Below are 57,671 nucleotides of genomic sequence, written 5' to 3' on the forward strand. Positions count from 1 at the left end.
GGCCCGCCGCCATCGGCCATCCATGGCCGGGGGCGGCTACCGCGGCATCCCTGCCGCGGTGCCCACTGCGCAGAACCTCCACTCGGCCTCCCGACGGGGCAGATCAAGATCAAAAGCCAAAGCCAAAGCCAAAGCAAGATCAACGGCCAGAGCCAGAGCTGCATTGAACCTGTGGGAGCGAGCCTGCTCGCGAAAAAAGTCCGGACACCGCATTCATCCAGACAGCGCGCGTTATCGTTGACGTCCATCGCGAGCAGGCTCGCTCCCACAGGGGGAACACGTACGCTTGAAGTGACAGGCCGGCCGGTAGGCCGCCTCGCGGTGCTGTTGCGGTAGTCGCCCCCACGGAGCAGGACCGGAGCGAGGGCACCCTGAGCCTAGGCGAAGGGCCGAACGAAAGGGGCAAAAGCGCTTGGTTACTTGGCGCTCTTCCAAGTAACCCGCTGTAAGAGCGGAACCGCCAGCCGCCGTTACCGCAGAAACGGATATGTACACCACCAACCACCCACCCCAATCACCCCACCTGATACCCAATCATTCACCCACCCCAATCCCTCCCAGGTTAACAAAAGATAACGTGGCGTCGATTGTCAGACCTTTCCAAACCCCGATAGGATAAGCCAGCTTCCGAAGGGGCTCTGGATTGCGGGTTTCAGGACTATGCTTCTGACAGTCAATCCCAGCGAGCACCCCTTACGGCGCCCTGAAAGGTTGAACGACCTAACAATAATAATGGGGGAAGGTCTATGAGTGAGCCTGTCATGGGTGTGGGTATCTGCCGCCCGCCGGCACTACGCAAATTCGCGTTGCTGGCTACAGCGCTCTCGCTGTTGGGCTGTGCCGTGTTGTCGGCACCTGCGCTGGCCGCTGCGGCGCCAGCATCCGACGTTGTTTATTCCGTTGAATCCGCCAAGGCCAGTAAAAGCCTGATGCTCGACGTCGTGCACGCAGGCAAACGCCTGGTGGCGGTCGGGGATCGCGGGCATATCCTGTATTCCGATGACCAGGGCGCGACCTGGACCCAGGCCAAAGTGCCGACCCGGCAACTGCTGACCTCGGTATTTTTTGTCGATGACAAACACGGCTGGGCCGTTGGTCATGACGCACAGATCCTCGCCAGCGAGGACGGCGGTGTCACCTGGACTAAACAATTCGAAGACCTGAATCGCGAATCGCCGCTGCTCGACGTCTGGTTCCAGGACGTCAACAGCGGTTTTGCCGTGGGGGCTTATGGCGCCTTGATGGCGACCACCGACGGCGGCAAAAACTGGGAAGACGTCAGCGATCGCCTGGACAACGAAGACCAGTACCACCTCAACGCCATTGCCGCGGTCAAGGATGCCGGGCTGTTCATCGTGGGCGAGCAGGGCAGCATGTTCCGCTCCGCCGATTGGGGCCAGACCTGGGAGAAGCTTGAAGGGCCGTACGAAGGCTCGCTGTTTGGCGTGATCGGCACCGGTCAGGCCAACACGCTGCTGGCCTACGGGTTGCGAGGCAATCTGTTCCGCTCCACCGATTTCGGCAGCACCTGGGAGCCGGTCGAGTTGAAGGCGACCCGCGGCGCGCTGGAGTTCGGTCTGTCGGGCGCTACGCTGCTTGACGATGGTTCCATCGTGATCGTCGGCAATGGCGGCAGCGTGATTCGCAGCAACGACAACGGCGAAACCTTCAGCGTGTTCAACCGCCCGGATCGCATTTCCATCTCGGCGGTCACTGCGACAGGCAATGGTCATCTGATTCTGGCAGGACAGGGCGGCGTTCGCGTCACTTCGTCAACCGGCGCAGAAAATGGAAAAAACGGGTCGTCCAAATGAGCCGGGCAAATAATAAGAAGGCGGGTCTATGACATCCTTGAGCAGTCATCATCAAGACAAGGCGACATTTCTTGAACGCCTGATTTTCAACAACCGCCCGGCAGTGATCACCATCTGCCTGCTGGTGAGTATCTTCCTGTTCTGGCAGGCGACGCTGATCCGTCCGTCCACCAGTTTCGAAAAAATGATCCCGCTCGAGCATCCGTTCATTCAAAAGATGATGGAGCACCGCAACGATCTGGCGAACCTGGGCAACACGGTGCGGATCTCGGTTGAGGCCACCGACGGTGACATCTTCTCCAAGGAGTACATGGAGACCCTGCGGCAGATCAACGACGAGGTGTTCTACATCTCCGGCGTCGACCGTTCCGGCCTCAAGTCGCTGTGGAGCCCGAGCGTGCGCTGGACCGAGGTGACGGAGGAGGGCTTCGCCGGTGGTGAAGTGATCCCGCAGAGCTACAACGGTTCCCAGCAAAGCCTCGACCTGCTGCGCAACAACGTACTCAAGTCCGGCCAGGTCGGGCGTCTGGTGGCCAACGACTTCAAGTCGAGCATCGTCGATATCCCGCTGCTGGAGTCCTACCCGGACCCGCAAGACCAGGGCAAGTTGCTGGCGCTGGACTACCGGAAATTCTCCCACGAGCTGGAAGAGAAGATCCGCGACAAGTTCGAAGCGCAGAACCCCAACGTGCAGATCCACATCGTCGGTTTCGCCAAGAAGGTCGGCGATCTGATCGATGGTCTGGTCATGGTGGTGATGTTCTTCGGCGTCGCCTTCGTCATTACCCTGATTCTGTTGTACTGGTTCACCAACTGTATGCGCAGTACCGTGGCGGTGTTGAGTACCACGCTGGTGGCGGTGGTCTGGCAGCTTGGCTTGATGCACTTTTTCGGGTTCGGGCTTGATCCTTACTCGATGCTGGTGCCGTTTCTGATCTTCGCCATCGGTATTTCCCACGGTGTACAGAAAATCAACGGTATCGCCTTGCAGTCCAGTGAGGCAGACAACGCATTGACTGCGGCGCGGCGCACCTTCCGCCAGCTGTTCCTGCCGGGGATGATCGCGATCCTTGCGGATGCGGTGGGTTTCATCACGCTGCTGATCATCGACATCGGTGTTATTCGCGAACTGGCCATCGGCGCCTCCATCGGCGTGGCGGTGATCGTGTTCACCAACCTGATCCTGCTGCCGGTGGCGATTTCCTACGTAGGCATCAGCAAACGCGCCGTCGAACGCAGCAAGAAAGACGCGCACCGCGAGCATCCGTTCTGGCGTCTGCTGTCGAATTTTGCCAGCCCGAAAGTCGCCCCGGTCTCTATTGCCCTGGCACTGATCGCCTTCGGCGGTGGTCTCTGGTACAGCCAGAACCTGAAAATCGGCGACCTCGACCAGGGCGCTCCGGAACTGCGTCCGGATTCGCGCTACAACAAGGACAACAACTTCATCATCAGCAACTATTCCACCAGTTCCGACGTGTTGGTGGTGATGGTCAAGACCAAGTCCGAAGGCTGCTCGCGCTACGAGGCGATGGCGCCGATCGACGAACTGATGTGGAAGATGCAGAACACCGAGGGCGTGCAATCGACGATCTCGCTGGTGACCGTGTCCAAGCAGATGATCAAGGGCATGAACGAGGGCAACCTGAAATGGGAAACCCTGTCGCGCAACCCCGACGTGCTGAACAACTCCATCGCCCGGGCCGACGGTCTGTACAACAACAGTTGCTCCCTGGCACCGGTGCTGGTGTTCCTCAACGATCACAAGGCCGCAACGCTGGATCGCGCAGTCCATGCGGTGCAGGACTTCGCCAAGGAGAACAACAAGGAAGGCCTGGAATTCATCCTCGCCGCCGGTAACGCCGGGATCGAGGCGGCCACCAACGAGGTGATCAAGGAATCCGAGCTGACCATCCTGATCCTGGTGTACATCTGCGTCGCGACCATGTGCATGATCACCTTCCGCTCCTGGGCGGCGACCTTGTGCATCGTGCTGCCGCTGGTACTGACCTCGGTGCTCGGTAACGCCCTGATGGCGTTCATGGGCATCGGCGTGAAAGTCGCGACCCTGCCGGTCGTGGCGCTCGGGGTCGGGATTGGCGTGGACTATGGCATCTACATCTACAGCCGTCTGGAAAGCTTCCTGCGTGCCGGCCTGCCGTTGCAAGAGGCCTACTACCAGACGCTGAAGTCCACCGGTAAAGCCGTGCTGTTCACCGGCCTGTGCTTGGCGATCGGCGTGTGCACCTGGATCTTCTCGGCCATCAAGTTCCAGGCCGACATGGGCCTGATGCTGACCTTCATGCTGCTCTGGAACATGTTCGGCGCGCTGTGGCTGTTGCCAGCGCTGGCGCGGTTCCTGATCAAACCGGAGAAACTGGCCGGGCAGAAGGGCAATTCGCTGTTCGCCCACTAACTTCTTGCAGACACGAAAGCCGCAACCTCTGGTTGCGGCTTTTTTATGCACGATTGAAAAGCTCAGCGCGGTTGCAACGGCAAGAAATCGCTGCTGGCCAACGCCTTGCTGATGATTCCATGATAGATAGCAATTTGTTGCTTCGGATCTTTAGCCTTGGCCATGGCCGATTCGTAGGTTTCGAAACGTTGTTCCCTGGTTTTCAGATGCGTCTGGGTGTAGTCAGCCTTGGCATCCTCTGCGTTGGCGTAGTGAAAATGCGCATACCACCAGGGTTGATTTTCATTATTCAACAAGACGTATTCCTGCATGAAATCCTTGCGTCCGGTTTTCAACTGAACCCGGTTACCGATGATTCGTGCAAAAATTGCATTGCGCCTCAGCAGATACTCCACGCCCTCGCTACTGGGCGGCCGGGCGAGGGTCATGCGAGTGCGAAGCTCGCTCGCCTTAGTGTCGAGGACGTGCGCCTTGTCCCGGAGTTCGCTGATCAGCGAGGCGTCTGGATCGCGGTTGGCCGGAGGACTTTCGTGCTGTTCCAGGCCATCGGCGTACCCGATCAGTTTTTGTGCCTCACGTTGCAATTGCTCTTCGATTTCCTTGGGCGAACTGGCGCGTTGCGCGTAACCCTCGATCTTTTGCACATGCTTATCGACATCGGCCAACGCTTTGCGGGCATCACCCTTGATCTGTTGATAGGAGCGCGGGGCCCTGGGCGATACGGGTTTGACATCGACGACTTCTACCCAGACATTGGGCTCGTGTTCGTGGAACGAAGCCAGTGGCCTTTCTTCGAACGGGTGGTTGATGTCGACAATGTCGCCTCCCTGGTTGGCGACTCGTTGGCGAAGATCACCGATCAACGCGCCTTTGGCGGTTTTGATAACCCGCTTGCGACTGGACCATGAATAAGGACGCTTCACCGGTGGCTTGCTGGAGCCTGATGCAGAGGTTGATGGCTCCTCTGTTTGCGGCAGCAGTTGCAGCGTGTCGGCCAGACGTTGTTCGGCATCGATACGCAGTTGATCAATGAGCTCGCGCAGACGGTTGAAGGGGTGTGTCTGCAATTCATCGGTACTGAAAATGCTGATCGTCTCAAGACCGTCCTGCGCCTTGTTGTACTGATCGACCAGATTCTCCAATACGGCAATCCGGTCGCGGTCGGTATAGGTGTGCTCCGTTTGCAGTTCGGCATGCGAGCGAGACAGCAGCAGCAATGGGCTGAGCGTTCGTTCAAGCACACCCATGGTGTTGCTTCCCAGGGCTTTGAGACTGAGCAGGCGCAAGACGCTCAACTGATAGCATTTGACTCGCAGTGCCGTCATTTCATTTTCAGGCCTGTTGCCGGTCAGTCGCTTCCAGTACTCGCTGCCCAGGCGAGGGATCTGCTTGAGCTCCTGCAGCCGAGTGTCTACCTGTTCAAAAAGCTTGATCATGGTTTCGTTGATTTCAGCGGTTTTTCGCATGAATTCAAAGTATCGATCCAGCACCACGTCGCCTTCGCTGATTATCGCTTCGTGTAAATGTTCAACGCCATTTCTCAAATCCGCGTACTTGAGCTCGGTAGCTTCGCGTTCCCAGTCAGCGATGACGATCCGTTTGCGAGTATTGTTGATGAGATTTTCCGACAGGCTGCACAACTGCACAGGATCCGGATCGGATTTGCGCAATTCGCTCAACTCCCTGGTCTCGGCCAACAGCGTGGCGTAGTTTTCCGTCTGTTTGTCCAACTCATCAACGAAGCGTTGCCTGTACGTGGCGCGTTCGGGCTCGGTGCTGGCGGGATCGTTTTTCTTCAGTTGCATCAGGTTCTCAGCAATGTCGACACGCTTCTGCACCCGCGCTTGCTGGTCCACGAATTCCTGACGATTGAGTTCCAGCAGGCTGATGCGTTGCTGCGTCATTTCTCGTTGGGCGTTGATTCGCGCATTGCGTCCGCCGCCGAGCAGCTTCAGCCCCTGATCCAGCGTCCAGTGGCCATTTCCATTGGTTTTGAGCTTGATCCCCGGATGATCCGGGTGCTCCGGATGTATTAGATACGCCTCGCCGAACCCGGGCACGATACTGACGCGAAACAGCAGGCCGGCGACGGTGGCGTGCCAGTTGTTGCCGATCAGGTATAAGCCTTTGAAGGCACCGGTGGCAACGGGCTCGGGCAGCGGTGTCGGCCATGGCACCTGAACCTCCCGCAAGGTGTTGAACATACGGGCGGAAGCCGAATCGCGAGCGCTCGACAGGTTGAAGTCCAGCAGGGTATTGCCGCTGCCCGGCGGCTCGGAGGGCAGGCCCGGCGTATCCTGGGTGATGGTCGATTCGGTGGGCCATGAGAACGTCTGCGAAGGACGACGCAAGGAGGCGAGGGCGTCCGGAACGGCCGTCGTTATGTTGTCGGAAACTGCCGGGGCTCCTTCCTCTCGGGCGACATGCAGAACCAGCAGGCCAATGTTCAACAGCACATCGATCCATGCCAGGTTCCGCGCTTTCGGGTCATCACTGTCCAGCGCTGGCAGATCGTTGATCAGGCTGTGGGCAATTTGCAGCATCCAGCCCACCACCATGGCGGGGCCGCGCAACAACGGCAGAATCACGTTGTTGAACACCAGCCAGCCACCTTCCAGGATGATTGCCCAACGGCTCTCGACATTAGACACCGATTGCCGGTCAGCCAGATCGATCAGTGCGCGTGCGTTGCTGGTGAACAGACTGGCCAGCAATCGACCTTCTTCCAGTGCTGTGAGCCAGTCACCGACGGCCTCGTCGCCCGCCAGAATCGCTGGCTTCGGTTTTTCCGGGTGGGTGAACTCGTCACCGGTATGGAAGTGGACAATGTGAGGTTCATTGAATCCGTTATTGTCGTAGATCGGCCGTGCGCGATCCGGCAGCCAGGTCAGCACGCTGGTTTGCAACTGACCCGCTTGAGCGATCGCATCCAGCAAGTCCTGACGACTGGGGTACTGGTGAAGGGATTCTGAGTACAGCGGTCGGTAAAGAATATGGGGGCCGTCTGCGTCCAGGTCTTTTGGTTCGATGATGAACATGTTGCTGACCACATCACACGTGGCGCCGGCCTTGCGTTGAAATGCCAAAGGCCTGATGACAATCGACTGCTCTTCAACGATTCGCTCGGCAGCCAGTGGATGGAACAATGCTTCGACATATCGATAGCCCAGGAGGTCAAAGCCCTGTTCACCCTTGATCGAGTGTTCCAGGGCACGCAGCGGTAAATGTATGCCCAGTTCCAGACCAAAGAGTCGCAGACGTTCCCTGGTTTCGGGGCTATCCCCAAGCAACTGCGTCTCGATGTATTCGGGGTAATGTTTTCCGACATCGATCCGGCTCACCAGATCCAGCAAATACGCCTCGGTGGTCCAGTCTTGAATCAGCTGGTTCCCGGTGTGGCGGATGGTCATCCGGCCTTTGGGCTTGCTGGCGAGATTGTTGATCGCCAGATCGGTCAGGGACATTTTGACGGGCTCGAGATAGCCGCTGCCCAAATCACCGACAGGCACATGAAAGGTCAGTTCCAGCTCATCGGACTTGTAGCCGGGCGCCAGGGGCTGGTCTTTGAGCATTTGCTCATGCAGCGCATTTCTGGCGAACGTGCGAAGGTCAACCACGTCGTCGCGCAGCGAGCGTCCCTCTGTCTGCTGTTTGACACTGGCCATCGACAACGTGTGTTTGCGCCACGCCATACGATCGGTGCTTCCCGCACCCTGCAACCACTCGGGGATCGTTGCCTGTAGGGATTGAAGGTGCGCCGGGTGGATGTCGCTGCCGATAAAACGGGCAGCCACATCGGTGATCGAATCAAAGCGCTTTTCAAGGTCGGCCAGGCTTTGAAATGCAGGCAGCTTGAGCGACTCCAGGTCTTCCAGTTGCTGGTTCAGAAGCAGGGCGGCCTGGGTGTCAAAGATATTGCCGTCCGGTTTAAAACGTTTCCACGTAATGGAATCGACCATGAAATCTTGTTGAAGTCGCCCGCCCCACGCTTGACCGAAGGCTTGCAGGGACGGGAAGGACTCGATGTCGCCAGTGACGCTGCACAATAAATGGGTGTCACCACAAATCACCAGAATATCGGGCGTTTGCAGCGTGATGGACACTTCGCCTTTGGTCAGCGTGGCTTGAAGCGTGCAGGCTTCGATTGCGCCTTTCGCCCAAGGGCGCTGAAGGCGTTCCCGGTTGTCTGGTTGGCGGGTCAATTGCGTGAGGATCTCGGCCTGTAACGTATCGCTCGTCGCCAGGCGCGTAGCGGACGTTTTCAACAGGCTCGCGAGCAGATCCCCCAGCCATTGCCAGCGACTGACGCCGGTTTGGTCTTTTTCGTTCCAGCAGGTCGTCAATGTTTCCTGAGCGCCGATGTAAAGAATACCGGGCAGTTCACGGATGACATCCGCAATCTGTTGCATGTCGGGCAGAAGAGACGTTGTATTGTCGACGGTGAGTTGCGCAGGGGCGCGGTTTGTCAGAAAGCAGCTTCGACCGAATTGCTCGCCAAGGTCGGGAAACGCTCCGTTGGCCAGATAGTCGAGTACCACATCCACTAGCGGCGTGAGGCTCCAGGCGCCGCCAGGGATCGGTTGGGCAACTTTGGTTCGGTCAGGATCGAACGCCAGTTGCGGGTATTTTTCCAGAATGCCGTCCTTGAGCATGCGAGCAGTTTGCGAGCGTAATGTCGGTCGGGTATCGAATCGAGTCCTGACCGCGCGCGCGATGAGGTCGGTGTAGTCCGTGGTGGGTGGTGAGGCAGATGTCGGCATGATGCAATCCTTTGCATGGGAATTGCGCAAAAAATATAACCAGGGCGTGTTGGATGTGCGGTAGCCGGATACCGCACATCAGACGATTCGATGAGCTAAGGCTCTTTCGGATCGCCCATGAAAAAGCCGCAACCCAGGTTGCGGCTTGGTTACATCTCTAATTTCACACCAACCACTGTGGGAGCGGTGATCAGGAAGGATCGGTGCCGAGTACGACGTTCAGTGCACTTCGCGCATCATCGAGCTGTACGAGGGTGGCATGCCGCGCGCCTAATGCATCACGGTTTTCGATGGCGGTGAGGATCGCCTTGTGCCGAGGCAAGGCCAGTTCATGCAGGTTTGGCCGTTGGTTGGAATGCTTCAACGCTTCGGCAATCGCCACTGACAGCATGTTGCACAGGTTCGCCAGCAAGTCGTTGTGGGTCGCATCGGCAATGCGGCTGTGGAAATCCAGGTCCGGTTGCAACAGCGCTTCGGGGGTGGGGGCAGCTTCCATGCGTTGGTAGGCCTCACCAATGGAGGCGATGTCCTCGTCGGTGGCGAATTGCGCGGCGAGCGCAGCGGCAGCCGGCTCGATAATGCTGCGCACACTGGTCAGCAGATCGAAGAATTGATTCTGCGGGCTGCTTTGCATCAGCCAGTGCAAGACATCCGGGTCGAGCATGTGCCATTCCTTGCGCGGCTTGACCACCGTGCCGACCCGCGGACGGGAATACACCAGGCCCTTGGCGACCAGCACCCGGGTGGCTTCACGCAGCACCGGCCGGCTGACCGCGTACTCCTCGCACAACAGGGCTTCGGCGGGCAGTTTGTCGTCCGGTTTGAAGCGTCCCGAGACGATCTGCATGCCCAGTTCCTGGACGATGCGCGAGTGCATGCTTTTGCGGTCGGAGGGTTTGCGGTAATCCATGGGGAACGGCGCGATCCTGTGCGATGGGGTGCCGCACATGATAGCAGGCGCGGCGAGGACGGTCGCCAGAGCAAGCACGGTCCTGAATCAGATAAAAATCAAATGTAGGAGCGAGCCTGCTCGCGAAAGGGCCGTCACATCAGACACCAATGGTGGCTGACACTCCGCTTTCGCGAGCAGGCTCGCTCCCACATGGGGTTGATGGGGTTAGTGGGAGTGGCGCGGTACTTCAGAACCACGACAGCCGACCAGGAAGTCGAAATCACAGCCCTGATCCGCCTGCAGTACATGGTCGATGTACAGCTGACGATAGCCACCCACGATCAATTGCTGCGGCGGTTGCAGATCCGCCATGCGCGCCGCCAGTTCGGCGTCCGGGATGTCCAGGTGCAGGCGGCCATTGGCGCAATCGAGTTCGATCCAATCGCCTTCCTTCACCGTGGCCAAAGGCCCGCCGGCCGCTGCTTCCGGCGCGACGTGCAGCACAACAGTGCCATACGCAGTGCCGCTCATGCGCGCATCGGAAATACGCACCATGTCCGTCACACCCTGGGCCAGCAGTTTGGCCGGCAAGCCCATGTTGCCGACTTCGGCCATGCCCGGATAACCCTTCGGTCCGCAGTTCTTCATCACCAGAATCGAGTTGGCGTCGACATCCAGTTCCGGATCGTTGATCCGTGCCTTGTACATGTCGAAGTTCTCGAATACCACCGCACGGCCGCGATGCTGCATCAGCTCGGCGCTGGCGGCGGACGGTTTGAGCACGGCGCCGAGTGGCGCCAGATTGCCGCGCAATACGCAGATGCCGCCGTCGGCGCGGATCGGGTTGTCGAGGGTGCGGATCACTTCGTCCTGGCCGTAGATCGGCGCGTCCTTGGTGTTCTCGCCGAGGGTCTTGCCGTTGACGGTCAAGGCGTTCGGGTTGGGAATCAGATTGGCTTCACCGAGGCGGCGCAGCACCGCTGGCAGGCCGCCGGCGTAGTAGAACTCTTCCATCAGGAAGCGTCCGGACGGTTGCAGGTCGACGATGGTCGGCATGCCGCGACCGATACGGGTCCAGTCGTCCAGGTCCAGTTCCACGCCGATGCGACCGGCGATGGCTTTCAAATGGATCACGGCGTTGGTCGAACCGCCGATAGCGGCGTTCACGCGAATGGCGTTTTCGAAGGCTTCTTTCGTGAGGATTTTCGACAACCTCAAGTCTTCGCGAACCATCTCTACCGCACGCATGCCGGACATGTGCGCCAACACATAACGGCGCGCGTCGACCGCTGGAATCGCCGCGTTGTGGGGCAGGGACGTGCCCAGTGCTTCGGCCATGCACGCCATGGTCGAGGCAGTGCCCATGGTGTTGCAGGTGCCGGCCGAACGGGACATGCCGCCCTCGGCCGCAAGGAAATCGTCGAGGGTGATGGTGCCGGCTTTCACCTGTTCGCTGAGCTGCCAGACCACGGTGCCCGAGCCGATATCCTGGCCCTTGTGCTTGCCGTTGAGCATCGGTCCGCCGGTGACGACGATCGCCGGCACGTCGCAACTGGCCGCGCCCATCAGCAACGCCGGGGTGGTTTTGTCGCAACCGGTCAACAGCACCACGCCGTCGATTGGGTTGCCGCGAATCGCTTCCTCGACATCCATGCTCGCCAGGTTGCGGGTGAGCATGGCGGTCGGGCGCAGGTTCGATTCACCGTTGGAGAACACCGGAAATTCCACTGGGAAGCCCCCAGCCTCGATCACCCCGCGTTTGACGTGCTCGGCAATCTGGCGGAAATGCGCGTTGCACGGGGTCAGTTCCGACCAAGTGTTGCAGATGCCGATGATCGGCTTGCCATGGAACTGGTGGTCGGCGATGCCCTGATTCTTCATCCAGCTGCGGTACATGAAGCCGTTCTTGTCGGCGGTGCCAAACCATTGGGCGGAGCGCAGGGTGGGTTTGTTATCAGACATAATCGATTCTCTTATTGTATGACTATATTGTTCGAGTTGAAGCGTAACATAGGCGAAAATCCGGCTGTTTGGAAGTGTTGTTGATTAAATAGTATTACTATATAGTCGGCTCCAACGGAGGGATAGCCCTGACGGTTTTCCGTGAGAGGCGTCCCCCGAGGTTCTATAACAACAACAATCGGAGACCGATCTCATGAGCCAGGAATTGCGGCTTATTCGTCGCATCACGCTGAAACTGATTCCCTTCCTCATCCTGCTGTACCTGATCGCCTATGTGGATCGCTCCGCCGTAGGGTTCGCCAAGCTGCACATGGGCGCGGACCTCGGTATCGGCGACGCCGCCTACGGCCTCGGTGCGGGGCTGTTCTTCATTGGCTACTTCCTGCTGGAAATCCCCAGCAACCTGATGCTCGAACGTTACGGCGCGCGACGCTGGTTCGCGCGGATCATGGTCACCTGGGGCGCCATCACCATCGGCATGGCGTTCGTGCAGGGGCCGCACAGCTTCTATGTGATGCGCTTTCTGCTCGGTGCAGCGGAAGCCGGGTTCTTCCCCGGCGTTCTGTACTACATCACCCAGTGGTTTCCGGTTCGCCATCGCGGCAAGATCCTCGGGTTGTTCATCCTTTCCCAACCCATCGCCATGCTGATCACCGGCCCGGTGTCCGGCGGCTTGCTCGGCATGGACGGCATCCTCGGGCTGCATGGCTGGCAATGGCTGTTCATCGTCATCGGTGCACCTGCGATTCTGTTGACCTGGCCGGTACTGCGTTTTCTGCCGGACGGTCCGAAACAGGTGAAATGGATGGACCAGGCCGAGAAGGACTGGCTGACCGGTGAGCTGAAAAAGGACCTCGAAGAATACGGCCAGACCCGCCATGGCAATCCGCTGCACGCCCTCAAAGACAAACGCGTCTTGCTCCTGGCGCTGTTCTATCTGCCGGTGACGTTGAGCATCTATGGTCTGGGCCTGTGGCTGCCGACCTTGATCAAGCAGTTCGGTGGCACCGATCTGGTGACCGGCTTCGTGTCGTCGGTGCCGTACATCTTCGGGATCATCGGTTTGCTGATCATCCCGCGCAGTTCCGACCGCCTGAATGATCGCTACGGCCACCTGGCAGTGCTTTACGTGCTGGGCGCCATCGGCCTGTTCCTCAGTGCCTGGCTGACGGTGCCGGTGCTGCAATTGGCGGCGTTGTGCCTGGTGGCGTTCGCACTGTTTTCCTGCACGGCGGTGTTCTGGACCTTGCCGGGTCGCTTCTTTGCTGGCGCCAGTGCGGCGGCGGGGATCGCCTTGATCAACTCGGTGGGCAACCTCGGCGGCTACATCGGGCCGTTTGTGATTGGTGCGCTGAAGGAATACACCGGCAATCTGGCTTCGGGGTTGTACTTCTTGAGCGGCGTGATGGTGTTCGGGCTGATTTTGACCGGCGTGGTCTATCGGTTGCTGGAACGCAAGCACGTGTTGCCGGCGGATCAGTTTGCGGCGAGTGCGCGGGGCGCCAGCCGTACCTGACACTAGATCCCTTGTGGGAGCGAGCCTGCTCGCGATGGGGCCGTCACATTCAACATTATTGGCGACTGACACACCGCTATCGCGAGCAGGCTCGCTCCCACAGGGTGCAATGCCGACTTCAAAGCTGTTTACAGGAGAAAATCATGCGTTTAGTTCAGTTCGAATTGAGTAACGGCGAGCGCCGGGTCGGCGTGGTCGAGGGGGGCCTGGTGCGCGAAGTGCAGGACGCGCGCACGGTGCGCGACCTGGCGTTGGCGGCGATCGAGGCGGGCGTGAACCTTGAGCAACAGGTGAACACGCTGGGGCTGGGCATCAGTCACGACTATGCGGAGTTGCTGGCCAAGCTGCGCATCCTGCCGCCGCTGGATCACCCGGACCCGGCGCACATGCTGGTCAGCGGCACCGGCCTGACCCATTTGGGTAGCGCTTCTGCCCGGGACAAGATGCATCAGCAGGCCGGCGATGAAGCCGCGATGACCGACACCATGCGCATCTTCAAGTGGGGCGTAGAGGGCGGAAAACCGGTAGCGGGGCAGGCCGGCGTACAACCGGAATGGTTCTACAAGGGTGATGGCAGCATCGTCGTGCGTCCCGGCCAGCCGTTCCCGCTGCCGCCGTTTGCCGAAGACGCCGGCGAAGAGCCTGAGCTCAGTGGCCTGTATGTCATCGGCCATGACGGCAAACCCTATCGCCTCGGGTATGCGGTGGGCAACGAGTTCTCCGACCACGTGATGGAGCGCAAGAATTACCTGTACCTGGCCCATTCCAAATTGCGCAGTTGCAGTTACGGTCCGGAGCTTCGGGTCGGTGAGTTGCCGCAACACCTGGCCGGCACCAGCCGTATTCTGCGCGACGGTGAAGTGCTGTGGCAGAACGAGTTCCTCAGCGGTGAGGCCAACATGTGCCACAGCCTGGCGAACCTCGAATACCACCATTTCAAGTACAGCCAGTTCCTGCGGCCGGGGGACGTGCACATTCATTTCTTCGGCACCGCGACCCTGTCTTTCGCCGACGGCATTCGCACCCGACCGGGCGATGTGTTCGAGATCAGCCAGGCCGAGTTTGGCGCACCGTTGATCAACGGTATTGCGCCGGTTGAAGCCGCCTTCGAACCGGGCACCATCGGCACCCTTTAAGGAGATACCCATGAGCCAGATTCCTGGTCACAATTACATCGGTGGTCAGCGCAGCGGCGCCGGCACCGTCAAACTTCAGAGTGTCGATGCCAGCACCGGCGAGGCGTTGCCCCACGACTTCTACCAGGCCACCCCGGAAGAAGTCGATGCCGCCGCCAACGCTGCCGCAGCCGCTTATCCGGCGTATCGCAGCCTGAGCGCGGAACGTCGTGCGCAGTTTCTCGATGCGATTGCCGATGAATTGGACGCCCTGGGCGATGAGTTCGTCGCCGTGGTTTGCCGCGAAACCGCGTTGCCGGCGGCACGGATTCAGGGCGAACGCGGTCGCACCAGTGGCCAGATGCGTCTGTTCGCCAAAGTGCTGCGTCGTGGTGATTTCTACGGTGCACGGATCGATCAGGCACTGCCGGATCGCCAGCCGTTACCGCGTCCCGACTTGCGCCAGTACCGCATCGGTCTCGGCCCGGTGGCCGTGTTTGGCGCCAGTAACTTTCCCTTGGCATTTTCCACGGCGGGCGGCGACACCGCTTCGGCATTGGCCGCCGGCTGCCCGGTGGTGTTCAAGGCTCACAGCGGCCACATGGCAACGGCCGAACGGGTCGCTGATGCGATCATCCGTGCCGCAGAAAAAACCGGCATGCCGGCGGGTGTGTTCAATATGATCTACGGCGGTGGGGTCGGCGAAGCGCTGGTCAAGCATCCGGCAATTCAGGCGGTCGGTTTTACCGGTTCGCTCAAGGGCGGTCGGGCGTTGTGCGACATGGCTGCCGCACGTGCCCAGCCCATCCCGGTGTTTGCCGAGATGTCGAGCATCAACCCGGTGATTGTTTTGCCGCAGGCGCTGCAAACCCGGGCTGAAACGGTCGCTCGTGACCTGACTGCTTCGGTGGTACAGGGCTGTGGTCAGTTCTGTACCAATCCTGGTCTGGTGATCGGGATTCGCTCACTGCAGTTCAGCGCGTTCGTGCAGCAAGTGGCCGGTATGATCGGCGATCAGGCGGCGCAAACCATGCTCAATGCCGGGACCTTGAGCAGCTATGGCAAAGGCTTGCAGACGCTTCACGCTCATCCTGGCATCGAACATTTGGCCGGCAGTCCGCAACAAGGCAACCAGGCCCAGCCGCAACTGTTCAAAGCCGATGTCAGCCTGTTGATCAACGGCGATGAAGTGCTTCAGGAAGAAGTCTTCGGCCCGACGACGGTGTTTGTGGAAGTCGCGGATCAGGCACAACTCAGTGCTGCGTTGAAGGGGTTGCACGGGCAACTGACGGCGACGGTCATTGGCGAGCCGGCGGACTTCGAACAGTTCGGCGAATTGACGGCGTTGCTGGAACAGAAGGTCGGGCGGATCCTGCTCAACGGTTATCCGACCGGCGTAGATGTCTGTGATTCGATGGTGCACGGCGGGCCGTATCCGGCGACCTCCGATGCGCGCGGCACGTCGGTGGGCACCTTGGCGATCGACCGTTTCCTGCGGCCGGTGTGCTTCCAGAACTACCCCGACAGCTTGCTGCCGGAGGCGTTGAAGAATGCGAATCCGTTGCGAATCCAGCGACTGGTGGATGGCAAACCATCCCGCGAGGCCCTCTAACGACGCAATCCCCTGTGGGAGCGAGCCTGTTCGCGATAGCGGGCCGACAGTCACCTTGATGTTGAATGCGCTGCCATCATCGCGAGCAGGCTCGCCCCCACATTGGGCTGAGCCGCAATGAGTTATCATGACGGCTTTCCCCCCTTCAAAGATTGACTGCCATGACCGCCGCAACCGACACCTTGCTCGACACCCTCGAACACTGCGATATGGTGGAAATCGACGGGCTGCACGCCTTCGAGTTCTCCCTTGATGAAGACGACAACCTGCACATCGAATGCATTGACGGCCGCGTGTCCAAACATTGGGAGTTCACCCCTGCGCAGATTCAGGCGGCAACCTTCGATCCCACCCTGCAAAGTTGGCTGATCACCGGTGATTCCGGCGAACACCGCTTGGTGTGCATGACCGCGTTTCGCGGTGATAACGACGATGAAGAAGTGAATGAGGATGCATAAGCTCTGGCCATTGTTGATGGCCGGCAGCATTGGCGCGATGGGCTTTCAGACGGCGTCCGCCGCCGACTATCAGCTACTGGTCGGCTCCTACACCGCCGGTCAGAGCCAGGGGATTTATCGCCTGAACTTCGACAGCACAACCGGGCAGATCGCCGCCAAACCCCTGCAAGTGATCAACAGTGAAAACCCGTCCTGGCTGACCCTGTCCAAGGATCAGCATCGCGTGTTCGTGGTCAACGAAAACGGCCCGGGGCAGGTCGATCCGGTAGGGCGCGTCAGCAGTTATGCGATCGATCCCAAGACCCGGGAGCTGAGCCTGATCAATCAGGTGCAGAGCCTGGGCAACGAGCCGACCCATTCAAGCCTCAGCGGTGATGCCAGCCACCTGTTCGTCAGCAATTATTCGGTGGCTGAAGATCCGGGCGGCACGTTGGCGGTGTTGCCGGTGGGCGCGGACGGCCGTCTCACACCCGTGGTACAGATGAGCAGCCATCCGGCCAGCCGGGTCAACCTCGAGCGGCAGATGTCGGCCCATGTGCATTCGACGATCTCGTCGCCGGACGGCAAGTACGTGTTTTCCAATGACCTGGGCGCGGACAAAATCTTTGTCTATCGCTTCGACCCCAAGGCCAATCCGGAGCTGCCGTTGACCGCCGCTACACCTGCGTCCGTTCAGTTACCGCCCGGCAGCGGGCCGCGGCATTTGCTGTTCAGCGCCGATGGCAAGCACGCCTGGCTGACCATGGAAATGAGCGCACAAGTGGCCGTGTTCAATTACCAGGATGGCAAGCTTGAGCAAACGCAAATGGTCGATCTGGCGGCGGGGCAGCCCGCGTCGGACAAGGCTGCCGCGGCGCTGCACGTGTCTGCCGATGGCAAGTTCCTCTACGTCAGCAACCGTGGCACGGCCAATCAGTTGCTGGTGTTCGCCATCGACCCTGCGACCGGCCACCTCAAGGAGCTGCAGCGCCGTTCGGTGGACGGTGATCACCCGCGCGAATTCAGCCTCGATCCGAGTGGCAAATTCCTGTTGATCGCCAACCAGAAGAGCAACCAGATTGTCGTGGTCGAACGCGATGCGAAGAGCGGTCTGCTGGGTAAAACGGTGCAGAAACTGTCGATGGATGCGCCGAGCGACCTCAAGTTCCTGGTGCGTCAATAGGCCGCAGGCCCCGGTTGATGGGGCCTGCGTCCCTCTATCAATGAGACTGATATTTGGAAGTGCTACAAAGCATTTCAAGGCGCTGACCCTCGGAGGTTAAGTTTGCTTCACGGCCCCACCGGGCAAGCAAGCCAACTGAATCCGAGGAATACGCCATGAACTTCAATCTCTTCTCTGTCATCGCCGCTTCCGCTATCTCTGCCACCGTGGCTTTGCCAGCCAGTGCCAACGTTGAAATCAGCGACAAAAAATCCCACACCCAGAGCTACACCCAGAAATACCTGCAACAGAGCGCCAACTTCTACGCCGCCCTGGATCACAAAACCCAAGCCTGAAATGTAAGCCCTGCACCCTTTATGCAGGAGCGAAGTCACTTGCGTGGATCAAGCTGAAAAGCTTCGAGAAACCCTGAGTGATGTCGCTCCTGCATAACGCGTTTACGACAGCATCATATTGCTATCAATGCAGCGCTTGATATCACATGGCCATGAGTTTAAATTTGACGCTACGTTATTGACTCCTTCTCTAATAAAAAGGATCGACAACATGGCGATGCGTCTGGCCGTGGTTCTTCTGTTTCTCTACTCAACGCCTATTTTATCGGCTGCTCCGTCCATTCCTGGTGAACCGGACGCGGCGCACGAGCGCATGATGAGTATTATTGAAGACTGAAATAGACTGGCTTAATGATCAACGAAGCTGATGGTTACTATGGATAACCCTGAGTGGTTATCACGGCTTCTTTGATCGATTCTGTGGGCACTGAAACATGCCCACGGAGATCACCATGGCCAGCTCAATCCTCACTTCTGCCAAATACGGCGCCTACCTGGCCATCGGTCTTTACGTGGTCCTGGTGCTGGTTGTCAGCCTCTCGCCTCAATCGCAACAAACCCTCGACGCGCCGATTCAAGTCGTTCATCCCGGCATTCAGTTCGAACACCGCGCTCAAAACGCGATGGTCGATTACGCAGACGTGGCGGGAGCGGTCGGAGCATGAAAGGAGGCAAACTCTGGGTCATTGCTTTCCTGGCATTCATGACCAATGGATCTTCCCTGTTGGGCATCGGGCAGGCCTCGGCCGGGTCGGTGGCACGGGCTATCGAAGCCAATCACAACCTCGCCCGTAACATCGAAACCGCTAAGGCACTTGGCTTGTTGGCCGGCAATCCGCCAATGAAACGCCAGGAAGATTTCTTCGGGCCGTTCCATATCGATTGCTCAATGCTGGAGATGTGTGAAGTGTTGGCATAACTCTAAGCAGCGCTGCTATTTGTAGCAGCTGGCGAAGCCTGCGTTCGGCTGCGAAGCAGTCGCCTATCCGGTATGTCAAATATAACTGGAAGACCGCATGCTCTGGTTTTACGACTGCTTCGCAGCCGAACGCGGGCTTCGCCAGCTGCTACGGGACGTGAGTAGTTACTTGTGCATCACGCCGCTAAATAGCTCCGATTCGATAAACCGCTGCAACCACCCCTGCAAACGCCGATAGGACGTCTGCCCGAACCACTCGCGATCGACATGGGCGAATTGCCGCACGAACGGCATCAGCGCCACATCCGCCAGACTCGGGTGCGCCGCCAGCAAATAGTCGCGGCCCTCCAGCAGTTCATCGAGCTTGCGCAAAAACACTTCGCCCTCGGCGCGGTAAAACGCCATCGGTTGCTCGGGATAACGTTCGGCGTATTTGTAGCGATTCAGATGCACCTTGAACGCCTGATCGTTCTCTTCGATCAGCTCGGCGATGAGCTGTTGCCCGGCAGGATCATCCTTGAGCAACCAGTCTTGCGGATCGTTCTGCGCCAGGGCCCAGTGCATGATCGACAGGCTTTCATCGATCACCTGACCGTCCACGCTCAGCACCGGCACCGTGCCTTTGCTCGACAGCGCGAGCATCTCGGCCGGCTTGGCCTTCAGGCTGACCTCGACGATGTGCACGGCAACCCCGCAGTAACGCAGGGCCATGCGCGCCCGCATCGCGTAAGGGCAGCGGCGGAAGGAATACAACGTATTCATTTCACCTCCAGGGTACTCAGCCCGTTGCCCTGACGATGGACCTGAATTTGCACCGGAATCCGTTCATGCATTTCCTGAACATGGGAAATGACCGCGACCTTGCGACCCTGAGCCTGCAAACCGTCGAGGGCGTCCATCGCCAGTTGCAGGGATTCCGGATCAAGGCTGCCGAAGCCTTCATCGATGAACAGCGATTCGATTTTCAGCGTGCTCGAAGCCATCGACGCCAGACCCAGTGCCAAGGCCAGCGATACCAGGAACGTCTCGCCACCGGACAGCGAATGCACCGAACGCAGTTCGTCGCCCATCTCGGTGTCCATCACCAGCAACCCCAACATGCTGCCGCCGCGTTTCAAGCGATAGCGCCGCACCAGTTGCCGCAACTGGACGTTGGCGTGATGCACCAGCAGGTCCAGGTTGTAGGCCTGGGCGATCTTGCGGAAGGTGTCGCCAGTGGCCGAGCCGATCAACGCATTCAGGCGGGCCCAGCGCTGGTACTCGGTGTAGGCGTCAGCGATCTGTTGCGCCAACGCCTGATTGGCGTTTTGTCGGCGCTGATCCTCAGCCTGTTCGGCACGCAGTTCGGCGCAGCGGTGTTCGCTGGCGGCGAACAGGTTTTGCAATTCGGTGAGCTTCGCCGCGAGTTGATCGACGTCGAGATTGCCGTTGTGTTGAGCTTGATGATTGAGCAGACGCTGATCTCGCTCCTGCAACAGCACCTTGAACTGTTCGATGGCTTTTTCGCTTTGCTGCAAGTGTTGACGCAGCTCGCTGACCTGCTGGTCGTCGATGCTCAGCAGTGCTTCCAGGCCGCCGTCGTCCAGTTCCGGGTGCAAGGCACGCCAGTCGGCAATCCTGGCGCTCAGCTCACGGTCTTCGGTTTCCAGCGCGAGCAGGCGTTCTTGCTGGGCCTTGAGTTCGGCGGCCAGTTGCACCAGTCCGGTACGCACGCGTTGCAGTTCCTGATTGGCTGTGGTCTCTGCATGGCGCGCCTGTTCGACGGCTTGATCCAGCTGCTGCTGCCATTGTTCGGCACTGCTGTGTTCGCCGAGCAATTGCGTGAGGTTTTGTTGGCAAGCCTGTTGCTGCTCGGCCAGTGCATTGAACTGCTGCAGGGTGGCTTCCAGTTGTTGGACGCGGGTCTGCTGGCGATCCTGTTCTTTCTCCAGGGTCTGTTGGCGCTGCTGCTGTTCGCTGAGTTCGTCGCGTTGCTGGTCGAGTTGCTCCAGGCGCTGGGCGATCTGCCGGTCGAGCTGCATGAAGGTCGCGGCAGGTTCGTTGCGCAAGGCCTCCAGCGTATCGGCCGGGAGCAGGGTGCTGAACGCCGTCAGCTCTTCGTCCAGGCGCTGTCGATCATTGCTCAGCTCACGTTGCTGGTTGGCCAGGTGCTGGGTTGCTTGCAGGCTCGCCGTTTCGGCGTTGCGCAGCTGCTGTTGAAGGCGCGCGGCATCCTGTTGCAGGGTGAGCAGGGCGGTTTGCCGTTGTTCGTCCTGCGTGATGCTCTGGTTCAACTGACTGTTTTGCTGCATCAGCCAGGTATCGCGCCTGGCTTCGTCCTGAGTCAGCAACGACGTCGATAACGGGTGGGCTTCGAGGCTCGGCGCGAGGCTCTGCTGCTGGGTGGCGAGTTGTTCCTGCTGCTGCAAAAATTCCTTTTGCTGAGCAATCAGTCCGCCGACTTCACCGCGCAGGTCGGTGAGTTTTTCTTTCAACAGGTCGACGGCTTTCTGGGCGTTGGCCTGTTCGCTTTCATCGTGACGACCGAGGCTTTGCAGCAGTGCTTCAGGCTGATGGTAAGGATGGTCCGGGCTGCCACAAACCGGGCATGGCTGATCGTCCTGCAACTGCTCGCGCAGTTCTTCGACGCTGGCGCTGCGTGCCAGACGCTGGCGCTCAAGCAGTTCGCGGGTGACGGCCAGGGTCTGTTCGGCGACCGCCAATTCGTTCTTGGCCTTCACGCCGTCCTGGGTCAGGCGATCACGTTCCTGCTGGGCGGTGAGCTGGCGCTGTTGAAGCTCGGCGGCACGCTTGTCGAGCTCCTGTTGGCTGGCCCAGAGTCGTGTCAACTCTTCAAAGGCTCGCAGTTGCTTGCGGTTGTCCTGCAACAGGTTACCGAGCAGTTGGATCTGTTCGGCCACTGCCTCGGGCTCGGCACCGGCCTCTTTGTAAAGCACTTCCAGATGCTGCTTTTGCGCGACCAGTTCTTCGGCGGCACGGGTGGCGTTTTGTTCCAGGGCGGCCATTTCTGCCTGGCCCTTGTTCAAGCGATTGCCGATCAGCATCAGTTGTTGCAGGCGATCACGGTAGGCGTTCCATGCATCGCTCAATGGCGCCAGAGGGGCGCTTTGCTCAAGCTCCCCGACAATCCGCTGCAAGCGTTCCGCGACCTGTTTCTGCTGGTCGAGCAAACCTTGAATCGTCTGTTGGCCCTGGGTGCAGGCCAGTTCAGCCTGCTGCTTGAGCTCGGCACTCAGGCTGGTTTCCTTGACCAGACGGGCGAGGGTGCTTTGCGCTTCAAAGGCCTGACGCAACAGCGGAACGCTTGAAGTGAGCTGGCCCTGGGCTTCGACCAGCGCGGTTTGCGCAGCGCTCAGGCTGTGTTCGAGTTGCGTCTGGCGCTCGCTCAACGCTGTTTGCTGTTGGGTGTGCTGTTGAATCTGCGCGGCCAGCGGGGTGAGCCGGGCGATGAGCTCGGTCTTGCGGGCGAACTGGTGTCGTTGCGGCGCCAGTTGCTCCAGGCGCATCAGTTTCAAGCGTTCGCTGGCCAGGCTGTCCCACTGCTGCCGGGCGCTGGTCAGTTGCTCGGCGGCGCTCTGTTGCTCGTCCTGCAACTGGCGTAACTCTTTCAGCCAAGTGTTTTGCAGCTCAAGTTGCTTGAGCTGCGCCTGCTGGTTCTTGAGTTGTTGCTGGGCTTCGTTGAAGCGCTCATCGAGTTCGGCGCGGGCTTCGGGCGAGAGCGGCGTGACCCCGGTGGCCTGATCCTGCAGCAGCTTGTGGGCTTCGCGGGCTTCTTTGGTCTTGTCGAAAGCGCGGCGACCGAGACGGGTGTAGAGCGCGGTGTCGGTGAGTTTTTCCAGCAGTTCGCTACGTTCGTTGTCGTTAGCCTTGAGGAACGCACTGAATTCGCTCTGGGCGAGCAACACGGCACGGGTGAACTGCTCGAAGTTCAGGCCGAGTACGGTTTCGAGCTGGGTTTTGAATTCGACTTTCTGACTGGCCAGCAGTTGATCCAGGTCGATGTCGCGCAGGCTCTGACGGCTGGCTTGCAGTTTTCCGCCGGCCTTCTCACGGGCGCGATTGGCCTCCCAGCGAGCGCGGTAGCGACGACCATCGATGCCCACGAAATCCACTTCGGCATACCCTTCACCGGTGCCGCGACGCAACAGCGTGCGGGGGTCGCCGGTGCCGATTTCACCGTCGGCGTCCGGCGCCTTGGCAGACACCTGAGCATTGCTCAGCCGAGGCACGGCGCCAAACAACGCCAGGCACAAGGCGTCGAGCAAGGTGCTTTTGCCGGCACCGGTGGGACCGGTGATGGCGAACAAACCGGCGCTGGCCAAGGGCTCTGCGGTGAAGTCGATTTCAAAAGGCCCGGCCAGTGAGGCGAGGTTTTTCAGGCGGATAGCGAGGATCTTCATGGCTGTTCGCTCTCCATCTGCACGTCTTGCAACAGCTCGGCGAAGTCCCTGAGGGTTTGCTCATCGACCTCGCTGCCGTAGTTGTCCTGCCAGGCGCGGCTGAACAGCTCCTGAGGCGAGAGCTGGTCCAGCTCGATCAACGTCGCGCCGTCTTCGATGCCATCGCGGCTGCCGTTGCCGGCGTATTCGGCAGCGATGCGCACCAGGCGCACGGCTTTGCCTTGCAGGGCGGTTTCGATTTGATGGCGCAGGTCGGGTTGCGGCTCGTCCAGACGCACCCGGACTTCCAGCCACGGCTGGCGCAGGGTGTCGGCCAGCAGATCGATGTTGGGCAGATCGGCCAGTTGCAGCAGGATGTCCGCCAGCGGCGCCGGGCCGATACGTTGCAGATTCACCGCCCGTGGAATCAGTTTCGGTTCGACGCTGACCAGGGTTTCACCGTCGAGCTGGATGTCGAGAATCTGGTGCTGATAACCGATCTCGGAGAACGACAACGGAATCGGCGAACCGCTGTAGCGAATGCGCTCTTCGCCGTTGACCTTCTGCGGCTTGTGCAAATGCCCGAGCGCCACATAGCTGATGCTCGGCCCGAACAGGCTGGCGGGCAGGGCTTCGGCGTTGCCAATGATCAGGCTGCGCTCGGAGTCTTCGGACACCGAACCACCGGCCATGTGCGCATGACTGATGGCGATCAGCGCCTGGCCCGGTTTGCGCTTGGCGTTGGCCGCTTCAATCAGCCATTCGTGAACCTGACCGATGCCACGCAAATAGTTATCGCCCAAATGCGCACCGGTCACTTCGGCGGGGCGCAGGAACGGCAGCGCCAGGCACCACGCGACGGTTTTGCCTTTGGCGTCCGGCAGTGGCAGCAGCAAGCGCTCGGCGTCGAGTTGTCCGTCATCCAGCCACAGCACACGACCCAATGCGTGCGTGCGCAAACGGCGCATCAGCGGCGCGGGCAGTTCGATACGCGAACCGGAGTCATGGTTGCCGGCGATCATCACGATGGTCAGCTTTGGCTGCTGCTCATGGGCGCTGACGATGAAATCGTAGAGGCGTTCCTGGGCTTTGACCGGTGGGTTGACCGTGTCGAAGATGTCGCCGGCGATCAGCAGCACATCGGGCTGATCCAGCTTCAGCTGACGCAACAGCCAGTCGAGGAAACAACCGTGTTCGAAATCGCGTTCCTGGCCGTGCAGGTTCTGCCCAAGGTGCCAATCGGAGGTGTGAAACAGACGCAAGGCGAACTCCGCAATGAATAATCAGGTGATGGCCGCGAGAGAAATGAATGCGGCGAAAGGGGAGAGAGTTTACTGGCAAATGCTTTGGGTTGCTGAAGGGGTTCTTGCAGAGCTCCGAACATTGGGAAACCGACCAACAACGGGACGACCTGTTACTTCTGACAGTATTAGCGGCTGAGGGCTGGGCGTTTAATGGCTGCGGAGGGTATGGATCCCTTGCAGCGATTAAACAAACGTGGAGAAATACTATGTCACAGCGTAATCCGAACACGAACAGCCGAAGCATCACCCCCTTTCACGGTCACGTCTTTTCTCCCTCTTCCCGGGCCTATTTTGCCTGGCTGGAAGGGAAGCTGGATGAAGGCGCGCTGAACCAGCGGGAGTCCGGAAAACATTTCCCGCAGACCGTTGGCGGCTTGAAGGATCCTTTGGCTCCGGACGATGTGCTCAGCGCCATGCCACCTCTGGATGGAAAGATTGCCAGCGCGGGCCAACTGACCGGTGCGTTTCTTGATGAGCCCGGTGACCACTGGCAAAAGCACTAAGTGAGTAGTGGCGAATCTTTGCCTGTCTCATGGAGCTTTACTGCAAACCACCCCGCCAGGCGCTGGGACTACTTCATAACCGAGGAAGATTGGGACTCCAGCAAGCCCCTGGCGCGTAATCAGTTCGGCGCGAAGCCGTTTTATACGGTGCAAAACAATTGGCAACCATTCTGGAAATATCCAGATAAATTGATGCCACCTTCCCCCACCGAACATGAAGTCCCGCTCCCCAAGCGTGAGGGCTACCACGTGTTACTGGCTATTTATGTCGTTGCCGATACGGGGATGGCTTTCTATCAGGTCGTTGATCTGGATTTCAAGAAGCCCGACGGAGTTGAACGTCCCGATACACCTACCGGCCTGAAAGCCAGCGACATAACGAACAAACAAGTGAAGTTGACCTGGAATCTTGCGATTGGTCCTTACCCCATCGACTTTTACCGTATTACGTGTAATGGGACGAGCACGGTTGATATCAAGGAGCCGATTACAGAGTGGACTGATCGTAGCGTTGCTGCCGAAACCCTATATGAGTACTTCATCTGTGCAGTCGATGTTCGCGGCAATTTTTCTATGCCTAGTCGGGCCATTCAAGTACGTACGTTGGCAGAAGATGGGGCTCCCACCGCGCCGTTGAACCTGCATAGCATGGGCCAGACATCGACCAGCATCAGCTTGATGTGGGGCGTCTCAACCGGTAGCGCACCGATTGTGAACTACCTGATTTACCGTGACGGTCGAGAAGTCAAATCCGTGAGTGGAAGCCAGACCTCGGTTGACGATACGGGTCTGACGCCGGATACCACCTACCAGTATTCTGTGAAAGCGCTCGATCTGAACGGAAAGCTGTCCCCCCCCAGTAACGTCCTGTCCGTCAAGACACTAAGTGGTAGTGGTCAGGATCCGGCGTGGGAGCTGAATGCCAAGTATGAAAAAAATGCGCGGGTCAGTCATTCCGGGAGCATCTGGAGTTGCATTCAGGCGCATATTTCCTACGTGGCGGAGTGGGCGCCGGGGGAGGGTGACAATGTGCTTTGGAAAAAAATAACCTGACCTTTGCACTGGAACAATCATCCCGAGGGAGGTTGTTCCAGATCGCCTTTAGTTGCAGCTGGCGAAGCCTGTGGCGAGGGAGCTTGCTCCCTCGCCACAAGGACCAGTGTTTATTTCGGGTAAAGCGGCGGCAACCCACTGTCCCCGACCGGGTCATGAACCCGCTCGGCGATTGGAATGGCCCGAATCGCACGCCACAAATCCTCACCTTGCCAATGCTGCCCAGTTTCGCTGTACAGCGCCCCATTCAAACCATCCAGCGCATCGGACAACGGTACAAATCGTGCAGCCATGTCGGCGAGGGTTTCCGGTTGTTGCCGGGCCCAGGCGTCGAGGGCCTGGCGGGTGGCGTGGGAATCGTTGGCCTGGCACGCGCGCTTGAGGTCGTCGAGCACGGTGCGCGGGCTCGGGCCGGTCTGCGCCGCACGCAGGATCGCCGGTTGCCAACGGGCGCGCCACCAGAGGCCGAAGCCCAGCAAGGTCGTGCAGGCCAGAATGGCCGTGCTGAGCTTCCACCACCAGAGGGCTTCGTTGTCGGCAGCGGAAATAACGGGCGGCATGCCGGCCGGGATGTCGACCGCCAGGCTCGGATTGCTCGCCACTTGCAGGGTCCGGGCCGGCAGGCTGCTGTGTTCCAGGTGATCCTCGAAGGTGTTCCACCAGACCACTTCCACCGCCGGCAACTCGATTGAGCCAACGCGGGTAGGCACCAGGGCTTCACGGTCTTCGCGACTGCCGATCAGGCCGCGCTCGCTGTTCTGGTTGCCTCGGCCCCTCTTGGGCGGTCAGGATCAGGCTCTGAGGCGGCGATTTCTTCCGCCGCTTTTGTCCCAGAAATCATTTGCGCAGGAACACTGCGCCAATCAGCGAGGCGATGAGGGCAAGCAGTGCGCCGGCTAAAAATGCTATTCCATAACCTCCGCTCAACGCTGCAAGTGGTGCGAGACCGGCGTCTACGAGGTAGTCACGGTGATACGAAGCCAGACTACTGATGATAGCCAGACCCAGGGCCCCTCCCATCATGAAGGAGGTGTTGACAATGCCTGAGGCGAGGCCTGATTCACTGGGATCCACATCGTTCATCGCGGCCACCAGCACCGGATTAAATGCCATTCCTGCACCGAATCCCAGTAGAAGCATGCCTGGCAAGATGTCAAAGAGGAAATCACCGTCGGCGGGTGCTCTGGCTAGCAGGAGAAGGCCACCGGCGGCCAGTGCGAGGCCCAGCACCAGCGGGGGGTTGATGCCATAACGAATGATGAGTCTTGAGGACAGGCTCAATGAGCACACGGCCATCACCAAGTTGGCGGGCAGAAATGCAAGTCCTACTTCGAGGGGGGTATAACCTAGAACCTGTTGAAGGTAGAGCGCGCAAAGAAAAAACCAGGCGAACATTGAAGTTGCCCAGAGGATAGCGATCAGGTTGGCTGTGCGCAGGTTTCGCAACCGGAACAGACGCAGGGGGACCAATGGCTCCTTCACGCAAATCTCTATCGCTAAAAACAGCATGAATAACGAGGCTGCCAGCACCAGCAACCCGAGTGTTTCCGTGGATCTCCAGCCGACGTAGTTGCCATTCATGATCGCGTATACCGCCAGCATCAGTGCCGCAGTGATAGTGATGGTGCCGGCTACATCGAGCGTGCCTCTTTTGGTTTTTTCGGCGGGCGGAAGTAATCGGCAGGTCAGGCCGAGAACGATGATCCCTAGGGGCAGATTGACCAGAAAAATCGAATGCCAGTCATAGGTGTTGGTCAGAACGCCACCCAACAATACACCGATGCTGCCACCGCCGGCGCACACGAAGCTGTAGGCGCTGATAGCTTTCGCCCGCTCGATTGGGTCGGTGAACAAATGAAAGATAAGCGACAGCGCCGTGGCGGTGACCAGTGCGCCGCCTAGGCCTTGAAATCCCCGTGCGGCGACTAGACTCCATTGAGTCGATGCCAGTCCGCAGGCCAATGACGCCAGAGTAAAGAGGGTGACTCCGCTGATAAAAAGATTACGGTGTCCGTACAAGTCGCCCAAACGACCGCCGAGCAACAAGAAGCCGCCAAACGTCAGCAAATACGCATTAATGATCCAAGCCAACGAAGCATCGCTGAACCCTAGCTCCATTTTTATCGAAGGTAACGCGACGTTCACAATCGTTGTGTCCAGCACAATCATCAATGTCGCCAGGCAGACAATAATTAATGCCTGCCAACGTTTTTCACGATAAGCGTCTCGGCCCTGAGACCAATTGTTTGAACTTAGGTTTAAATCATCCATAAGAGATATCCGTTTTGAAAGTTATTTTATTGAAGGGCGTACGTAGCTAACGCCTTTGCTGGTTTTTAGGGTTGAATGGATAGCTGTTTAGTGTGTATTGGCGATGAGTTTGTAGGATGTGTATTACGGACTTGTCGGAAAGTTGTGAGTTTGTCTTGGTGGCGAGGCCAGAGTAATTGATTGTTTTTTATTTGCAAGCTAGGTTGTTTCTTTCGTTTTAGCAGATGAGTTTGAATTGGATGAGCGTTGTTGTTTGTTAATTCAATTTGGTCAGTCGATTGGGTGCGGGATTGGTTTGGGATCTAAAATCGCCAGGAAGGTAAAGAAAAATGTTTAGGCGTGCTAACTGTCATGAGGAGCTTGTATTTGAACGAATAGAGAAGGATCCGAATGATCCAGGCTGCAGGCTTTCCTATGCATTTTTGATTCGTGGCGAGTTAATGGTGGGCGAGCTGAGAGATGCTTTGCATACGTTGATTTTTAACAACTATGAAGTTGCCATGAGTAAGTTTGTTAGGAAAGAATCAGGTTTGTATGTGTTCTCTGTGGCGATGCCAGAGAATGTGCTCGATTATATTGAAAGGGCCCCACATCGCCTCTCCCATACTTTAGACATTGCTGCGGCGTCGCTCCCTGAAAGCCGTCTCTTTTGCTTTGTCCTGACGAAGGTGTCGGAGCAGGTTCACCATCTTCGGTTGACGTTCAGTCATCTGATCTTCGATGGGCAGTGCTACCCGATTTTTTGTATATTACTGACCCGACTTTACGGGCAAAAGCGTGTCCGGCTCGCCCCGCTCAGTGACGCTCAACGTACCCGGCGCCTGCCTCCCGGCGCGCCGCCCATTCAATCGGCTGACACAGTTGCCTTCTGGAAGGAGCGACTGAGCCGATATCCGCTCGGCCAGACGCTGTCGTTTCTCAAGGCGCATTATCGAGGTGCATCCCCCTTTGTGACGGTCAGACGATCGCTGACTGGGTCGTCCTATGCTGCCCTCCAGGCTTTTGTCGAAGCATCAAACAGCACGTTGTTCAGGTTGATGGTGGCGGCGACGGCGGTGACGATCGCCCGCTACAGCAATGATGAGGACCTTGATGGAGTCAGCATTGCCCACACGCTCGACGCTCGGCAGCGGCCTGATGCGTTGGGATGCTTCACCAGTCTGGTTCCCTTGTGGATTCCACACCACCCGGATTGGTCGCCTCGCCAGTACCTGAGCCACGTGAATCAGGAGCGCCGAGCGGTCAGGCCGCATCAACGGCTTGCACCCCAGAAGCTGCTGGGGCTGGCGGATGAGCGCCTGAATCGCAATCGTCCGGTCCTGAACGTCGTGGTCAATGAGTCCGAAGGGCTGTTACCAAGCGTCTGCCCTGAGCTGGAAGGGCTCAAGGTCGAATTGATCGAAACGCCATCGACCGGGGGGCCATACGACCTGGGGGTGAATTTCCATCACGATGCCAAAGGGCTGTCCCTGAGTGTCGACATCCCCCGCAGCCTTGCTACTAATGCTCTGGTCAACCAGTGGGCCGATAACCTCATGCTAGTGGTGAATCGCTTCGTGAGTGACGGCGATACGGCCATCGACGCCATCGAGTTTGCCCAGCCCTTGCGCCCGGCGGCCTGCGGCGATGCAATGGCGTTGACCGAGGCCGAGAGTGTGGTTGCACGCTTTCGTGAACAGGTGCAATTACGCCCGGAAAAAATCGCCGTGCAGTCGCCGCAACAGGTACTGACGTATGCACAATTGTCGGACCAGGCCCTGTATCTGGCCCGTCAGATTCAAGCGGTGGTCGAGGGGGCTGCGCTGCAGCACGGTATCGGCCTGATGCTGGGACGCTCCTCCTGGCTGCCGGTGTCGATGCTCGCCGCATTGAAGCTGCAGGTCCCGTTCATCCCCCTGGACAGCGCATTGCCGGAACAACGGCTGGACGCGATTCTGGTCACGACGCGATTGGCGGTTGTGCTCAGCGACGGACAGACGGATGTCGCGGATATACAGGCGCGCCATCCCGGCGTGCGGGTGATCGAGTTGCCGCACGCCGCCACGCTGCTGTCGAGTGTCAGTGAGGAACCGCTTCGGGAGCAGGGCTGCGATCAGGCCTACATCCTGTTCACCTCGGGCTCGACCGGTGTGCCCAAGGGCGTTGCACCTACCCGAGACAACCTGTCGAATTTTCTGATGGCCATGACGTTTGAACCGGGGTTCTGTGAGGAAGATCATTTCCTCGCATTGACGCCCATCAGTTTCGATATCTCGATCCTCGAACTGCTGCTGCCACTACTCGTCGGCGGCACACTGGAAATTGTCGATGATGAGACTCGTCGCTCGGCGACGGCACTCGCCCGGCACATCAATGACTCGGCGGCCACGGTGATCCAGGCCACTCCCGCCTCCTGGCGATTGCTCAAGAATGCTCGATGGTCCTGTCCCCGCAGGCTGACGATTGTTTGCGGTGGGGAAGCATTGACGGCTGACATCGCGCAGTTCCTGCTCCGGGACCAGCACCTGCTGTACAACGTGTATGGCCCTACGGAGGCAACGATCTGGGCTTCCTGTGCGCGCATCGAAGATCCCGATATCATTTACCTCGGCCGCCCGGTACTCAACAGTCGCTTCTACGTCGTTGACGAACACCTGCGAACCGTCGCCAACGGCCAGGCAGGAGAACTGCTGATCAGCGGTGCCTGCGTGGCTCCGGGCTACTTGAATGTCGACAGTCACAACGCGTTCATCGATGTGCCCGGCATACAGGGCAAGGTCTACCGTACCGGCGATCGGGTCAGACATTTCGGCGAGGGGCAGTTGGCGTATCTGGGGCGGGCCGATAGTCAGCTCAAACTCAATGGTCATCGGATCGAACTTGACGAAATCAACCTGCGTCTCGCGGCGTTGCTGGGGCCGGTGGAGGTGTTCACTGTCGTGCGTTCCGGCACCGTCCCTCACTTGTGCAGCTTTTACTGGTCCGGGCAGGGCGATGCAGTGGATGAGCCGCGCGTCCTGGCTGACCTGAAAAAAGTCGTGCCGCTTTACATGGTCCCGGCCGCTCTGTTGCGCCTGGAGGCGATCCCGCTGACCACGAGTGGCAAAGTCGATTTGCGACGCCTGGCCAGCGAACCGCTGGCGCTGCTGAGCCTCCTGCCCACTGGCGCCGTCACGCCTGTTTCAACGCAGGGGTCATCAACCTGCGAATCTGAGGGCCGCGAGGCCAAAGTCCGGGCCATTATCCTTTCTTGTCTGGGGGTGGATGTCCACGATCGACAACTGCCGCTGGGATGGCTGGGGCTGAACTCGATTTCCTACAACCTGTTGTCTCAGGCGCTGTTCGATGAACTGGGGGTGAGTATCACCCCGCATCGTTTCTATGCCCTCAACACGCTGGCCGCCATCAGCGAAGAGCTGGCGGACCGCCAGCCGCGAAACGGTGATGCCGACAGCCAACAGGCGTGTGAGACGCCGCAGTCAGCGACCCGAACTGAACAGGACGATCAGATCGCGATCATCGGTTATTCCATATTGATGCCTGAAGACCTCGAGGCACCGGGGTTCTGGCAGGCGTTGCTGGATAATCGAAACCTGATCTCCAGTACCTCGCGTCCCGGTTTTACCGCGCCGCTTCAGGCTGGATTCCTGAGCAACATCAAGGCATTCGATGCCCGGCTGTTTGCTATTTCACCGCTGGAAGCCAACTACATGGATCCGCGTCAGCGCCTGCTCTTGCAGACGGCCTGGCGCACACTCGAAGACGCCGGCTATGCGCCGCAAGCCCTGGCCGGCAGTCGAACCGGCTGCTATATCGCAGGAACAGGCGCCGACTACGCTACGCTGCAGGCCAGGTTCTCCACGTCACCGAACCCGTACACCTTGCCCGGTAACTCGTTGAGTATCCTGGCCAATCGTCTGTCGAGTTTTTTTGATTGGCGCGGCCCTTCCTTCACCTTGGATACCGCTTGCTCAGGTTCATTGAGTGCACTGGTCAAGGCGTGTCAGGATCTGGCTTCGGGTGTGTGTGAAGTGGCGCTGGCGGGCGGCATCAACCTGATTGCCGATGATCAGATTTCCCTGGGGCTACAGGCCGGCAACTTCATGTCGCCGCGGTTTCGTTGTGCCAGTTTCGATGAGTCTGCCGACGGCTATGTCCGCGCAGAAGGCGTGGGCTGTTTCTTGCTTAAACCCTTGCGTCAGGCCCGGCAGGATGGGGATGCCATTCATGGTGTGATACTGGCACACGGTGAAAACCATGGCGGGCGGGCCAACTCCCTGACCGCGCCTAACCCGGCGGCTCAAGCAGCGCTGTTGACCCGTGTCTACAGTCCCGGGCTCGCCGCGCAGGTCAGTTACATCGAAACCCACGGCACCGGCACCTTGTTGGGCGATCCGATTGAAATTGATGCGCTCAAGGACGCCTGGCGCGAACTGTGCCCGAACCAGCCTGAGCAGTCGGTCTGGCTGGGGGCCGTAAAGTCCAATATCGGTCATCTGGAGCCGGCCGCCGGAGCTGCGTCGCTGGCCAAGGTGCTGCTGGCCATGCAACACAGCACCCTGACGGCGAACCATCACTTCAGCCGGTTGAATCCACTGATCAACCTTGAGCAGTCGCCGTTCTCGATCCTCACCCAAACACGGCCGTGGCCTTCGCCGCAGGTGGCGGGTATCAGTTCGTTCGGTTTCGGTGGCGCCAATGCTCATCTGGTCGTTGGCCAGGCGCCGCACCGTGAGCGATGTGCCAATTTTCACACCTGTTATCTGGTGACGTTATCCGCTGCTAGCGACAAAGCCTTGCAGGCCATGCGTGAACAGCTCAAGGACTTTTTGACCGACACATTGCAGACCGATCCGTCGCGCTTCGACCTGGAACAGGTTGCTTACACGTGCAACAGCGGTCGTGCTCAGGCGGAATTCAGATTGGCCTGGGTGGCCAGCAGTCTCGCCGATCTGGTGCAGCAACTGGCACTGCCGTCGGCCTCATGGCGTGCCGCCGCACAAGCCAATGGCGACGCTGCTGTATCGCTGCTCGCAGACTTGCCCCGGCACGAGGCGTTGTCAGCCCTCAGAGAATGCTTCTTGCAGGGCGAGACACTGGATTGGGCGAGCGTACATCGGGGCGAAAGCGGCCAACGAGTACATCTGCCGACTTATCGCTTCGACGAGCGCGACTACTGGTTTGACCAGGTACGCCAGAACCGTGCCGTGCAGGAATCGGCTAGATGATCGGGGAGGGTATTTTTGCCCCTTTCATTCAGGCCCGGGGCCACGCTGCGACACTCTGCGTGCCGCCCCATCATCCATGCTTTTCCGATCATCAGGTGCGCTCGATGCCGGTCTTGCCCGGCGTGAGTTATCTGGAGCTGGTCTTGAATGCCGCGAAGTTGCTCTTTCCGCACTTCACGACAAGCACGCTGGAAGACTGCCTGTGGTTGCGGCCGTTTCTTGGCAACGTCCCGTCCCCGCGACTGAACATCGAGTTCAAGCCGGTCGGTGATGAGCGTCTGGCGTTTACCGTCGGTGACCAGCAACATACCTATGCTCTGGGCTGCCTCTGCGCCAAGCCCGCAAAAACGGACGTTCCTGCGCAGGGGCAACGTATTCGCGAGCAACTGGGGCTGCACTTCAGCCGGTGTTTCAACCATCAGCAGGTGTACGCCGAGTTCACCGGCATGGGGATCGACTACGGCCCGTTCTTCAAAAAGATCAGTGAAGTGCGCATCCATGAGCAACAGTCCCTGGCGTTGCTTTCAAGACAGGCCGGCGCCGGATTTTGCTTCAGTAATCTACTGGACTGCGCGTTTCAATCGGGCATGGCCATTTCCATTGGCACCGAGCGTGGCAGCCTGATGCCGTTCTCGCTGGGCACGCTGGTGCTGCATGCACCCATCGACTTCAGCCACACGAATGAATACTGGGTCACCACCCAGAAAAACACTGAGTTTCGAACCGACATTTGCGTGCTCAGCCATGACGGCCGCCCGCTGATATCGGTTCGCGACCTGGGCGTCAAACCGTCTCTTCTGTAAAGCGCAGATCATATTCATATGGAGGTGAAACATGAGCCAGCCCGTTCTTCCGTTCTCCCAGGTTGCATCATTGGTATATGCGCCTCGGTGGCAGTGTTCGAAGCTTCAACCCGACACTCGCGCCTGCATCGAGCGTGACATTCTGGTCGTGGTTCCGGCCAGGCAGGTCGCTACTTTCGAAGCGCTCAAACAGTGGTTGCCCGATGCACAGTCGCTGCTGCTCAATGCCGAAAACGTCGAGCGGATAGGGCACTTGGTCGAGAACGGTGCGGTTTCGCGCATTGTTTTCATGTCGGTCACGCCTTGGCGCGATGGCATCGATGATCAGGCGATAAAAGTCTTTCTGCAGATGAACAAGCGGCTGGCCAAACTGGCGCTTCTGCGGCTGGATATCGTGACGGTCAAGTCGATCGTTTCACCGGCTGCCGAAGCGCCGACCCATCCGGTCGACAGTGTCTACATCGGTCTGGGGCAGACGGCGGCCAAGGAGTTCAGCGGCTGGGACGTGCGCTGTTTCTCGTTGGCGGCGTTCACCCAGAAGCATTTCCGGGCGGCCGTGCAGGGGCAATTCCCGGTCGAGAGCGGCCAACCGATCACCCTTGATGACCATCAGTGGTGGACACCGACCTTGGCCGCGCAACCGCTGGCGCCGGTCGATACAGCCAAGGGCTTTAAACAAGGTGGCACCTACCTGATATTCGGCGCTACCGGTGGTCTGGGGAGCATGCTGGCTGACTACCTGGCCAGTCGTTATCAGGCCCGTCTGATTCTCGTCGGCCGTCGCGCCAGCGCCGATGAACTGCTCGCTGATCTGCGGCCCTTGGCCGCCAGTGTGGTGTATGAACAGGCTGACCTGGCTGATGCGGCTGCGGTCGCGGCACTGTTGGCGCGTTATCCCGAAATAGACGGGATCATTCATTCAGCGATGGTGCTCGATGATGCGGTGCTGAGCAACATGACCGAGCGGGCATTGATGCGTGTGCTGGAGCCGAAGTTGCACGGCATGGTCAATCTGTTGAATGCAGTCCGTGGTCGGGACTTCGATTTCGTCCTGCTGTTTTCCTCGATCCAGTCCTACATTGCCAACTCCGGTCAGGCCAATTACACGGCGGCCTGTGTCAGCAAGGACGCGCTGGGTGGTTTGCTGCGTGACGTACTGATGGTCAACACCAAAGTCATCAACTGGGGGTATTGGGGGTCTATCGGCATTGTCGCCTCGCCCCTCTACCGTGAACGCATGCAAAAGCTGCAGATCGGTTCGATCGAGGCGCCGGAAGGGCTGGCGATCATCGAAGCATTGCTGCACAGCGCCGTCCCCCAAATCAGTGTGGTCAAGGCGTCGCCGCAAGCGCTGGAGCGGCTGCGTATCAGCCCTCATCCCGAGGCCTGGATAGAGACCCCGGTGAGCGCTGCGCAATCGCTGCTGGCTGCAGTCGTTCCGGCCTTTGACCCCGACAGTGAGAGCGTGCGCCGCAATATTGGCTTGTCCCTGGGACTGCAAAGTTACGCACGTGCGCGCTTGGCGCAGACCACGATTCCAGCGGTGACGGTGCCCCGACACGCCAAACTGGTGGCCGCCATCAAGGCCATTGCTCAGAACCACGGCCCCAGTCGTGAGCAACTGTTGAGCGAGTTTCCGGAAAGCGCCGGACATGTCGCGTTGCTCGACGCTTGCCTGGCCCGCTATCCGCAAATACTCAGTGGTGAAATCGACCCGCTGACCGTGTTGTTTCCCGAAGGCAGTTTCGCGCTGGTCGAACCGGTGTACCGGGACAATCCCCTGGCGGATTATTTCAACAACATCGTGGCACAGGTCGTCGACCGGTTTGCCCGTCAACAAGCGCGACCCTTGCAGTTGCTTGAAGTGGGCGCCGGCACCGGCAGTACTTGTCAATTCGTGCTCCCGGTATTGCAAGGGCGGGAGGCTACTTACACCTTCACTGACCTGTCCCATGCCTTTTTGAACAAGGCGCGCAGCCGTTTTTCCGAGTACGGATTCTTGCGTTACGAGTTCTGCGATATCGCCCAACCGACCACCAGCGATCAGCGTTACGACGTCATCATCGCGACGAACGTCATCCATGCGACCGCCGATCTCCCGGCAACCCTGGCCAATGTGCGTGATCGGATGGCGCCCGGAGGCATTTTCATCCTCAATGAAATAACGTCCTGCCAGGACTACGCCACGCTGACCTTTGGCCTGACCGAAGGCTGGTGGTTGAGCGTTGATCCTTACCGGATCCCCAACAGCCCGCTGGTGGCTGCCGCGACTTGGCGCTCGTTGCTCAGCGAGGCCGGATTCAGCGCAACGATCGGCCACGGTTCCGAGGATCAGCAGGTGATCGTTGCCAGGCTTGAGCCCGCTGCCGTCGCGTCTGCGGCAGAGGTCGGCGCCACCTCGAACGCGGGCGTCGCAGGGGATTGCCAAACCTCGGTAGAACACTGGGTACGCCGGGTGATCGCCGATGTGCTGCACGCCTATGAAGACGAAATCGATATTGATCAGCCCTTCAACGAGTACGGCGTCGATTCGTTGATTGCGATGGAGTTGCTCAAACCCTTCAAGGAAAGCCTTGGGTATCTGCCGGCCACCGTGTTGTTCGAACATCCCACCATCGCGCGTCTGGCAAGGCACTTGCTGACGGAGTTCGGCGAGGTGGTGCAGCGTGCAGCCGGCGCAATGCCGCAGCTCACCGCTGGAGCACAGCAACTTCCAACCGCAGTAACGCCGCCAGCGCAGCCTTCGCTCGCGCCAGCCGTCACTGCCGTCGCAGCAGCGCCTACCTCGCAGCGGCCGGCCTGCGCGCTCCTGCGTCAGGTGATTGCCGAAACCATGTTGATGGAGCCCGATGAGTTGGAGGACACGGTGCCGTTCAAGGAATACGGTATCGATTCGATCATTTCACTGGAGTTGCTCAAACCGTTGCGTGAACGGTTTGGTTACTTGCCGGCGACGTTGCTGTTCGAATACCCCTCCGTTGACCGGTTGGCTACTTACCTGGAGCAGCATTACCCCAACGCCGTCGGGCCACAGGCTTCAGAGCCTGCGCCGGTGGCCAACGAGTCACTGAATGAGCCCGCGCAACCTTTTTCCGCCGGCGCCGGCATGGACGCAGCGTCGCCGGCGCGTACCGATGATCTGGCGGTTGTCGGTATGGCGGGGCAGTTTCCCGATGCCGATGATGTGCAGGGATTCTGGGCCAGTTTGCAGGCCGGGCGTCAGTGCACCTCTTCTATTCCAGGCCAGCGCTGGCCGCTGGAAGGCTTTGAGAACCCGCGCAGTCCGCTCGAAGGGGGGAGCTACACCTCAATCGGTGGATTTGTGCGGGATGTCGACGCGTTCGATCACCAGTTTTTCAATATCACGCCGCTTGAAGCGCAGCGGATGGACCCCCAAGAGCGCCTGTTCCTGCAGAACGCTTATCAGACGTTCGCCGATGCCGGGTACCGGCGCGGTGATCTGAAGGGCAGTGAAACCGGGGTTTTTGTCGGGGTGATGAATGGGGGTTATGCCTGGCATCGGCCCGAAGAACCGACGGATCCGACGCCGACGTCGCTGTTCTGGTCTATCGCCAATCGTGTCTCCTACTTGTTCGATCTCAAGGGGCCGAGCATGGCCATCGACACCGCCTGTTCGGCGTCGTTGACCGCGCTGCACCTGGCGTGTCAGGCGGTACGCAGCGGCGACTGCACCCAGGCGCTGGTCGGTGGAGTCAACTTGATCGTCAACCCGCGTCATTACGAGCAGCTCTGCAGCCTGCACATGCTGTCGCGTTCGGGCACCTGCAGCCCGTTTGGCTCGGCGGCGGACGGTTTCGTTGACGGCGAAGGCATCTGCGCGATCCTGATCAAACCCTATGCCGATGCGATCCGTGCAAATGACCGTATCTACGGTGTGATTCGCGGGACGGCCATTAATGCCGGTGGTCAATCCAACGGTTACTCGGCCCCCAACCCTGAAGCGCAATCGCGGGTTGTCGGTAAAGCCCTTGAACGTGCCGGGCTGACGCCCGCCGACATCCATTTTGTCGAAGCTCACGGCACCGGCACCGAATTGGGTGATCCGATCGAGATCCGTGGCCTGAGCAGCGTGTTCAAAGGAGTGGCAGCCGGCTCCGTCGCCATCGGTTCGGTCAAAGGTAACGTCGGGCACCTAGAGTCGGCGGCGGGGATGACCGGCGTCATCAAGGTTCTCAAACAGTTGCAGGCTCGTACGTTGGCCCCCTCGATCAATGCGCAGCAGATCAACCCATTGCTGAATCTTGCCGACACGCCGTTTTACCTGATTCAGCAACCCCAGGCCTTGCCGGCCAAGGGAACCTTGTACGGCTCTGTCAGTTCTTTTGGTGCGGGCGGGGCCAATGCTCACGCGGTGTTGCAGTCGGTGCCGGCGCCAGTGGCACAGCCGACGATCGAGTTGAACATCGCGCTTTTGTCGGCGCGTACCGAGGCGGGTCTACAACGTCAAATCGACGCGCTGCACGACTGGCTGGAGCAGCACGATCCGTCACTCACCGCGATCAGTTACACCCTGTGTTGTGCGCGGGAACACTTCGCCCATCGCGAAGGGTACGTGTTCTCAAGCAAGGCGCAGTTGTTGAGCCTGCTGTGTGAAGATTTGCAGCAGCGTGCGCCTGCGGTGGCCGATCCGGTCAATGCACCATCGATTGCTCAAGCGGTGGCCGGCACCGGTCGGCTGCAGGCGGCTCAGGCTGCAGAATTGGTCTTGGCGTTCAGGGCGGGGCAGGACATTGCATGGTCTGCATTCTTTCCCCAGCGCGAGGTCATCTCACTGCCCGGTTATCCGTTCGAGAAAACCCGGTCGTGGGTCAAGTCGACACAAAGTGCGTTCCATCACGCCAATGATCTGGTACGCCAACACTCGATTCTTGGCACTGAGATCGCACCGGCCGCCTGGGCGCTAGCGCACTGCCTGGAGAACTGCCGCGACGTGACCTTGAAGGCCGTGCTATGGCGCAGTGTCATTCGTGATCTGGATGACGTGCTGCTGGACATCAACGGTGAGCGATTCGAATTGCGCTCCCAGGATCACGCACAGATTTACTGCGAAGGGCTGTTGCAACCCGCTGACGAAAACACGCTGGTGAACTGGCCGGCTCCCGAACCCTCGTCAACCTTTCTGGGGCATCAGGAGATTTACCGGCAGTTCATTCGGCTGGGTTACCAGTACGGCGAGGATTTGCGCCCCCTGCGTTGGGCAAAGGTGGGGCAGACCAGTGTCAGGACATTGCTTGATGCGGGGCGCGACTGGGGTTACCGGATATCGCCAGCACTGCTCGACGGGGGCCTGCAAACCGCCATTTTGATCCCGCAATTGCAAGGTCTTGGCGCGGACGAACTGTTGGTTCCTTACCACTTGGGCGAGTGCCGGGTGTTGCGCATTCCGGAGCATGAAGCGGTGTTCTGCCACTGCGTCATGCGCCCGGCGCAGCCCAGTGATCGATCGGTGACCTTTGATTTGCTCTTCAGTGACGGCCAGGGTCGACCCCTTATTGTCATGCGTGAGCTGACGTCGGTGGTGGTGCATAAAAGGGCATTTAAAACTGAGCCGCCCACGGGCATCGATCGCGCCTTTTCGGCGGTTCACAGACCGTCGCGGATCGTGGCCTTCGACCTGGACTAAGAGAGGAACGCTCATGTTGATAGGTATGTTTCCCGGCCAGGGATCACAGTTCCCTGGCATGGGGCGGGAGTTGTTCGCCCGCTATGCGCTGCAATGCGAAATCGCCGGCGACATTCTCGGTTACTCGATAACCGCCTTGTGCAAGGGTGAAGACTCCCCGCGCATGAACTCAACGGCTTACACCCAACCGGCGATTTTTTTCGTCAGTTGCCTGGCCTGGCTTGAACGTCAACAGCAAGCCGGTGACCTGCCGCAACTGCTGATCGGCCACAGTCTGGGCTTGTATGCGGCACTGTTCAGCGCCGGGGCTTTTGACCTGGCGACCGGCCTGCGGCTGGTGGCCAAAAGGGGCGAGTTGATGGCGGCAATGCAGGGTGGGGCGATGGCGGCGATCATTGGCGAGAACGTCGAACGGTTGCCCGAGTTACTGCTTGAACATCAGTTTCATCAAATTGATATCGCTAACTACAACTGCCCGGTGCAGGCAGTGATCAGTGGCAAGTCCGAGGATATCGACGCGGCGTGCAAAGCGCTGGAGCAGCACAGCCTGCGTTGTGTGCGGCTTCCCGTCAGCGGGGCTTTCCATTCCCGCTACATGGAACCGGCCCGGCTGAGCTATGTCGCGTTCCTGCAACAACAGACCCTGGGTTCTCCCGGCACACAGGTTATTTCCAGCACCAGTGGCGAGTGTCTCGGCGATGCGCATTTGCTCGAAGAAATGGGCTTTCAGCTTATTCGCCCGGTGCGCTGGACCCAAAGCATTCGGGCTTTGTGTTCACGCTTTGACGAGATTGCTTTCGAGGAAATCGGACCGGGCCAGGTCTTGACCCGCCTTAACGCTCAATTGCTTGCGCACAACTGAACTGCGCTTACAGACACGGACGAGGTCGATATGAAACGCGAAAGGATTGCAATTATTGGTGGTGGCGCGGCAGGTACGACAGCCGCCTGGCAGCTGCGCACACTGCACGATGTCACCCTGTTCGAAGCCGGGCCACGCTTGGGCGGCCATGCCTATACCCACCATTTCAATGTGGGTGAGGACACGCTCCACGTGGACATGGGTGTGGAGTACTTCAACGAGCGCCTGGCCCCTAACCTGTTCGCGATGTTGCAGCAGTTGGGCATCGATACCTACATCGCGCCCATGTCATTTCGCGCGGCATTTCCTGGGGGTGACAATGCCTGGAGCAATCTCCACGGTAGGGGGCGACTACGGGGTGAACTGGCCGATGAGATCGACCGTTTTCATCTGGACATGACCCAGGTGCTCAGTGGCGGTGATTCGCGTTACAAGAAACTCAGCATTGGCGAATTTCTGAGTGAGCGCAACTACTCGGAAGCCTTCAAGCAGCAGGCGTTGCTGCCCTTGTTGACGACGTTTTCCGGGTGCAATGCGCCTTCGCTGGAGTACACGCTCATGTACGTGGCGATCTCGTTCAACATGAGTCTGTTGTCGTTTTTTACGCCGGGTGTCTGGCGTAAAGCCAGGGGTGGCATTGATGGTTACCTGCTGCTACTCGGCGAGTTACTGGGCGCGCGGGTGCGCCTTGCCTGTCCAATACGGCAAGTGCGCAAGGACACCACTCGCGGCTGGCTGGTCGAGACCGAACAGGGTGACATTGAACAGTTCGATAGTGTGGTATTTGCCACGCACGCCGATGTCACTCTCCAGTTGCTTGAAGCACCGACCGCCGAACAACGGGACATTCTTTCGCGTTTCGACTATGTGCCAACCCGCAGTGTGCTGCACACCGACGAACAGGTGCTGGTCGAAGGCGGGTGCGGTGAGTACTGCGAGTTTTCCCGACCTTCGGGCCTCGAGGGCACGGACCATGGGCAATTGACGCGAATCAATAATGCCCTGGCGCCCTATGCCCATGTACGTGAACCGGTGCTGGTGACGTTCGACCCCAAACAAGCGATCGTCCCTGAGCGGCAGGTTCATGAACAGCACTGGAAGTTGCCGAAACTGCGTCCGATCGACTTCTACCAGAAATCGCGCTTTCGACGCATTCAAGGGCTTGGAAAACTTTGGTATTGCGGCACTGACACCTCACTGACCGGCCACGAGGGGGCGGTGGTGTCGGGGATGGTCATTGCCCACCGTTTGGGTGCCGACCATCCCTATGCCGACAACAACCTGGCCGCCATTCAGTTCAATGTCATCAAGGACCTGATGGGGGTACACCGACCCTCCGAACGCTTCAAGGCGACATTGGGCAACCTGCTGTTCGCTGCCGCCAAAGGCACCTCGCTGCACAAGAGCCAGTCGCATAAGTTCATCAAGGACGTCATCGTTTAAGCCGCACCAAGGGCTTGTCGAACACATCATCTGACAGGGAGTTTCATTATGTTGATCAAGGCCGACAACGTATGCGTGGTTATTTTCAATATGCAGCTGGAACTGATTCCGTTGCTGCATGAAGGCACGCAAGTGCTCAACAACTGCTGCTGGCTCGCCGATGTGGCACAGACCCTCGACTTGCCGACGCTGATTATCGAACACAGCAAGCTCGGCGCACCGTCCCAGGCATTGAAAGAGGTGGCGGGCGCCGCGTCTTACCTCGAAAAGACCTGGTTCGACTGCAGCTCCCATGACTCGATTGCCCATCGGCTAGAGGCCACCGGTCGGCGGCAAGTGGTGCTGGCGGGGGCGGAGTCACATGTGTGCCTGCTGCAGTCGGCGCTGGGGCTGCGTGAATTGGGTTATGAGGTCAGCGTGATGGCGGATGCTTGCAGCGCCCGTAATCTTTTCGATCACCAGCACGCGCTGGCCAATCTGGCGCAGGCAGGCATACGCGTGCTGAGTCGGGAAATGTTTTTCTTCGAATGCATACGCCACTCCACGCGCCCCGATTACATCGATCTGGCGATGAAGTACCTGGATGGGCGGTACATCCGCTAAGGGAACAAAGGGCTTGCCTGCACGCCTGCTTCGATGCTTACCCGAGAGATTCTTTGATATGGATATTTTCAAGCGTCATTTCGTCCCTACACCGATGGCTTCCGGTTCTGACTCAGTGTTGAGCACCAGCGTCCTGTTGACTGACCGTGATGAGTTTGCACGCTGGGGCAGCACCGCTGGGCTGGTGGTCATTCAGATGGACATTGAACGTCTGGCCGCGCCGGATGAACTGGAAAAACTCCTGTCGCGCCTCGATGCGAGCCGTGCGCACACCGTCCTTTGTGCATTGTCTGGCGAATGCCCGACAGCGATTGAGCAATACCCCGCGGTCAGTCAATGTGCGCAGGTTTTTTGGGCGTTGCTCCAAGGCCTGATCGGCCAATCCCGAGCCGTCGCGCTGGTGGGGCTACGTCGTCGCGACGCCTTGGCGGCCAGTGTGCTCGATGGCCTGGGGTTGTCCGCGTGCCAGGAAACGACACGCCTAAGTTATGCCTCGCTAATTGTTGAGGGTGAGCTGACGTCGAGGTTGACCCAGGCGATTGCCACTGTGTTGGACCAGCCCGGCGTAAGGCATCGCTTTGACGGGCAAACCCTGGCCCGTGAGCACCTTGAGCCAGTGGGCAATCCTGTTGAGTCGAGTCCGAGATCCACCTTGCGACACAACGGTTGTTACGTGGTCACGGGCGGCGGCGGTGGTGTTGGGCGGCTGCTCTGTCAGTGGCTGGCTCGTGAGTACCAGGCCAAGGTCTGTGTGGTCGGACGATCCTCGGTGGATGACGAACGACGCGCCATGCTCCTGGCGCACGGAGTGACCTCTTATGTGCAGGCCGATGTGGCGGACCGGCAGGCACTGGCGGGGGCACTGAATCATTTCAAGGATCGTTATGGTGCGATCGACGGCGTTTTTCACTTGGCAGGTACGACGGCCGATCGCTTGCTGATCAACAAAAACAGTGCAGATATAGAGCGGGTGCTGCTGCCCAAGATTGCCGGCAGCTTGAATCTTTGGGCCCTGGACTCATTGATACAGCCAGGCTTTGTATGCCACTTCAGTTCCCTCAGTGGGCTGGTGGGCAATGTTGGTCAGGCTGACTACGCCGCTGCAAATGGTTTTATCGATGAGCTGACCGATTTTGTCAGTCGCCAGGCGCCAGCCGGTCGCGCTTGCTGGCAGTCGATTAACTGGGGATTGTGGGCTTCCGAGGGCATGCAAATGGCTGAAGGGAGCAGTGAGTTACTGCCCCTGTCGGATGAGCAGGGTTTGGCGGCATTGCGCACCATCCTCGACCAGGCCGCGCCGCGTCTGGTGGCCTTCGCAGGTAGCCGCGCAGTACTCGGCGCACTGAACACCTCCAGTGGCGGGAAAGACGTAAAAGATGCAGCCGCGGCCGTGAGCTTGCCATCCCTGAGTCAGGTCAGTGAGTGGATTGGTTCACTGGTTTATACCTTCAGCGGCTTACGCGATGTGGCACATGACGCATCGCTGGTGGCGTTGGGCGTGACGTCTTCGACGCTGATCAGCATTGTCTCGGCCCTGGAGCATCGATTGAACGGTAGCGGAGTCGCGGTGTCCCTGAGCAAGGCGCTGATTTTCGATTACTCATCAGTGACGGCGTTGAGTGAGTATTTGCTCGGCACCCAGCCCCAGGCGCTCGCTGCGGCATTTGCCAGTGAAGGGGCAGATCCGTCCCGGCCTTTGCCGGCCATCGAGACGATTGCGCCCACGCCTGGCGCGCACATCAACTTTGAGGACCGTCTGACACAGTGGGTGCAAGAGGTGGTTCGGCGCTTCAGCGGGATAACCGATCCGTCGCTGGACGATAACCTGCTTCAGCGTGGCCTGGATTCGGTGGCCAGTATCAACATTGCCACCGAACTGGCTCGACGTTTGTCGACCCAGGCCCCGGTCAGCTTCAGCAAGACGCTGTTGTTTGAATACTCGAGCATCAGTCAGATGGTGCGTTTCCTGATAGATCGCTATCCGGCGCAGATTGCCGCCGTGCTGGACACTGCAGTGGCCCGGACGGTGCCGGGCGTTACTTCTGCCGCCGTGACGGCGACGGTGGCGGTCAGTCCCGTGGTCGATGTTGCCTCGGGTTTCAGTGCTCACTATCGGCCTGATGACATCGCGATTGTTGGCGTGGCGGGCGAGTTTCCGGGGGCGGACAACCTCGCCCAGTTGTGGGTATTGCTTGAGTCCGGGGCCGAGGCGATCAGCGTCATCCCCGCGCAACGTTGGGACTGGCAGCTCGATTACTCAGCCGACCCGAAACAACCGGGCGCGAGCTACGGCCGTCATGGCGGTTTTCTGCGGCGAGCCAAACAGTTCGATCCGGCGTTTTTTTCCATCACCCCGATCGAGGCGGCGCGTATTGATCCTCAGGAACGGCGGTTGCTGGAAATGGCCTACCATGCCCTGGAAGACGCCGGGCATTTTGCCGATCCGCTGGAGGACACCGGGGTCTTCACCGCTGCGATGTTCGGCCATTATCAAAACCTGAACGCCGCCAACGCAGTCAGCAGTTCATTTGCCTCGATCGCCAACCGCATTTCGTACACCTTTAACCTCCAGGGGCCGAGCCTGTGTGTCGATACCATGTGTTCGGGGTCGCTGACTGCCCTGCATCTGGCGATCAACAGTCTGCGCAGTGGCGAATGCACCCAGGCGCTGGTCGGTGCGGTCAACATCATGCCTCACCCGGGCAAGTTCAAACTGCTGTCGGCGGGACGTTTCCTGAGCCCCAGCGGACGTTGCCACAGCTTTGGTATCGAAGCCGACGGTTATGTGCCGGGTGAGGGGGCTATCGCTCTGATGCTCAAGCCGCTGGCCCAGGCGCAAGCCAATGGTGACCGGATACACGGGGTCATTCGTGCCACTGCGCTCAATAGTGGCGGGCGCTCCAGCGGTTTTACCGTGCCCTCGGCAAGAGCTCAGGAAAAGGTCATACGCCAGGCGTTAAGCAAGGCCGGCGTGGACGCCAGCCAGATCGATTATGTGGAAGCCCATGGCACCGGCACTCGACTGGGCGATCCGATCGAGATCAACGCACTGAGTGCGGCCTATGGCACGCGTCAGGGCGAGCGACGCTGCATCGGTTCGATCAAGAGCAATATCGGGCACCTTGAATCGGCTGCCGGGCTGGCCGGCCTGGTCAAAATCCTGTTGCAGTTCCAGCATCAGTCGCGGGTGCCGACGCTCAACTGTGAAATCGAAAACCCCTGGTTGAACCTGGGCGACACTGATTTGCGCTTGCCGCGGACCACCGAACCCTGGACCGCTGACACGCCGCTGCTGGCCGGGCTCAGTTCGTTCGGCGCCGGGGGCTCCAATGCGCATGTCATCGTTCAGCAGTACATCGATGCGCCGCTCGCGCCGGCGCCACAGGCGGAATATTTGTTGCCTGTTTCGGCGCGCACACCCTTGGCGTTGAAGGCCCGGATCAACGATTTGCTCGCCTGGATCGACAAACATCCGCAGGCCAGTCTAGCAGCGGTTGCCTATACCCTGGGCGTCACACGTGAACACTTTGGGCACCGTGCCTGTTTCGTTGGCGACAGCCTGGCTCGCTTCAAGCAACAGCTGCTGGATGCCGCAGCGGGCGTGTCTGTCGTGGCTCAATCGCGGTCTACCCTGCAGCCCCTTCAAGCGTCCTATCTGGCGGGGGAAACACTGAATTTCGCGGCGTTGCATGACAGCCGCAGACTGGTCTCGTTGCCGCATTATCCGTTCGAAGAACAATCGTATTGGGACGACCAGCTCGTTACCTCCGGGCCGGCGGGCGCTGACCTTCTCAAACCTGAGGGCGAGGACGTTCCGGCGCTGGCGAAGGCCTCGGTGCCCGTGTGTTTTCAAGCCGTTTGGGAATCCCAGCCCGTTCAGGCATCGGGCGGTGCGCGAGGGCAGGGCGCCATTGTCTTTTGCAACCCGTCACAGGCCCGGGCGTTGATCGGCCAACCGCACATCGTGGTGGTCACACTCGGTGACAGCCTGCGTCTGGACGAACATTTCGCCCAAGTGCGCAGCGATTCGATCGACGATTGCCAACAAGTCTTGCAGCGTTATGCCCCAGGTGATGGATCGCTGCGACCGTGGCTGATCAATCTGCTGCAAAGTTCCGCTGAAGACATGCAGGCTGCATGGGCGCGCTGGCAGTTCACGCTGGCCAAGGCAATCAGTGCTGCCGGGGCGCGATACCGGATGGCGTTTGTCCACGAAGAAGGCCTGGAGGTGTGGCCGATGCCCGCAGCCGGGGCCGTGAGCCGACTGTTTCGCGTGCTGCAAATGGAACAACCCGAATTCGAACTGCTGTCGATGACCGTTGCATCCCAGGACTTCGAGCATGTACCTGAGCTGCTGGTATCTGTGCTGAGTGAACTGGCCAATGTCGCTGACGGTTTCAACGCCACTCGGCACGTGGCCGGTGAACGCTGGCAGGCCCGCATTCGTGAAGTTCCTTGGCCTGTGGCGGCCGGCAGTCGTTTTCGTAACAAGGGCGTCTACCTGATCACCGGGGGTCTGGGGCTGATCGGGTTGGCCGTCGCGGCGCGCTTGATCAGGCAGTTCGACGCCACGGTCGTGCTGGTCGGTCGCAGTGCCGCCGGGGAAGCAACCCGAGACAAACTTGCCGGACTGGCAGCACCGGCGAACGTCGACTACATCAGCGCTGACATCGGCGACAGCGTTGCAGTGAATGATTTGATCAAGTCGGTCATTGCCCGACATGGTGCATTGCACGGAGTGCTGCATGCTGCCGGCATCATCTGCGACGGGCTGTTGCGCAACAAACAGCTGGAAGACTTCCAGAAAGTGATAGCCGTGAAGCTCAACGGAGCGCGTCATCTCGATAATGCAACCGCCGATGTGGCGTTGGATTTCTTCGTGTTGTTTTCCTCGATCTCCGGATTGTTCGGCAATGTCGGCCAGGCCGATTACGCCGTGGCGAATCATTATCTGGACCTGTTCGCCTTCGGTCGTCAGCGGCAAGTCACCCGAGGTCGTCGGTGTGGTTTGAGCCTGTCGGTGAATTGGCCTTTGTGGCAAGGCACCGACGACCCGGTCCTGGTCGCCCTTGGGCGCTATTTTCACGATAACTACGGCATGCAGCCGTTGACCCCCGCCGCAGGCGTCGACCTGTTGGTGAGGCTGATTGATGGGGTGGACGGGAGCATGACGCAGATTGCCCCGTTTGTAGGCGACAGCGAGAAAATCCGTCGCAGTGTCACTCCCGACGGACTGCGCAGCCACTCAGCGCTGAAACCCGGTGCAGTGAACGCCACTAAAACAATCAGCGAATCGGCTACGCTGGAGCAACTCAAGCTTCGGCTCAAGGCACTGGTGAGTGCGTTGACCGGTTTACTCCCCCAGAATATTGATGACCAATGCAGTTTTGGTGACCTGGGTTTGAACTCGGTCATGTTGCAGCAACTGGCGCAAGACATTGAGGAACAGTTCAAGGTGCCCATGGCCCCCAGCACGCTGTTCACCTACAACTCAGTCGCGCAGTTGATCGAATACCTGCATGAGCGGGGCGCGCAGGCGGCGGCTCCCGTCTCGGCGCCGGAGCTGCAAGCACACCTATCGTCGGCACCAATGGCGCTTTCGGCCGGCGCTGCAGGCGCTGCAGGCGCCGATGACCAACGGATTGCGATCATCGGCATGGACGGCCGCTTGCCCGGCGGCCAGGACCTGGCCGGATTCTGGGAAGGGCTGATGGCCAATCGCAGTGCGATCAAAGCAGTGGAACGCTGGCCCGACAAGGCCCGCCATGCCGGGATCATCCCTGAGATCGGGCACTTCGATGCTCGCTTTTTCGGGATATCGGCGCGCGAGGCGATGCTGATGGACCCGCAACACCGACTGTTTTTGCAAGCGTGCTACAACACATTGCTAGATGCCGGTTACGCGCCGTCTTCGCTCAAGCGTGTGGGGGTTTTCGCTGGCGTTCAATTCAGCGATTACCAGACTCTGCTGCAGCGTTCCGGACAGAGTTTTCATCCCTTTGCCGCCACCGGGAATGCCCATGCGATGCTGGCTAATCGGGTGTCCTACCTGTTCGATTTCGAAGGCCCGAGCCAGTCCATCGATACCGCCTGTTCGAGTGCATTGGTGGCGGTCAACCGTGCCGTCATGTCGCTGCAACGGGGGGAGTGCGACTACGCGCTGGCGGGGGCGGTCAGTTTGTTGATCGACAGCGACATGACCGAAGCGGCGCAGAGCATGGGCGTGCTATCGCCGAACTTTCGTTGCGCCACGTTCGATAGCGAAGCCGATGGCTACGTTCGTGCAGAGGGGGTTGGCAGCCTGTTGCTCAAGCGTCTGGTCGATGCTCGCCGCGACGGCGACAGCATTCATGCGGTGATCGAGGCCGCCGAGGAGAATCACGGCGGGCGGGCCAACTCGCTGACGGCGCCCAACCCCAACGCGCAGAAGCGTCTGTTGCTTGCCGCCTATACGCCGCCGCTGGCAGCCCGAGTCAGTTACATCGAAACCCACGGCACGGGAACCCGCTTGGGCGATCCGGTGGAAATCGATGCCTTGAAGGGCGCCTGGCACACGCTGGCACCAGGCCAGACGCAGCCGGTTTTGCTCGGTTCGGTCAAGACCAATGTCGGTCATCTGGAACCGGCTGCCGCCATTGCGTCACTATTCAAGGTGATTCTGGCCTTCAAACACCGGGTGCTGCCGGCCAACCTGCATTTGCGCACGCTCAACCCTTACATCGATTTCGAGCATTCGCCGTTCCAGGTGCTGGATCGCAATACGCCTTGGGAGGGGCACGATCGCGTCGCCGGTATCAGCTCGTTCGGTTTCGGTGGGACCAATGCTCACGTGGTCCTGTCCGAACCACCGGCCTTCGCCGTACAGACGTCGTCGACACACGAGGAGCACCTGATCGTCTTGTCTGCGCGCAGTCATAACTCGCTGCTGGCAATGAAGGAAGCCTTGTTCCGTCACCTTGATTCGCCACTGGGTCGGTCACAGGCTTTGGCTGACATCGCGCTCACCCTTGGGGCCGGGCGCGAGCATTTTGAATATCGCCTGGCCTGGAGCGTTCCAACCGTCGATGCGTTGTTGCATGCCTTGCGCGCGGAGCAGACACCGGATGTTCACCACGTTGGACGAGGCACCGAGCCGGCCGAAATCGACAGGCAATGGCCGGACCTTCGCGAACAGTATCTGCATGGGGGGGCGGTGCAATGGTCGACCTTGTACCCGCAGGCTGGCCGGCTCCATTTGCCCGGTTATGCCTTCGATACGCGCCGGTATTGGTTTGACGATGATTCACAGGTTCACCCGGGCAATCGCTGAAATCACAGGAGCAGAACATGCACACGGACGAGACACACAACATGACAGCACACCTGAAACCGCAACCGGCCGAAAAAGTGGTGATTGTCGGGGCTGCTTGTCGCCTGCCCGGCAGCGAGTCACTGTCGGCCTATTGGCAGAACCTGATGGCCGGTCAGCGTTGCGTTGCCCCGGTCACGCGATGGGAGTCTCTGCGCGGGACGGCGGTGCATGGTGGCCTGCTGGCGCATGTGGACGAGTTCGATGCGGGGTTTTTCCGCATCTCGCCCAACGAAGCGCGCTGCATGGACCCGCAACAACGGTTGCTGATGGAAACCGTGCAACATCTGATGGATGACTGCGGTGTGCCGATCCAGACCTTGCGCGACTTGCAGTGCGGGGTGTTTTGCACCGGTCTGCCCGGGGACTATAAGTTTCTGTTTGCCCAGGAGCCTGAAGCGGCTTTCAGCAGCCACAGCTTTCTTGGCAACGCTACGTCGTCATTGGCGGGCAGAGTGTCTTATTTCTACGATTTCCATGGCCCCTCGGTGAGCCTTGATACCGCTTGCTCATCGTCATTGACAGCCTTGCAGATTGCCGTTTCACAGCTGCGTGCCGGTGAATGCGAGGCTGCGTTGGTGGCCGGGGTCTCGGTGTTTGCCACACCGGAGGTATTCGAGTTTGCCCAGCGCTCGAACATGTTGTCGGCGCGGGGGCACTGTGACGCCTTCGGTGACGAAGCCGACGGTTTCGTCCCGGCCGAGGGCGTGGCGGCAATCATGTTGATGAACGCCGGCAAGGCCTGGGAACTGGGGCTGGAAGTCCTGGCAAGCATCGAGGCGATCAGCCTGAATCACGACGGCATGAGCAATGGCATGATGGCGCCCAACAGCCAGGCTCAAGCGGCGTTGATCGCCGGTTCCTACGAGCGTAGCGGGATTGAAGTGGGGCGTATCGGCTACGTCGAGGCCCACGGTACGGGCACACGCCTGGGGGATTCGATTGAGGTGGCGGGGCTGGTGAATGGCTTTCGTGCTCAGGCGCAACCTTACGACGTCTATCTGGGCGCCTCGAAAAGCGTCATTGGCCACACGCTGGTGTGTTCCGGGCTGGCCAGCTTGATCAAGACCCTGCTGATCTTTCGTCACAGCACTATTCCGGGCCAGCCTCTGGCGGGTCCCCTCAATAGCGCGCTGGACCTTGATCGGTTCAAGGTCAGCGAGCAGGCCGTCCCCTGGCCGTCCGACAAGACATATGCCTGTGTCAGTGCCTTCGGTTTTACCGGCAGCAACGCTCACCTCGTGCTCGGCAAGCCGGAACGGCGCCAGCTTGAGCCGCAGAACAGCCAGGGCCCCTGGGCTTTTTTGATCAGCGCACAATCCTCTGCCAGCCTTCATGCGCGTGTCCGGCAGGTGCTCGGAATTCTCGATGGGCTGTCGGACGATCAATTGGTGGCGCTCAGCGTGGCGCTTGGCAAAGGAAGCCAGCCGTACCGTCTGCGTCTGGCTGTCACGGCTTCGACTCGTGAGGCCCTGATGGCGCAATTGCAGCAATGGCTGGCGACACCGGCAGGGCAACTCGACGTCGGCTGCTCAAAGGTCGAGGGCCTGGTCGACGCCGTGCTCACCGAACGCTTGCAGCGATGGTTGGCGGGTATCGACCTGCCGCTGTACGGCACCGAGCACGCGGCTCGATACCCGCGAATCGAACTGCCGGGTTACCCGTTTGATCGCAAGTCCTACTGGGTGGGGACCGAACTGATCGCTGCCCAAGCACCCGTTGCGATATCGAGCCCGCGGCGAGGCAATGTTCTGGACACGCTGAAAATTGATCTGGCGCGCTTACTCGGTTTCGATCAGGCCGACATTGATACCAGCCGTTCGCTGCGCGATTACGGGGTCGATTCGATTTCGTTGATTGAGCTGTTGAGCCGATTGGGTGCCGGTGCCAGCCGAATGCAGCCTCATGACGTCTTCGATTTTCCGTCCATTGCCGCACTGGCCCAGGCACTGGAGGGGCTACAACCCGTTTCACCAGTCGCCTCCAGGGAGGATGCTGTCGCGCCGGTCGGCCGGACGCCAATGACCTGGACACAAACAGGGCAAGGGCGCGCCATCGTGCTGCTGCCACCGTTGAACATGAGCGCGCAGGCCTGGATGCAACAAGCCAATGTCCTGACGCGCCAGGGTTTCGCCCTACATATCCCGTCGTATCCCGGTCATCAGGGGACCCCGCTTGATGAGGGGCGTTTTAGCCTGGAAGGGCTGGTGCTGGAAATCGAGGCCTATATTAATGAACAGCTCGAAGGCCGGCCCGTCCCCGTGGTGGGCTGGTCGTTGGGCGGCTGTCTCGCATTGGCGCTGTGCCGCCGAGCCCCGGCAATGGTCGAGTCGATGATCCTGATCAGCACCGCCGCACGTTTTGGCGATGATATCTTCGGCAAAACCATCGAGTTGAATGCTGAACTGCAAACCCATGCCGATTACCTGGATATCTTGCTTGAACCTCGGCAGGGCATCGTCGAGCAGGTCGGGGCCGGAGCGTCGATGAGCACGCTGAGCTGCTACTACCAGATGCTCGTGCAACTGGATTTTAGTGCGCAACTCCCCAGCATTGCTGTGCGGACGTTGATTGTTCATGGTCAGCAGGATGTGGTCATCGCCGGAGCGGATGTGAAGCTGTTACAGCAGTTGCCCAACAGCCGACTGGAAGTGTTTGCCGATCAGGGACATTTCATTCCGTTGACCGCCGGGCGGCGCTTCAATGAACTGCTGCTCGACTTTGTACAGGCTCGGCAACCTTGAATAACCCGACCTGTACCCAACAGGACCTGGGCCAATGCGCACTGGACGGGTTCCTCACCGGCATCGAGTCGCTAGACACGGTCCTGGCGGCAGTCACGGCGGTGTCGGGGCGCTTCAACCTGGAACGCTTCGATCCTGGGTTGTACATCCGTGCGGGTGTCGACTGTCCGCCAGCCATTGTCCGGGCTGTGCCAAGCCGCCAGGCTGAATACCTGGCGGGGCGCTGGCTGAGCCGGCAGCTGTGGGCCAAGCGCAATCTCGCGCCGGTGCAGGTTCATTCAGGGGCGCATCGTCAGCCGATATGGCCGAGCGGTTGGGTCGGTTCCATCAGTCACACATCGACTATCGCCGTCAGTTGCCTGGCCAAGTCTTGCGAGGTCGGACTGCTGGGCCTGGACCTGGAGGACTGGCTGGCACCAGAGGTCGCCGACAGGATCAGCGCCACCATCGTCGACCGCCGGGAAGCCCGCTACCTTGGAATGCTGGGACCTTTTGAGCACATGTTGACCCTGGCTTTTTCCGCCAAGGAAAGTCTGTTCAAGGCCGTTTATCCGCAGGTTGGCCGCTATTTCGATTTCGATGCGGCGCGCCTGGTCGAGGTACATTGGCCCTCGGGACGTCTGGTGTTGAGGGTGATACAAGATCTTTCGGCGTCGATCAGGGCCGGCATGCTGCTCGAAGGTCATTTTCAAATGTGGGCTGGCGCCGTGTTCACGGTCATTGCCCATCCGCCGGGTGCTGTTGCGCACCATCAGGGAGTGGTTCAGTGCCTATCGGGCCGATTGTTTAAGGAAGCGTCATGACTCAACGGTTACTTCAACTTGATCAAGTGTCGTTCAACCTGCCCGACGGGCGCGTGTTGTTCGATCACTTGAACCACACCTTCAGTACCAGAGCCACCGGCATCGTGGGCGCCAATGGCTGTGGTAAGTCCTTGCTTGGCCGGCTCCTGACGGGGGAGCAACTGCCCACCTGCGGCATCGTCCGTCGCGAAGGGCGGGTTTACGCCGTGGCGCAGTTGCTGGAACCTGAGCGCTATCCCAGCGTTGCCGCGCTGGCCGGGGTCGACCATATTCTGGCGGCGCTGGAGCGCATTGCCCAAGGCAGCGTCGACGATGACGACCATTCGCTGGCGGTCGACCAATGGGATTGCGCCACACGCCTTGAGGCGGAACTGCAGCAGATCGGCCTGGGTCACTTGAATGCCGACGCGCGCACCGACGCACTCAGTGGTGGAGAACGGCAACGGGTGGCGCTGCTGGGGGCGTGGTTATCCAGGGCCGACTGGCTCATTCTGGATGAGCCCAGCAACCACCTGGATATTGATCAGCAACACAAGCTTGCGCACCAGATCGATCGCTGGCCCAACGGCCTGGTGTTGATCAGCCACGACCGGGGCCTTCTGGAGCACGTGAACGAAATTGCCGAGCTTTCACCCTTGGGGCTGGCGGTTTATGGCGGCAACTACAGTCAGTATGCGGCGGCACGCGAGCAGGAACAGCAGTCGTTCCAGTTGGCATTGCAAGGGGAGCGGGCGCAGGCCAAGCGTGAGCAACGTGAGAGGGTCGTGCAGATGGAGCGTCAGCAACGGCGTAATGCGCGCGGCGACCGTCAGGCCCGTGACGGCAATCAGACCAAGCTGATCACCAACGCCCAAAAAGAGCGCAGTGAAAACAGTCAGGGAAAATTGCGCCTCAATCAACAGGTGGCCCGGGAGCAGCAGCAACAACGGATCGCCGAGGCCCGTGCGCGGTGTGCTCCGGACATTCAACGCATGATGTTGTCTCCGGAAAGCGTAGTGACCAATGGCAAGCTGATTGTGCAGCTCAACGACGTCATTCTTCCGTTCGGTTATGCGGCGCCGGTCAATCTGACGCTGACCGGGCCGATGCGCATGGCAATCCTGGGCGCCAACGGTAGCGGCAAGTCGACCCTGTTGCGAGTAATCGCCGGCCAACTGCCTGTGCGCGAAGGCGAACTCATCCGTAGTTGCCATGTCGGCTGGCTGGACCAACACGCCGGGTTGCAGTTCCCCGAACGCACGGCGGTGCAATGGCTCTACGAGAGCAATCAGGAGTTGCCTGAGGCCGAGGCGCGGACCCGCCTGGCCCAGATGGGGATTGATACGGATCGTGCGATGCTTAAGACCTGTCAGTTGAGTGGTGGTGAACGCCTGAAAATAGCCTTGGCTGCGCAGCTGTATGCACAGCGGCCACCGCAATTGCTGTTGCTGGACGAACCGGATAATCATTTGGATCTGCCCAGTAGAGTCGCGCTGGAGCAGATGCTTAATCAGTACCAAGGGGCATTAATAGTGGTCTCCCACGACAGCTCTTTTTTACAGGCCATTCATATGGACGCCGAGTTTCATTTCGATAGCGAGCCGTCGGTGTCCGGGAAGTGATGATGACCGGCGACGCCTTGCCCCAGGCAAAGGCGCTGGTTTGCCCTGTAATCTTAAGCCCGGCCGGCATCATTTCGGATAAAGCGGCGGCAAGCCACTGTCGCCCACCGGGTCATGAACCCGCTCGGCGATTGGAATGGCCCGAATCGCACGCCACAAATCCTCACCTTGCCAATGCTGCCCAGTTTCGCTGTACAGCGCCCCATTCAAACCATCCAGCGCATCGGACAACGGTACAAATCGTGCAGCCATGTCGGCGAGGGTTTCCGGTTGTTGCCGGGCCCAGGCGTCGAGGGCCTGGCGGGTGGCGTGGGAATCGTTGGCCTGGCACGCGCGCTTGAGGTCGTCGAGCACGGTGCGCGGGCTCGGGCCGGTCTGCGCCGCACGCAGGATCGCCGGTTGCCAGCGGGCGCGCCACCAGAGACCGAAGCCCAGCAAGGTCGTGCAGGCGAGAATGACGGTGCTGAGCTTCCACCACCAGAGGGCTTCGTTGTCGGCAGCGAAAATGACTGGAGGCATGCCGGCCGGAGTGTCGACCGCCAGGCTCGGATTGCTCGCCACTTGCAGGGTCCGGGCCGGCAGGCTGCTGTGTTCCAGGTGATCCTCGAAGGTGTTCCACCAGACCACTTCCACCGCCGGCAACTCGATTGAGCCCATGCGGGTAGGCACCAGGGCTTCACGGTCTTCGCGACTGCCGATCAGGCCGCGCTCGCTGTTCTGGTTGCCCAGCACTGGTTGATCCGGGTAACGCCGCAGGCCATTGACGTCGGTCGCCGGCAACGGTGGCAATTGTGAACTGGCCAGGCCTTCGGCCTTCACGGTCAGGCTGCGGGTCAGGGAATCGCCTACTTGAGTGTGATCCGGTTCCGGGTTCCAGCTTTCGCTCAGGCTCAGGCTGCGGGCCGGCAGCCACGGCACGTCAGCGGGATAGGTTGCGGGTTTGGCCTTCACCGTCAACGGGATCTCGGCCGAGCTGACGCGCATCAGTTTGCCGGATTTCGGTACCTGGGATTCGACGTCCTGGGTGGGCTGTGCGTCCACCAGCGTGGCACTGAAGATTTGCGCCGGAATGATCAATTGGCCGCTGTGTTGCGGGTAGATCGCGTAGCGCATCTCGATCACGCCATGGCGCAGGCCATTGATGTCTTTTTCGTAAGTGCGCGACTCACCCAGCTGTTCGATGCGCGCATCGGGAATCTGTAACGGGGTCAGGCTGCTGTCGTCGTACAGCGACACCGAATGGTAAATGCGCAAGGTCAGGATCGCCTGGGCCTGCACATACACGCTGTTCTGGTCTAGGCTGGCGTCGATGAACACCGGGGCCAGTTTGTTGGTGCTGTCCTGGGTTTCGCTTTCGACCACTTGTACGGTGATCGGCTGGCTCTGGAAGTCACCCAGTTGCAGGGACGGAATCACCACGCTGCCGTTCTGGCGAGGCAGCAGGGTGATGATCCAGCGGGTGGTGGCGCGGTTGTCGCCGTTAATGGTGGTCAATTGGTTGACCTGGCGGGTGCCGCGCACTTCGAACAGTGGCTCCAGCGGTGTCAGGTCAGGCTTGCCGAACAGCGTCACGTCGTTGGACTCCAGGATCAGTTCGACCGTCTCGCCGGAGTTCAGGCGACTGCGATCCACACTGGCGACCAGCCCTGCGGCCTGGGCCTGAGCGGTCCAGAGCAGCAGTGCGAGCAAGAAGGAGGTGAAGCGGCTCATCGAGTTTTTCCCTGATCCTGATGTTGTTGCTGTTCGTACCAGAATTTGCGTCTGAGCAATTCGCCCGGATCGTCCGGAATCTTGCGCAGCCATTGCTCCAGTGCCTGGCGCTGCTCGCCATCGATGGAGTCGCTGGCCGGGCGCAAGGGTGGTTTGGTGCTTTGCTCGTCCCCCAGTTCGCTGCCGGGGACCTCATTGCTGCCGGGTTGCGGCGCACTGGTGGCAGGTGCTTCGGTGTCCGGCGAGGTCGACTGGGCATCGGTTTTCGGATCGCCCTTGCTCGACGGTTGAGTGGCTGCGCCGGGAGGCTGTTCTGGCGTGCCGGTTTCGCCCTCGCTGCCTTCTGTTTTGTCCGGCTCAGCGGGCTTCGGTGTGTTTTTCTGCTTGAGCAGCGCTTCCACCAAGGCCTTGTTGGTCAGGGCCGGGCGTAAATCC

Annotated in this window: 32 protein-coding genes and 1 pseudogene (1 of these 33 only partly in view); 23 read left to right on the forward strand and 10 right to left on the reverse strand. The window is 59.7% G+C overall.

From position 1 onward, the window contains the following. The first annotated feature begins 746 nt into the window (after positions 1–746). The gene (locus tag ACYZUD_RS05935; protein WP_462023068.1) at positions 747–1,814 is read left to right on the forward strand and encodes a WD40/YVTN/BNR-like repeat-containing protein; all 1,068 of its coding nucleotides are present in this window, start codon (positions 747–749) and stop codon (positions 1,812–1,814) included. A gap of 28 nt (positions 1,815–1,842) precedes the next feature. After that, the gene (locus ACYZUD_RS05940) at positions 1,843–4,227 is read left to right on the forward strand and encodes an efflux RND transporter permease subunit (protein ID WP_462023069.1); all 2,385 of its coding nucleotides are present in this window, start codon (positions 1,843–1,845) and stop codon (positions 4,225–4,227) included. Between the two features lie 62 nt (positions 4,228–4,289). On the opposite strand, the gene ACYZUD_RS05945 is transcribed toward ACYZUD_RS05940, so the two are convergent. The 3 genes from ACYZUD_RS05945 to ACYZUD_RS05955 all read right to left on the reverse strand — a co-directional run bounded on the left by ACYZUD_RS05945 (position 4,290) and on the right by ACYZUD_RS05955 (position 11,841). Next, complete coding sequence (locus tag ACYZUD_RS05945) at positions 4,290–8,987, reverse strand: dermonecrotic toxin domain-containing protein (protein WP_462023070.1); 4,698 nt, start codon at positions 8,985–8,987, stop codon at positions 4,290–4,292. A 190-nt stretch (positions 8,988–9,177) separates the two neighbouring features. Continuing rightward, the gene (locus ACYZUD_RS05950) at positions 9,178–9,897 is read right to left on the reverse strand and encodes a FadR/GntR family transcriptional regulator (RefSeq protein WP_462023071.1); all 720 of its coding nucleotides are present in this window, start codon (positions 9,895–9,897) and stop codon (positions 9,178–9,180) included. 207 nt (positions 9,898–10,104) lie between these two features. Then, positions 10,105–11,841 carry an IlvD/Edd family dehydratase gene (locus ACYZUD_RS05955; RefSeq protein ID WP_462023072.1) on the reverse strand — a complete coding sequence of 579 codons (1,737 nt, stop codon included), beginning with the start codon at positions 11,839–11,841 and terminating at the stop codon, positions 10,105–10,107. Between the two features lie 193 nt (positions 11,842–12,034). On the opposite strand from ACYZUD_RS05955, the gene ACYZUD_RS05960 reads away from it, so the two are divergent. From ACYZUD_RS05960 to ACYZUD_RS06000, 9 genes are all read left to right on the forward strand, one after another. After that, complete coding sequence (locus tag ACYZUD_RS05960) at positions 12,035–13,357, forward strand: MFS transporter (protein ID WP_462023073.1); 1,323 nt, start codon at positions 12,035–12,037, stop codon at positions 13,355–13,357. Positions 13,358–13,500: 143 nt separating this feature from the next. Next, positions 13,501–14,493, forward strand: coding sequence for an AraD1 family protein (gene araD1 / locus ACYZUD_RS05965; RefSeq protein ID WP_462023074.1), 993 nt, complete (start codon positions 13,501–13,503; stop codon positions 14,491–14,493). A gap of 10 nt (positions 14,494–14,503) precedes the next feature. Further along, positions 14,504–16,084, forward strand: a complete 1,581-nt coding sequence (locus ACYZUD_RS05970) for an aldehyde dehydrogenase (NADP(+)) (RefSeq protein WP_462023075.1) — start codon at positions 14,504–14,506, stop codon at positions 16,082–16,084. 161 nt (positions 16,085–16,245) lie between these two features. Beyond that, the gene (locus ACYZUD_RS05975; RefSeq protein ID WP_462023076.1) at positions 16,246–16,542 is read left to right on the forward strand and encodes a DUF5629 family protein; all 297 of its coding nucleotides are present in this window, start codon (positions 16,246–16,248) and stop codon (positions 16,540–16,542) included. Further along, a complete protein-coding gene (locus tag ACYZUD_RS05980; RefSeq protein WP_462023077.1) occupies positions 16,529–17,704 on the forward strand; it encodes a lactonase family protein in 1,176 nt (391 codons plus the stop codon). Before ACYZUD_RS05975 ends, ACYZUD_RS05980 begins: the two co-directional genes overlap by 14 nt. A 155-nt stretch (positions 17,705–17,859) precedes the next feature. Then, positions 17,860–18,039 (forward strand): hypothetical protein, encoded by a 180-nt coding sequence (locus ACYZUD_RS05985; RefSeq protein WP_031318838.1) that lies wholly within the window; start codon positions 17,860–17,862, stop codon positions 18,037–18,039. Between the two features lie 211 nt (positions 18,040–18,250). Continuing rightward, on the forward strand, positions 18,251–18,376 hold the full coding sequence (locus tag ACYZUD_RS05990) for a hypothetical protein (protein ID WP_462023078.1): 126 nt from the start codon (positions 18,251–18,253) through the stop codon (positions 18,374–18,376). 115 nt (positions 18,377–18,491) lie between these two features. Next, complete coding sequence (locus ACYZUD_RS05995; protein ID WP_462023079.1) at positions 18,492–18,704, forward strand: hypothetical protein; 213 nt, start codon at positions 18,492–18,494, stop codon at positions 18,702–18,704. Then, positions 18,701–18,958: a hypothetical protein gene (locus ACYZUD_RS06000; RefSeq protein WP_462023081.1), complete on the forward strand. Its 258-nt coding sequence runs from the start codon at positions 18,701–18,703 to the stop codon at positions 18,956–18,958. Before ACYZUD_RS05995 ends, ACYZUD_RS06000 begins: the two co-directional genes overlap by 4 nt. A gap of 165 nt (positions 18,959–19,123) precedes the next feature. Here the strand turns inward: ACYZUD_RS06000 and ACYZUD_RS06005 are convergent, their stop codons facing one another. Genes ACYZUD_RS06005 through ACYZUD_RS06015 form a run of 3 tightly spaced genes read right to left on the reverse strand, consistent with a single transcriptional unit; the run spans position 19,124 to position 24,599 of the window. Then, positions 19,124–19,720, reverse strand: a complete 597-nt coding sequence (locus tag ACYZUD_RS06005; protein ID WP_462023082.1) for a glutathione S-transferase — start codon at positions 19,718–19,720, stop codon at positions 19,124–19,126. Continuing rightward, complete coding sequence (locus tag ACYZUD_RS06010) at positions 19,717–23,358, reverse strand: SbcC/MukB-like Walker B domain-containing protein (RefSeq protein WP_462023083.1); 3,642 nt, start codon at positions 23,356–23,358, stop codon at positions 19,717–19,719. The genes ACYZUD_RS06005 and ACYZUD_RS06010 overlap by 4 nt, the downstream gene beginning before the upstream one ends. Beyond that, positions 23,355–24,599: an exonuclease SbcCD subunit D C-terminal domain-containing protein gene (locus ACYZUD_RS06015; RefSeq protein WP_462023084.1), complete on the reverse strand. Its 1,245-nt coding sequence runs from the start codon at positions 24,597–24,599 to the stop codon at positions 23,355–23,357. Before ACYZUD_RS06015 ends, ACYZUD_RS06010 begins: the two co-directional genes overlap by 4 nt. A gap of 248 nt (positions 24,600–24,847) precedes the next feature. Between ACYZUD_RS06015 and ACYZUD_RS06020 the strand changes: the two genes are divergently transcribed. Then, complete coding sequence (locus tag ACYZUD_RS06020) at positions 24,848–25,144, forward strand: lytic polysaccharide monooxygenase auxiliary activity family 9 protein (protein WP_462023085.1); 297 nt, start codon at positions 24,848–24,850, stop codon at positions 25,142–25,144. Continuing rightward, on the forward strand, positions 25,145–26,197 hold the full coding sequence (locus ACYZUD_RS06025; RefSeq protein ID WP_462023086.1) for a lytic polysaccharide monooxygenase: 1,053 nt from the start codon (positions 25,145–25,147) through the stop codon (positions 26,195–26,197). Positions 26,198–26,307: 110 nt separating this feature from the next. On the opposite strand, the pseudogene ACYZUD_RS06030 reads toward ACYZUD_RS06025, so the two are convergent. Further along, a pseudogene (locus tag ACYZUD_RS06030) lies at positions 26,308–26,961 on the reverse strand (BatD family protein); the annotation flags it as partial. A 73-nt stretch (positions 26,962–27,034) separates the two neighbouring features. Further along, positions 27,035–28,468: an MFS transporter gene (locus tag ACYZUD_RS06035; RefSeq protein ID WP_462023087.1), complete on the reverse strand. Its 1,434-nt coding sequence runs from the start codon at positions 28,466–28,468 to the stop codon at positions 27,035–27,037. Between the two features lie 551 nt (positions 28,469–29,019). Here ACYZUD_RS06035 and ACYZUD_RS06040 point away from each other — a divergent pair. The 10 genes from ACYZUD_RS06040 to ACYZUD_RS06085 all read left to right on the forward strand — a co-directional run bounded on the left by ACYZUD_RS06040 (position 29,020) and on the right by ACYZUD_RS06085 (position 55,526). Next, positions 29,020–33,675 carry an AMP-binding protein gene (locus ACYZUD_RS06040; protein WP_462025191.1) on the forward strand — a complete coding sequence of 1,552 codons (4,656 nt, stop codon included), beginning with the start codon at positions 29,020–29,022 and terminating at the stop codon, positions 33,673–33,675. A gap of 104 nt (positions 33,676–33,779) precedes the next feature. After that, positions 33,780–34,478 carry a polyketide synthase dehydratase domain-containing protein gene (locus ACYZUD_RS06045; protein WP_462023088.1) on the forward strand — a complete coding sequence of 233 codons (699 nt, stop codon included), beginning with the start codon at positions 33,780–33,782 and terminating at the stop codon, positions 34,476–34,478. A 31-nt stretch (positions 34,479–34,509) separates the two neighbouring features. After that, entirely contained in the window at positions 34,510–40,122 is a 5,613-nt protein-coding gene (locus ACYZUD_RS06050) for an SDR family NAD(P)-dependent oxidoreductase (RefSeq protein ID WP_462023089.1), read from the forward strand. A 13-nt stretch (positions 40,123–40,135) separates the two neighbouring features. After that, positions 40,136–40,984, forward strand: coding sequence for an ACP S-malonyltransferase (locus tag ACYZUD_RS06055; protein WP_462023090.1), 849 nt, complete (start codon positions 40,136–40,138; stop codon positions 40,982–40,984). A 30-nt stretch (positions 40,985–41,014) separates the two neighbouring features. Next, a complete protein-coding gene (locus ACYZUD_RS06060; protein WP_462023091.1) occupies positions 41,015–42,427 on the forward strand; it encodes an FAD-dependent oxidoreductase in 1,413 nt (470 codons plus the stop codon). A gap of 48 nt (positions 42,428–42,475) precedes the next feature. Next, positions 42,476–43,030: an isochorismatase family protein gene (locus tag ACYZUD_RS06065; protein ID WP_462023092.1), complete on the forward strand. Its 555-nt coding sequence runs from the start codon at positions 42,476–42,478 to the stop codon at positions 43,028–43,030. Positions 43,031–43,088: 58 nt separating this feature from the next. Then, positions 43,089–50,339 (forward strand): SDR family NAD(P)-dependent oxidoreductase, encoded by a 7,251-nt coding sequence (locus ACYZUD_RS06070; protein WP_462023093.1) that lies wholly within the window; start codon positions 43,089–43,091, stop codon positions 50,337–50,339. Positions 50,340–50,356: 17 nt separating this feature from the next. Continuing rightward, positions 50,357–53,122, forward strand: a complete 2,766-nt coding sequence (locus tag ACYZUD_RS06075) for an alpha/beta fold hydrolase (protein WP_462023094.1) — start codon at positions 50,357–50,359, stop codon at positions 53,120–53,122. Further along, positions 53,119–53,925: a 4'-phosphopantetheinyl transferase family protein gene (locus tag ACYZUD_RS06080; protein WP_462023095.1), complete on the forward strand. Its 807-nt coding sequence runs from the start codon at positions 53,119–53,121 to the stop codon at positions 53,923–53,925. The genes ACYZUD_RS06075 and ACYZUD_RS06080 overlap by 4 nt, the downstream gene beginning before the upstream one ends. Then, positions 53,922–55,526 carry an ATP-binding cassette domain-containing protein gene (locus tag ACYZUD_RS06085; protein ID WP_462023096.1) on the forward strand — a complete coding sequence of 535 codons (1,605 nt, stop codon included), beginning with the start codon at positions 53,922–53,924 and terminating at the stop codon, positions 55,524–55,526. Before ACYZUD_RS06080 ends, ACYZUD_RS06085 begins: the two co-directional genes overlap by 4 nt. Positions 55,527–55,595: 69 nt before the next feature. Here ACYZUD_RS06085 and ACYZUD_RS06090 read toward each other — a convergent pair whose 3' ends face one another. Together ACYZUD_RS06090 and ACYZUD_RS06095 are read right to left on the reverse strand one after the other, a co-directional pair. Continuing rightward, positions 55,596–57,236 (reverse strand): BatD family protein, encoded by a 1,641-nt coding sequence (locus tag ACYZUD_RS06090; RefSeq protein ID WP_462023097.1) that lies wholly within the window; start codon positions 57,234–57,236, stop codon positions 55,596–55,598. Beyond that, positions 57,233–57,671, reverse strand: the end of a protein-coding gene (locus tag ACYZUD_RS06095) for a tetratricopeptide repeat protein (protein ID WP_462023098.1). 1,301 nt of this gene lie beyond the right edge of the window; 439 of the gene's 1,740 nt are visible here — the last part of the coding sequence; its start codon lies off the right edge, out of view — the gene reads right to left on this strand; the stop codon is at positions 57,233–57,235. The genes ACYZUD_RS06090 and ACYZUD_RS06095 overlap by 4 nt, the downstream gene beginning before the upstream one ends.

It is taken from the genome of Pseudomonas sp. XS1P51, assembly GCF_054897845.1.

Bases quoted from the DNA above. Each gene is read 5' to 3' on its own strand.
- ACYZUD_RS06000 (WP_462023081.1), top strand. From the start codon at position 18,701: ATGAAAGGAGGCAAACTCTGGGTCATTGCTTTCCTGGCATTCATGACC.
- ACYZUD_RS06040 (WP_462025191.1), top strand. From the start codon at position 29,020: ATGCCAGAGAATGTGCTCGATTATATTGAAAGGGCCCCACATCGCCTC.
- ACYZUD_RS06065 (WP_462023092.1), top strand. From the start codon at position 42,476: ATGTTGATCAAGGCCGACAACGTATGCGTGGTTATTTTCAATATGCAG.
- ACYZUD_RS06020 (WP_462023085.1), top strand. From the start codon at position 24,848: ATGTCACAGCGTAATCCGAACACGAACAGCCGAAGCATCACCCCCTTT.
- ACYZUD_RS06090 (WP_462023097.1), bottom strand. From the start codon at position 57,236: ATGAGCCGCTTCACCTCCTTCTTGCTCGCACTGCTGCTCTGGACCGCT.
- ACYZUD_RS06055 (WP_462023090.1), top strand. From the start codon at position 40,136: ATGTTGATAGGTATGTTTCCCGGCCAGGGATCACAGTTCCCTGGCATG.
- ACYZUD_RS05950 (WP_462023071.1), bottom strand. From the start codon at position 9,897: ATGGATTACCGCAAACCCTCCGACCGCAAAAGCATGCACTCGCGCATC.
- ACYZUD_RS06010 (WP_462023083.1), bottom strand. From the start codon at position 23,358: ATGAAGATCCTCGCTATCCGCCTGAAAAACCTCGCCTCACTGGCCGGG.
- ACYZUD_RS05985 (WP_031318838.1), top strand. From the start codon at position 17,860: ATGAACTTCAATCTCTTCTCTGTCATCGCCGCTTCCGCTATCTCTGCC.
- ACYZUD_RS06075 (WP_462023094.1), top strand. From the start codon at position 50,357: ATGCACACGGACGAGACACACAACATGACAGCACACCTGAAACCGCAA.
- ACYZUD_RS05960 (WP_462023073.1), top strand. From the start codon at position 12,035: ATGAGCCAGGAATTGCGGCTTATTCGTCGCATCACGCTGAAACTGATT.
- ACYZUD_RS05980 (WP_462023077.1), top strand. From the start codon at position 16,529: ATGAGGATGCATAAGCTCTGGCCATTGTTGATGGCCGGCAGCATTGGC.
- ACYZUD_RS05990 (WP_462023078.1), top strand. From the start codon at position 18,251: ATGGCGATGCGTCTGGCCGTGGTTCTTCTGTTTCTCTACTCAACGCCT.
- ACYZUD_RS06005 (WP_462023082.1), bottom strand. From the start codon at position 19,720: ATGAATACGTTGTATTCCTTCCGCCGCTGCCCTTACGCGATGCGGGCG.
- ACYZUD_RS05995 (WP_462023079.1), top strand. From the start codon at position 18,492: ATGGCCAGCTCAATCCTCACTTCTGCCAAATACGGCGCCTACCTGGCC.
- ACYZUD_RS06070 (WP_462023093.1), top strand. From the start codon at position 43,089: ATGGATATTTTCAAGCGTCATTTCGTCCCTACACCGATGGCTTCCGGT.
- ACYZUD_RS06035 (WP_462023087.1), bottom strand. From the start codon at position 28,468: ATGGATGATTTAAACCTAAGTTCAAACAATTGGTCTCAGGGCCGAGAC.
- ACYZUD_RS05955 (WP_462023072.1), bottom strand. From the start codon at position 11,841: ATGTCTGATAACAAACCCACCCTGCGCTCCGCCCAATGGTTTGGCACC.
- ACYZUD_RS06085 (WP_462023096.1), top strand. From the start codon at position 53,922: ATGACTCAACGGTTACTTCAACTTGATCAAGTGTCGTTCAACCTGCCC.
- ACYZUD_RS05935 (WP_462023068.1), top strand. From the start codon at position 747: ATGAGTGAGCCTGTCATGGGTGTGGGTATCTGCCGCCCGCCGGCACTA.
- ACYZUD_RS06045 (WP_462023088.1), top strand. From the start codon at position 33,780: ATGCCGGTCTTGCCCGGCGTGAGTTATCTGGAGCTGGTCTTGAATGCC.
- ACYZUD_RS05940 (WP_462023069.1), top strand. From the start codon at position 1,843: ATGACATCCTTGAGCAGTCATCATCAAGACAAGGCGACATTTCTTGAA.
- ACYZUD_RS05975 (WP_462023076.1), top strand. From the start codon at position 16,246: ATGACCGCCGCAACCGACACCTTGCTCGACACCCTCGAACACTGCGAT.
- ACYZUD_RS05970 (WP_462023075.1), top strand. From the start codon at position 14,504: ATGAGCCAGATTCCTGGTCACAATTACATCGGTGGTCAGCGCAGCGGC.
- araD1 (WP_462023074.1), top strand. From the start codon at position 13,501: ATGCGTTTAGTTCAGTTCGAATTGAGTAACGGCGAGCGCCGGGTCGGC.
- ACYZUD_RS05945 (WP_462023070.1), bottom strand. From the start codon at position 8,987: ATGCCGACATCTGCCTCACCACCCACCACGGACTACACCGACCTCATC.
- ACYZUD_RS06060 (WP_462023091.1), top strand. From the start codon at position 41,015: ATGAAACGCGAAAGGATTGCAATTATTGGTGGTGGCGCGGCAGGTACG.
- ACYZUD_RS06050 (WP_462023089.1), top strand. From the start codon at position 34,510: ATGAGCCAGCCCGTTCTTCCGTTCTCCCAGGTTGCATCATTGGTATAT.